We start from the raw sequence: 46,964 nt of genomic DNA, 5'->3' as shown, positions 1-46,964 counted from the left end.
GCGGTACACCGTGGCGTGGCTGTCGCGCACAGGGTGCGCTCCCACAGACAAGCGCCAGGCGTGGCACCAAGTGCGCTATGTGTGACCCAAAGCCGATGCGCAGCGAGGCCCCGCTTTAAGTCCTCAGCGATTCGGGCGCGTTGCGCAGCGCTTTGCAGTACCCGCTGTGTACCCTCGGAGGTTGTCCCACAACGACGCACCTCAAGCGATCGGGCTTATCCCAACACGATGCTGCGGGCGTTATCAGGCCATTTTCTTTGGGTTACTTTCGACGCGAAGCTAGTCCCGTGGGATCTTTTGGGCCAGCAAAGAAAAGTGACTCGAGCGGCGGCAGCCGTTCGAAACGCCCGCCGCGTCCCACAGGGACTAGCTTTGCGTCGTAGGCGGCACGCTGGCGGTGACGCGGCAACCAGAAACCGAGGCTCTGGCTCCCTGCCTGCGCCGGGACGACGGCAAAGAAGAAACGTTCCCGCGAGCACCCGCCCCTCACCCCGGCCCTCTCCCCGGAGGGGAGAGGGAGAAGTGTGGCGCACCGCTTGCTCGCTTGCACACTTGATCAATCAGCAAGCCACAACAACCAAACCCCACTCAAAACGTCGCCGCCAACCTCACAAACCCATACGCCAACAACGCCGTAATCGGCAACGTAAGAATCCACGCCCACACCATCCGCTCCACCACCGACCAACGGATCGCATTCCAGCGCTTGGCCGCACCCACACCCATGATCGACGCCGACACGTTATGCGTGGTCGACACCGGAATGCCGAAGGCCGACGCGGTGAGAATCACCGCCGCCGAGCTGCCCTCGGCCGCGAAGCCGTTGATGGGATGCAGCTTCACCATCTTGTGACCCAGCGTCTTGATGATGCGCCAGCCACCACCTGCGGTACCGCCAGCCATCGTCAGTGCGCAAACCACGGCGACCCACGCGGGCACATTGAAGCCACCATCAGCCGAACCATGAATGCGCAGGAAGCTAAGCCACTCGGGCAGGCCGTCAAACTGACCGGCGGTGGTTGCGCCCGCCAGGGCGAGCGCAATGATGCCCATGCTCTTCTGCGCATCGTTCATGCCGTGCGCCAGACCCATCGCGCTGGCCGAGACGATCTGCGCCTTGCCGAAAAACGCATTCACGAATGGCGTGCGACCAAATCGCCGCAGGAAGCCGGTGCGACTGGAGAACCAGCTGAGCAAGGCATACAACCCGCCCATCAACAGAAAGCCGATGATGAAACCCAGCAAGGGTGAAATCACCATCGGCAGGATGACCTTGGGCACCACGCCCTTGCCATCCCACCAGTGCGCGCCGCCCTGCGACCAGATCACCGAAGCGAAGTTGTTGCCGGACGCCGCGATCGCCGCGCCGACCAGCGCACCAACGAGTGCGTGACTGGAACTGGAAGGCAGACCCCACCACCAGGTGATGAGGTTCCACACCGTGGCGGCCAGCAAGGCGCAGATGAGCAATTGTGGCCCCGCATCGATGACATGCGTATCGATCAGGCCCGACGCGATGGTCTTGGCCACCGCCGTGCCCCACAGTGCACCGATCAGGTTGGTGATCGCGGCCATCATCACGGCCTGGCCGGGCGTCAGCACCTTGGTCGCCACCACCGTGGCGATGGAGTTGGCGGTGTCGTGGAAGCCGTTGATATAGGTGAAAGCCAGCGCGATCAGCACCACGGCAATAGCCAGACCGATGCTCATGCGCGCACCCCGCGCACAACGCCGTAAGCCCGGAACACAACCGGGCGGCTTACTTGAAAGGGATTCATCAGGTCGCGCCTCAGGAATTCTTCAGCACGATCGAGTACACGGTATTGCCCACGTCGCGGCACTTGTCGATGGCTTTTTCGAGCAGCTCGAACAAGTCCTTCGCCAGCATCGCGCGCATCGCATCGCCGCCTTCCACGTACAGCGTGCGGTACGGCGAGAGCAACATGCGATCGCCTTCCGACTCCAGCGTCTGCAAGCGATCCTGCAGCTTCTTCACCGGATCGATGCGCAGGCCGCGGCGCAGCTCGCCGATCATTTCCGACACCACGCCGGTGGCGCGTTCCAGGATCAGCGCGCGAGCGGCGAAATCCACATCGCTCACTCGATCGGCGACGATCTCGTAGCGCTCGGCAAACTTCTCGATGGTCTTGGGAATCTTGTAGAGCGCCGAGTTGAGCGCTTCGATGTCCTCGCGATCCAGCGCGGTGACGAAGGTGTTCACCAGTTCCTCGCTGATCTGCCCCGCCAGCGCCTTCTCGCGCTGGCGCGCGGCGGCGAAGGCAGCCATCACCGGGGCGTGGTCCCGGCGCGTGACCAGCTCGTGCAGGGCCTTGGCGCTTTCGCGAGCAGCCTCGGCGCTCTGTTCGAGCAGGCCATAGAACTTGTCGCCTTTGCCGAAAATCGTTTGCAATGAAAACATGCGGTTATTGCCTGGGTGCGAGGGGGGCGGAAAATGACGGATATGTTACAGGAGCCCCGAGCCGCACCGCATCAAACCCTGCCGGCCCCTCCGGGCCTCTTAGGACTTACACTGCGTCTCATGTCCAAACGCGACCTCCCCACCGGCCGGCGACCCGCATGCTGACCGAAATCGCCCTCGTCATCGTGCTTTCCCTGTTCAACGGCTTTTTCGCGTTGTCGGAAATGGCCCTGGTGGCCTCGCGCAAGAGCCGCCTCAAGCACATGGCCCGCGACAGCCGCCGTGCCCGCATGGCCCTGCGCAATGCCGAAGCACCCGAGCGCTTCCTTTCCACCGTCCAGGTGGGCATGACCATGGTGATCCTGATTACCGGCGCCCTGGCCGGCGATGCGCTGGGCGACCACATTGCCAACGCCATCCATGGCGGACGCGCAGCCTGGATCGAGCCCTATGCCAGGATCATCGGCCTGGTGCTGGGCTTTGTGCTGATTTCCTTCATCAATATCGTCATTGGCGAGCTGGTGCCCAAGCGCCTCGCGCTGTCCGCGCCCGAGCTGATCTCCGGCTATGTGTCGATGCCGATGATGGTGTTGTCGCGCATCACCGCGCCCTTCGTGTGGCTGCTCAATCTTTCCAGCAGCTTCCTGTTGCGCCTGCTGCGCGTTAAGGGACGCGGCAGCGACGTGGCCACGGAAGAGGAAATCCGCCTGCTGGTGGCGGAAAGCGCCGAGCACGGCGTGCTTGATCGCGACGAACACAACATGGTCAATCGCGTGCTGCGCCTGGGCGATCGCACGGTGGACAGCGTGATGACGCCGCGCACGCGCATCGTGTGGCTGGATGCAGCGGCCAATTACCAGGAGAGCGCTGAGATCCTGCGCACCACGCCTTACTCGCGCTACCCGGTATACCGCGGCGACGAAAGCGACATTCTCGGCGTGGTCGAAGTAAAGCGCCTGCTGCGCAGCTATGCCGAAGGCAAGCCCGACATCTTCGGCCAGCTCTCCAAGCCGCTCTACGTGCCCGCTACCGCACGAGCGCTGGACTTGCTGGAAGAATTCCGCGATGCGGAAACGCAACTGGCGCTCGTCGTCGACGAATACGGCGACATCGAAGGTCTGGTGACACTCAATGACCTGCTAGCCGCCATTGTGGGCGCCACCCAGCTGGGCAGCAGCGACACCAAGGAAAGCCCGCTGATCACGCCTCGCGAGGATGGCAGCTGGCTGATCGACGGCTCGCTGTCCACCGACGACCTGCGTGAACTGCTGGGGGTCGATGCGTTGCCCGGCGAGGAAGAGCATGAATACCGCACGGCGGCAGGCATGGTGATGGCCGTGCTCGGCCACATCCCGCAGACCGGCGAAACCTTCGAGTGGCGCGGCTTCCGGGTGGAAGTGGTGGATCTGGACGGTGCGCGCATCGACAAGCTGCTGGTAGCGCGGTTGCCGAAGATTGATGTGGAAGAAGACGGGTTCTAAGGCCTGAGAGCGTTTCTGTGGGAGCGCACCCTGTGCGCGACGGCCTCGGTTTCGATCCATGCCTCGCCGTCGCGCACAGGGTGCGCTCCCACAATGGAACCAAGCGTCGCGCAGCGATCTACTCAGCCCTTCGACGCCTTGATCTTGTCCGTAGCAATCTGCGCCATCCGCTGTGCATCGGCAAAAATGCCATGCATTACGCGCAACTCGCGCTCATCAGGCTGCGCCCGCTGAAACAGCTTGCGCAGGCGCAACATGATGGTGGTGGGCGCGCGTCCCTTGTGGAAATCGATATCGTCGAGCATCTGCGACAGGTGCTCGAAGAAGCGCTCCATCTGCGCCGCATCGGCCGGTGGTTCGGCGTCCGCGCGAACCGGTACATTCACCTCGCCCAGCGATGCCACGCGCAACTCGTACGCCATCACCTGCACGGCCTGCGAGAGATTCAAGGAGCTGAAATCGTCCACGCTGGGGATGCGCACCATCGCGTGGCAGCGCGCCAGTTCTTCGTTCTCCAGGCCGGTGCGCTCATTGCCGAACACCAGGGCCACCTGCTCGCCGCGGGCAGCCGCGGCCAGGGCACGGCTGGCGGCTTCGCGCGGGGTGAGTTCCTCCAGGTCCACGCCACGGCGGCGGGCCGAGAGGCCCAGGGCCAGGCTGGTGCCGGCCAGGGCATCGACCAGACCTTCGCTCACGGTGGCGTTTTCCAGCACCTCGTCGGCGCCGGCGGCCAGGGCCGAAGCCTCCCGGTCCGGGAAGCGGTGCGGGGCCACCAGGGCCATCCGGTCGAAGCCCATGGTGCGGATGGCGCGGGCTGCGCTGCCGATATTGCCGGGGTGCGAGGTGCGCACCAGCACGTAGCGGATGCGGGCGGCGAGGTCGGATTCAGCGCTCATCGGGGCAGGAAAACTCGGGTAAACGGGCGCAAAGCTTGGAAACCTCCGGGCTTCCTGTCAAACGCGACGCGCCCGGTCGGCCTCCCGGGACTGCCTCGCGGCCATGTCTCTGATAGACTTCGCGGCCAAAACCCCGTTCTTTTGAAAGCCGAAGCCATGCCAAGACCCGCCATTAATGTCGCGGTGCGCGCCGCGCGCGCCGCAGGAAACATCATCCTGCGCTATATGAACCGCATCGACGGACTCAATATCGTCGAGAAGCAGCGCATGGACTTCGCCTCGGAAGTCGATCGCCTGGCCGAAGCCGAGATCGTGAAGGAACTCAAGCGCGCCTACCCCACCCACGCCTTCCTCGCCGAGGAAAGCGGCGCGATCGGCAAGGGCCCGCTGGTGTGGGTGATCGATCCGCTGGACGGCACGCACAACTACCTGCGCGGCATTCCGCACTTCTCCGTTTCCATCGCCCTGCTCGACAAGGGTGAGCCGGTGTATGCGGTGGTGTTCGATCCGCTGCGCGACGAACTGTTCACTGCCAGCAAGGGCGATGGCGCCTACGTCAACGACCGCCGCATGCGCGTGGCCAAGCGCGAGAATCTGGCCGGCGCGATGATCGGCACCGGCTTCCCCTATCGCCAGCGTTCGCACCTGGACTCCCAGCTGGACATGACCCGCGCCCTGCTCGGCCAGGCCGAGGACATCCGTCGCTCCGGCTCGGCCGCGCTGGACCTGGCCTACGTGGCTGCCGGTCGCTTCGACGGCTTCTTCGAGATCGGCCTCAAGCCGTGGGACATGGCCGCCGGCGCCCTGCTGGTGCGAGAGGCCGGTGGTCGCTACTGCGATTTCGCCGGTCGCGACGGCATCCCGGAAAGCGGCAACATCATTGCAGGCAACCTCAATGTGGCGCAGGCGATGGTGGATGCGATCAGCGCGAATGCGACGCCGCGTTTGTTGATGGCGTGAGGCTGCGTTATTGGTCATAAGAAAAAGGCGCCTTCGGGCGCCTTTTTTGTAGCCAGAGCCACCTAACCCCTGTGGGAGCGCACCCTGTGCGCGACCGTCCCGCTGCGTTCTACCTCAGTCGCGCACAGGGTGCGCTCCCACAAGGTGACGGGAAAAATCAGGCGCCCGGCTCAGACTCACGCAGAAAAACCCGCAAAAACGGCACCGTGATGCGCCGCTTCGCCGCCAGCGAAGCCCGGTCGATCTGGTCAAGCAGATCAAGCAGCGCGCCCAGATCCCGCGCGTAGCGATTGAACAGCCAATCCAGCACCGTGTCGTCCAGCTCGATCCCCCGCGTCGCCGCCTGCTCACGCAACACGTTGCGCCGTTCCGCATCGTCCAGCGGCTTCAGCAAAGCCTGTTGGCAGGCACCAAGACGCGAGCGCAGATCCGGCAGCACCAGTCCCAGCTGCACGGGCAACACCTCGGCCGCGAACAAGAACGCGGCGCCTTCGGCCTTGGCCTGGTTGTACAAGTCGAACAAGGCGTGCTCCGCCTCGCGGTCGCCCGCGATGGCGCCCAGATCGTCCAGCGCCAGGAATTCGCTCCCGGCCACGCCACGGATCGCCGCAGCGCGGTTGCCGATACTGGCCAAGGGCAGGTATTGCACCGTGCGACCACCCTGGATGGCAGCCTGGCATGCGGCCATCAGCAGATGGCTCTTGCCGCTGCCAGTGGGCCCCGCCAGGTAGAGCCATGGCGTGTGCGCCGCGTGGGCCAGCTGCTCAACGGCAGCGAGCGTCCCGGCGTTGCTGCCGGGATGAAAATGTTCGAAACGCTGGCGGCGAGGCCAACGCAGGGCAAGCGGCAACTGCGGAATCATGGGGGCGGTACTGCGTCCTTCGGGTTGCCTCGGTCGTCGACCACGGTGCGGGTTTCCACTTCGCCCTGCGGCGTCTCGACGACCACATCCACTTCGGTGAGCACGGGATCGCCCGCGCCCTCCTCCGTGTATAAATCGCTTTGTCGGTAGCGCTCGGTCAGGTAGCGCAGCAGCACCAGGATCACCGACGCCGCCGGCAAGGCCAACAGCACGCCGAGGAAGCCGAACAGGTAACCGCCGGCCAGCACGGCAAAAATCACCGCCACCGGATGCAGGCCGATCTTGTCGCCCACCAGCTGGGGCACCAGCACATAGCCTTCCAGCAACTGGCCGACGGTGAAGATGCCTACCACGATCAGCACATGCGTCCAGTCGCCGTATTGCACCATCGCGGCGATCAGCGCGGAGCCGAAGCCCACGATGAAGCCAAGATAGGGCACGAAACTGAGCAAGCCGGCGATCATACCGATCAGCGGGCCCACCGACAGCCCCATCAGCGTGAGCGCCACGCCGTAGAAGATGCCCAGCGCGAGCATCACCAGCAGCTGGCCGCGCACGAAGGCGCCGAGCACGCTGTCCGCTTCACGCGCGAGGTGGGCAACAGTCGGCTCGATCGAGCGCGGCAGGATGCGGTCGATCCACGCCACCATGCGGTCCCAGTCGCGCAGCAGGTAGAACGCCACCACCGGGATCAGCACCAGGTTGGTGAGCCACAAAATCACGCCCACGCTGGAGCGGGAAATCTTGCCCAGCACCACCGAAGCCGCATTGCCGATCGAGCCCAGGTGATCCTTGATCTGCTGGATCAGGCGATCGGTGTCGAACGCCCTGGGATCGAGGTGCAGCTTGGCCTGCACCCAGGGCAGCGCCGTATCGCGGGCCCACTCCACATAGCGGGGCATGTTGTCCACCAGATTGTCGATCTGGCGGGAAATCAGCGGGACCAGCAGGATCAGCGCGCCAACGGTGACCAGCAGCAGCACGATGAAGACGATGCTTACCGCCAGCGTGCGTCCCATGCCCAGCCGCTGCAGACGATCGGCCAGCGGATCGCCAAGGTAAGCCAGCATCGCCGCCACCACGAACGGCATCATCACCGGCGCCAGCAGCCAGAACAGGTAAAGGATGACCGCGGTGATCGCGAGCATTTGCCAGCGGCGGGAGCTGTCAGGCGTCATCGACATGGCTCATCCCATGAGAAAGGCGGTAAGAAACGCGCGCCGGATCCAGGCTGGCGCACGCATGACGCGGCTTTCGCCGCGGCGCAATCAGTGGACCCAGCGCAGGCTGGCATCCGCATCGCCATGCGAATCGCCGCGCAGGACGCGGCCGCCGGCGGCGAGGCTATTGGTCAGGGCATCCATCGGCAGGCTGGATTTCACCAGGAACAACATGCCATCGCCCTGCGCGCTGAGCGTGGTCACCTGGCGCACATTGGGATCGGCGCGCAGAACGGCCACGAGGTTGGCGTAATCCATGGCCGAATTGATCTGCGATACCCACAGCTTGCCGTCGACCGTCACCGAGCCGATCACATTGAGCTGCTTGCCGAGACGGTCGGCCAGCCCGTTGCCTGCATCGGTGAGTACGGCGGCGACGTTGGCGCCCTGCGTGCTCCACTTCTGCTGGGCACCGCCCGACAGCAGCACCCAGTCCGCGGCGTTGCCATGGACCTGGCCCAGCAGCATCAGGCCGGTCTTGTACTGCCGCGCCATGGCAGCGACCTGGTCGGGCTCGGCACTGGTCAGATTCGGTGTGTCGCCGGTCTTGGCCGGATCGGCCAGCACGGTGCTATAGCCCTTGGCGGCAACGGTCTGGGTCAGCGTGGACAGCGCATCGCGGGTGAGCACGCTGCCGTCCTCATCACGCACCACCAGTAGCACCGGAGGACGGGAACCGCCGCCGGACACGCCCATCTGGGACACGGCGCGCTGTACGGCGGCCTGGTCAAAGGTGACCTGCAGGGCCATACCGGTGGTGGCCCGCTGGTACTGATACTGCTGGACGATGCCCGAGGCGCCCTTGAGCACATCGGCGTAGCCCGGCTTGGCGCTCAGGTCCTGGCCGCCGGAGGTCCGCGCCAGCACCTGGGCCAGGGCGTCGCCGAAGGCATTGTTGCGGGCAGCCTCGCTGGTATCGGCCACGGACACGGTCACGGTGTACGGCGACACCTGCCCCTGCGCATGCACGGACAGCAGCGGGGCGAGGCCCAGCATGAAACAGACGAGCAGCAGGCGGGACAGGCGCATGGGGACCGAAATCCGGTGGGGGACGCCGGAAGTCTGCCCAATCCGCCCCCTAGCGTCCATCGAAGATGTCCCGGTTCAGCGTCATCACTCAGGAAACGATCCCCCTACGCTGCTACAATTTGTCGTTTCTCCCCGCCGGGTTGCCCCCATGTCCGACGCACTCACCTACCGCGCCGCTGGCGTCGATATCGACGCAGGCAATGCCGTGGTCGAACGCATCAAGCCGCTGGTCAAGCGCACCTCCCGTCCCGAAGTGATGGGCGGCCTGGGCGGTTTCGGCGGTCTTTTTGACCTGTCGGGCAAGTACAAGGAGCCGGTGCTGGTCTCCGGCACGGACGGCGTGGGCACCAAGTTGAAGCTGGCCCAGCAGCTGGGTCGCCACGACACGATCGGCATCGACCTGGTCGGCATGTGCGTGAACGACGTGCTGGTGCAGGGCGCCGAGCCGCTGTTCTTCCTCGACTACTTCGCCACCGGCAAGCTGGACGTGGACACCACCGTGGCCGTGGTCGGCGGCATCGCCAAGGGCTGCGAGCTGGCTGGTTGCGCGCTGATCGGCGGCGAAACGGCGGAAATGCCCGATATGTACCCGCCGGGTGAATACGACCTGGGCGGTTTCACCGTCGGCGCCGTGGAAAAGTCGCAGCTGCTCAGCGGCAACGCCATCGTGGCCGGCGACGTGATCCTGGGCGTGGCCTCCTCCGGTCCGCATTCCAATGGCTATTCGCTGATCCGCAAGATCCTCGAGCGCGCCGGCAATCCGCTGGATCTGGATCTGGGCGGCGTCACCCTGGCCGACGCACTGATGGCGCCGACCACCATCTATGTGAAGCCGATGCTGGATCTGCTGAAGAACCAGCCGGTGCACGGCATGGCCCACATCACCGGTGGCGGCCTGAAGGAAAACATCATCCGCGTGGTGCCTGACAACCTCGGCATCCACATCGATGCGGCCGCCATCGTGCTGCCGCCGGTGTTCGAGTGGCTGATGCGCGAAGGCAACGTGGCGCGCGAGGAAATGTGGCGCACCTTCAACTGCGGCGTGGGCTTCACCGTCATCCTGCCGCGCGATGCCGTCGACGCTGCGAGCGCCCTGCTGGCCAAGCATGGCCTGGCCAGCTCGGTGATCGGCCAGATCGTGCCCGCGCAGGGCGACGAGCGCGTGCACATCGGTTGAGTTCGTGACTGCTCCGCGCCTTCGCGTCGCCGTGCTCGCATCCGGGCGCGGCAGCAACCTGCAAGCCCTGATCGTCGCCCGCGATGCGGGCGTGCTGCCGGTCGACTTCGTGGTGGTCGGCAGCGACAAGCCCAACGCGGGCGCGCTGCAGCTGGCCAAGGATGCGTGCATCCCCACCTTCACGCTGAACCCGAAGGATTTCGCCAACCGGCGGGATTTCGACTTCGAACTGTTTCGACGACTCGACGCCAGCGGCGCGCAGGTGCTGGTGCTCGCCGGCTTCATGCGCATCATCGACGGCGAGGCACTCGCGCCGTGGGTTGGTCGCATGATCAACGTCCACCCGTCGCTGCTGCCCAAGTATCGCGGCCTGCACACGCACCGCCGCGCGCTCGAAGCGGGCGACGCGGAGCACGGCGCCAGCGTGCACTACGTGACCGCCGAACTCGATGGCGGCCCGGTGATCGCGCAAGCGCGCATCCAGATCCAGCCCGGCGACGACGAAGGCCAGCTCGCCCATCGCCTGCTCACCTTCGAACACCAGCTGCTGCCAGCGGTGCTCAAACTGATGGCCGAGCAACGCCTGGACCTGATCGCGCCCAACCGCGTGGCGCTGGACGGCAAGCTGCTGGATGCGCCGCTGCAACTGCGCCACGGCGCATTGGTTGACTGAGGGTTTTCCAGTCCTCTACAAGTCGTTCAGGAACGGCCCGTAGACTGAGGTCCCCATGACCTCATCCCATTCCCTCCGCACGTTCGCTGCCGGCCTCGCGCTGGCCTTTTCCACATCGGTTGCATTTGCCGCGGCACCCGCACCTACCCCGTTCACGGCGACCTATCAGGTATCGCAAGGTGGCCAGGTGATCGGCGAGGCCGTGGTCTCGCTCAAGCCCGCAGCCAATGGCCAGTGGGTGTACAGCAACCAGATCAAGGGAACCGGCGGCATCGCGGCGGCACTTGGCGCCAACTCGAATGAAACCACCACGTTCCGCTGGAACAACGGTGCGCCGGAAACCGTCAGCTACGACTACAAGATGGACGCCGGCTTCAAGAACAAGCAGCGCCACACCGACGTGAACTGGACCAGCGGCCAGGTGACGGTAGACGACGGCAAGGGACCGATGACGTATCCGAGCGCACCGGGCATGGTGGATCGCAACACCACCTCATACGCGATCGGCCTCGCCCTGCGTGGCGGCAAGCAGTCCGTGTCGCTGCCGGTTGCGGTGAAGCGCAATGTGGAAACGCAGGAATTCAAGGTCGCCGGCAAGGAAGCTGTGAAGGTGCCTGCCGGCAGTTTCCAGGCCGAACGCGTGGTGCGCAGCAGCGACCAGAACAGCTTCAGCGCGTGGTACGCACCGCAGAAATATCCGGTACCGGTGAAGCTCTCGCAGAGCGACGGCGGCAATCTGGAATTGCAGTTGGTCAGTTACAAGAGCAATTGATCGGTTATCGCCGCACTGAAAGAAAAAGGCCGCATCAGCGGCCTTTTTCATAGCGCATGTCAAACCTGACTCAGGAAGGCAGTCGACGAATCTTCGCACCAAGCACGCCGAGCTTTTCCTCGATGTTCTCGTAGCCGCGATCGATGTGGTACACGCGATCCACCGTGGTGTCTCCTTCGGCCACCAGGCCGGCGAGCACCAGGCAAGCGGACGCACGCAGGTCGGTCGCCATGATGGGCGCACCGCTCATCTTTTCCACGCCCTTGATGATCGCCGTATTGCCTTCCAGGCGGATATCCGCGCCCAGGCGCTGCAGTTCCAGCGCGTGCATGAAGCGGTTTTCGAACACGGTCTCGGTGATCACGCCCACGCCTTCGGCCACGCAGTTGAGCGCGGTGAACTGCGCCTGCATATCGGTGGGGAACGCCGGGTACGGCGCGGTGGTGATGTTCACCGCCTTGGGGCGACGGCCGCGCATGTCGAGCTCGATCCAGTCGGCGCCGGTGGAGATGTGCGCGCCGGCTTCTTCCAGCTTGGACAACACGGCATCGAGCGTATCGGCGCGGGCGTTGCGCGCACGCACCTTGCCGCCGGTCATTGCCGCGCCGACCAGGAAGGTGCCGGTTTCGATGCGGTCGGGCAGCACTTCGTACTCGGCGCCGTGCAGGCGCTCCACGCCGTGGATGACCAGGGTGGAGGTGCCGGCGCCTTCGATCTGCGCGCCCATGGCGATCAGGCAATGCGCCAGGTCGACCACTTCCGGTTCCTGCGCGGCGTTCTCGATCACAGTGGTGCCCTGCGCGAGCGCGGCGGCCATCATGATGTTCTCGGTGCCGGTCACGGTGACCATGTCCATCGAGATGCGCGCGCCCTTCAGGCGCTTGGCCTTGGCCTTGATGTAGCCGTTCTCCACGACCACTTCGGCGCCCAGCGCCTGCAATCCGCGGATGTGCTGGTCCACCGGACGCGAGCCGATCGCGCAACCGCCGGGCAGCGATACTTCCGCCTCGCCGAAGCGGGCCACCAGCGGGCCCAGCACCAGGATCGAGGCGCGCATGGTGCGCACCAGGTCATACGGGGCGAAGTGGCGGTCGGTGGTGCGCGGGTCGATGTGCATCTTCATGCGGTCGTCCAGCACCAGCTGCGTGCCCATCTGGCCAAGCAGCTCGATGAAGGTCGTCACATCGTGCAGATGCGGCACGTTGCTGATCGCCACCGGCTCGTCGGCCAGCAGGCAGGAAGCGAGAATCGGGAGTACGGCGTTCTTGGCGCCCGAAATACCCACCTCACCGTGGAGCGGCTCGCCGCCACTGATCAGGATCTTGGCCATGGAAAGTCCTTGCGAATGAATGGCTCGGAAGTGCAGCGCCGCCTTAATGGCGCGCAGCGACTTCCGCGGGGGTCAGCGTCTTGAGGGCCAGCGCGTGGATCGCACCGCCCATGAGATCGCCAAGCGTGGCGTAAACCAGGCGGTGCCGCGCCAGCGGGAGCTTGCCGGCGAACTGTTCCGCCACCACTTGGGCTTCAAAGTGCACGCCGTCGTCGCCACTGACGGAAGCCTGAGCACCGGGCAGGCCTTGTTCGATCATTGCCTGGATGGTGGCAGCGTCCATGGTTTTTCCACTTGCAGAGTTGGGGTCAGCGCCGCCGATCCGGTCAGGAACCGAACCCAATGGCAGCGACTATGACGTTAAAATGCGAATATGCCATGTTAATGGAAAACCTCTGTCGCAGAAACGACACGTGACGTCAGCGCCCTCTCAATTAGGCCGTTGATCACCCACAACCTATTGATACACCCGAGTTTCCCGTCTACAGACGCCCATTCAGGGTTATGACGGGAAACCGCAAGACTTTTGAGGACGCATGAACGCCTACGTCGCCCCAGCCAACCCGCTTGCGATCAACGCCGACGCCATCGTGCAGAGCGCGCGCACCGTGATCGCCACCGAGGCGGCGACCATCCGCGCCCTGGAGCCGCGCATCGGCCCCGAATTCGTGGAAGCCTGCCGCCTGATCATGAGCTGCGCCGGCCGCGTGGTCGTCACCGGCATGGGCAAGTCGGGCCACGTCGCCCGCAAGATCGCCGCCACGCTGGCGTCCACCGGCACGCCCGCTTTCTTCGTCCACCCGGGTGAAGCCAGCCATGGCGACCTGGGCATGATCCTGCCGCAGGACATCGTGCTGGCCCTGTCCAACTCGGGCGAAACCGACGAAGTGCTGTTCATCCTGCCGGTGATCAAGCGCCAGGGCATCCCCCTGATCGCGATCACGGGCAACGCTAATTCGTCGTTGGCGGACCAGGCCAATGTGCACCTGGACGCCAGCATCGCCGCCGAAGCCTGCCCGCTCGGGCTGGCGCCCACGGCCAGCACTACCGCTGCCCTGGTCATGGGCGATGCCCTGGCCATCGCGCTGCTCGAGGCCCGCGGCTTCACCTCCGAAGACTTCGCCCGCTCCCATCCTGCAGGCAGCCTGGGCCGTCGCCTGCTGCTGCACATCAGCGATGTGATGCACACCGGCGAAGGCATTCCGGCGGTGCCGCCGAACGCTTCGCTGACCCAGGCGCTGATGGAAATGACCCGCAAGCAGCTGGGCATGACCGCCGTGGTCGACGCCGATCACCACCTGCTCGGCGTGTTTACCGACGGCGACCTTCGCCGTGCGCTGGACGATGACGACCTGGACCTGCGCGGCGCCACCGTGGCCGAGCTGATGACCCGCGGCCCCAAGACCATCGGTGCGGACAAGCTGGCCATCGAGGCCGCCCAGCTGATGGAAAAGCACCAGATTCACGCGCTGCTGGTGGTCAACGACAAGCAGCAGGTGGTGGGAGCGCTTAACATTCACGATCTGCTCCGCGCCCGTGTGGTCTGATCGAAAGGCTCGGCTGCTATCTATTCCTGCGTGCACCGTCTGCGCTGACCGGCGTTTGACGGTATCGCCCTTTCCTCTTGCCGACGGCTCCCATGTATCTGGCTGACCTTCCCGCCGATGTTCTCGCCCGCGCCGCCAAGATCCGCCTCGTCGTGTTCGACGTGGACGGGACCCTGACGGATGGCCGCCTGTGGTACGCCGAAGATGGCCGCGAGACCAAGGTTTTCCACGTGCATGACGGCCTGGGCCTGAAACTGCTGATGGGCCAGGGTGTGCACGTGGCCATCATTTCCGCCCGCATCAGCCATCCGGTGGCGTTGCGCGCGGAGGAACTGGACATCGCCCACGTCTACCAGGGCCAGGGCGACAAGCGCGCCTGCCTGGAGCAGTTGCTGGAAGCGCTGAACCTGGCGCCGGAACAGGCCGCCTTCGTTGGCGACGACCTGCCCGACCTGCCCGCCATGCGCATCGCGGGCCTGGCTGTCGCGGTGGCGAACGCCCATCCCTGGGTGGCTGAGCAGTCGCACTGGCGCACCCGCCTGGGCGGTGGCCAGGGCGCGGCCCGCGAGGTCTGCGACCTGATCCTGCATGCCCAGGGCAAGACCGATGCCGAGCGGGAGCGCTGGCAGTGAGCTTGCGATCTTATCTGCGCGACCGGGGTCTCCCGGTGGCGATCGTGCTGATCGGCCTGGCCACCGGTGCGGCGCAGTTGCTCTACTGGGCGCTGGCGCCCGCGCCGAAGGTCAGCGACTTCGTGGGCCCGCCCCGTTCGGGCTATACGCTGACCAATTTCCAGCTGTGGTCGTACGACGTGGATGGCTTGCCGAGCTTCGAGATGGTCGCCCCGCACCTGGAGCGCCGCGAGAACGACGAGTCGCTGTACATCAACACGCCGGACTTCACGCTGCCCTCCAATGAGGCCGGCGTGCCGCCCTGGCTGGGCAAGTCGCTGTACGCCTGGGTCGACAAGAGCGGCACCCTGCTCAAGCTGCAGGGCCCGGTCTACATGCACCGGGCGGCCTTTGCCCAGACCGATGCGGCCGAGATGCACACCTCCGAGGTCACTGCCTGGCCAAAAGAAAACCGAATGGTGACGGATGCCCCAGCGCATATGAAGCAAGGCGCACGTACACTTAACGGGGTGGGCATGCGTGCCAACCTCAACACCAATCATCTGGAGCTGTTCGATGAAGTCACCGGCTCGTTTCCGCCGCGACCCAAGAAGTCTCAAGCTGCACCTCGCCCTGCTGGGCCTGGGACTGCTCATCCTGCAGCCGGCGCTGGCCAAGCAGGATGACCGCAATCAGCCGATGAACTTCTCGTCCAAGTCCATGGACGGGTTCAACGCGCCCAATACGGTCACCACGCTCACCGGCAATGTCGTGGCCACGCAGGGCACGATGAAGCTGACCGGCGCCCTGGCCAAGCTCTACCTCGATGCCGACACCCAGGTGGCGCGTGCGGTCGTGACCGGCAACCTGGCCCATATCGAGCAGCTCGACGACGCCGGCAACCTGATGCAGGGCGATGCCTTGCAGCTGGACTACGACAACATCAACGGCATTGCGGTGCTTACGGGTAACGCCGTGGTGCGCCAGCAGGGTCGCGGTGAGTTTCATGGCGACAAGCTGGTCTACAACACGCAGACCTCGCTGATCACCGGCGAAGCCGCCGGCGACGGCCTGGTGCACGGCGTGATCCTGCCCAAGCAGAAGCCCGCAGGGGCTCCGGTGCCTGCCGCTACGCCGCCGAAGCCGGGCACGCCGCCAGCGCCGCCGCAACCGGCCACGAAACCGGCCGAGGGCCACTGATGCTGTCTGCTGAAGGTCTGCAAAAAAGTTTCAAGGCGCGGCAGGTCGTGCGCGACTTTGCCTTTTCCATCCGCGAAGGCGAGGTGGTGGGTCTGCTCGGCCCCAACGGCGCCGGCAAAACGACGTGTTTCTACATGGTGGTCGGCCTGATCGAAGCCGACGCCGGCACCATCAAGCTGGACAAGCAGGACATCACCGGCCTGCCGATGCACCAGCGCGCCAAGCTCGGCATCGGTTATCTGCCGCAGGAAGCCTCGGTGTTCCGTCGTCTTACCGTGGCCGACAACATCATGGCGGTGCTGGAACTGCGTGAAGGCTGGGACGAGAAGCGTCGCACCAACGAGCTGGAAAGCCTGCTGGACGAGCTCAAGATCGCGCATATCGCCGACCAGAAGGGCATCAGCCTGTCCGGTGGCGAACGTCGCCGCGTCGAAATTGCACGCGCACTGGCCGCGCATCCGCGTTACATGCTGCTGGACGAACCGTTCGCGGGCGTCGACCCCATTTCGGTGGGCGAAATCCAGCGCATCGTGCGCCATCTGAAGGAACGCGGCATCGGCGTGCTCATCACCGACCACAATGTGCGCGAGACGCTGGGCATCTGCGATCGCGCGTACATCCTCAACGACGGTGAAGTGCTTTCGCGTGGAACGCCAGCACATATCCTCGCCGACGAAAAGGTCCGCGAGGTGTACCTGGGTCGCGAATTCCGCCTGTAACGGCTGCGGAACAGCCGACCGTCAGGGCTAAATCTGAGGTAGTACGCGATTTCGCCTTCGACCTATGGCCGACCCAGGAGGCAAGAGTTAGGATGACCTTCACGTTCATCCTGACCGGCTGGCATGAAACCCGGACTGCAGTTTCGCCTCAATCAGCAGCTCACGCTGACACCACAGTTGCAACAGGCCATTCGCCTCCTGCAGCTGTCGCAGCTTGAGCTCGAGGCTGAGCTGCGTCAGATCGCCGAAAGCAATCCCCTGCTCGAGTTCGCCGACGACAACCCCGACAATCTCGAGGGTGACGAACGCGAGTCCGAGCCGCCGATGGATGCGATACCGGTCAGCTCGTCCAGCTCCAGTAGCAGCAGCGATACCGTCGACGACGCCGAAGCACCCGAATGGGGTGATGTGGAGCGCGACGGCGGCAGCGACGATCCGGTCGACTTCTCGCTCAGTGGCGCCTCTTCGCGCAACAACAACGCGGACGAAGACGGTTTCGAGCCGCAGAGCGCCGCGCAGGAAACGCTGCAGGAACATCTGCTGTGGCAGCTCAACCTCACGCATATGAGCGCGCGCGATCGCACCATCGCCACGGTGTTGATCGACGCACTCAATCCGGATGGTTATCTCACCGAAAGCATGGAGTCGCTGATCGCGGCCCTGGCCACCGACGTCAGGGCGACCGAAGCGGAAGTGGAGTACGTGCGGCACATGCTGCAGCGCTTCGATCCCACCGGCGTGGCAAGCATCGACTTGCGCGACTGCCTGCGCGTGCAGCTTGAGCAGTTTGATGCGGACACACCGCAGCGCGAACTGGCCTTGCGCATCGTCGACGCCGAACTGGAATTGCTCGCGCGCAACGACATCGCACGGCTTGCGCGCAAACTGCGCGTGAGCGAAGACGATACCGCCGCTGCAGCCGTGTTGATCCGCAGCCTCGATCCACGGCCGGGCGCGGCACTCGATATCACGCCGGTCGAATATGTCGCCCCCGATGTCTATGCACGCAAAGACGTGGGTCGCTGGCGGGTCAGTCTCAATCCCGATTGCCAGCCGCGACTCGGACTCAACCAGCACTATTGCGGCCTGATCGCCCAGGCCCGCGGCACCGACGCCAGCTGGATGCGCGGACAGCTGCAGGAGGCGCGCTGGCTCATCAAGAGCCTGGAATCGCGCGCTGAGACGCTGCTGAAGGTGGCCGAAGCCATCGTGCGCCGGCAGAGCGCCTTCCTCGATTACGGCCCCGAAGCCATGCACCCCCTGGTGCTGCGCGAAGTGGCCGAGGAAGTGGGCATGCACGAATCGACCATTTCACGTGTAACTACCCGCAAATACATCCATACGCCGCGGGGCACGTTCGAACTCAAGCATTTCTTCTCCAGCGGCGTGTCCACCGAAGACGGTGGCAGTGCGTCGGCCACCGCCATCCAGGCCATGCTGCGCAAGCTGGTCGATGCCGAGGACCCGCGCAAGCCGCTGTCCGACCAGGCCATCGCGGAGGAGTTGCATCGCAAGGGCATTCAGGTTGCCCGACGCACCGTCGCCAAATACCGCGAAGCCATGCGTATTCCCAGCTCCAGCGAGCGCCAGCGCGCTGGCTGAACGAGTTTGCCCGCGTCTGCGGCAAACCGCCCCGGGAACTTGGCGGCAAAAAAGGCGTCCCCATACTCATAGGTAAGTCGATACGACGGGAAATCTGTCATGTCTGAGGCGTGAAGGTCTTTCTAACGCACAGGCAACTTCAGAGGTGCATAGTGACTATCCCGACTTGGTGAGGAGGCCTGAGAAAACCTTCGCAATACCGGAGTTTTCAAAGGTGTGTCGGCCACGACATGGGCGTCCGGCGCATCGATTCCAGCCGCGTCTGCGGCAAGTACCAGAGGAGGCGCAACATGCAAGTTCAACTCAGCGGTCAGCAGATTGAAGTCACCCCGGCCCTCCGGGATCACGTGAACAACCGGCTTGACCGCCTCACCCGCCTCGATGAGCGCATTCTCAGCCTGAGCATCGTTCTCTCCGTGAACAAACTGCAGCAGCGCGCCGAGGGCACGCTCAATGTCACGGGCAGCACCCTGCACGCCGAAGCGCTTGAGAATGACATGTACGTCTCCATCGACGTGCTCTTCGACAAGCTGGTGACCCAGTTGCGCAAGCACCGCGAGAAGATCTGCGACAAACATCAGCGCGCCGCCCGCGAGGAGCGCCTGTACGGCTGATCTGTGCCAGGCCCGCCCGGCTCCGGGCGGGCCCTCTGCCTCATCCAAGGCGTCCGCCGGTGCGAACTGGCACAATGTCCATGTAGCTGCCCTGTTCCGGCGGCGCAAAGGACAAAGCTTGGACCGGCTCTCCGCCCGACAACTCTATGACAGCGTTCACGAGCGCATGGCCTTGCGCTGGGTGTCCGGCATGCGCGGCGAATCGCGCGCGCTCGAACAAGCCGCGACGACCACGCGCCGCCCCTCGCTGATCGGCTACCTCAACGTCATCTATCCGAACAAGATCCAGATCATCGGCACCGAGGAGCTGAACTACCTCGACAGCCTCGATTCGCGCCAGCGCTGGGAGGCGATCAACAAGATTGCCGCCTACCAGCCGGTGGCGATGATCGTGACCAAGGATCAGGCCATCCCCAGCGACCTGCGCGAAGTGGCGGAAGAAACCAATACGCCGCTGTGGATCAGCTCCAAGCGCGGCCACGAGCTGCTGACCTGGATGCAATACCATCTGGCGCGCATCCTGGCGCCCAAGGTCACGCTGCATGGCGTGTTCCTGGAAGTGTTTTCCATCGGCGTGCTGATTACCGGCGAATCGGGTTCGGGCAAAAGCGAGCTTGCGCTGGAACTGATCAGCCGCGGTCATCGACTGGTCGCCGACGACGCCACCGAATTCACCCTGATCGCGCCGGACGTAATCGACGGCACCTGCCCCGAGCTGCTGCAGGACCTGCTGGAAGTGCGCGGACTGGGCGTGCTGAATGTGCGCGAGATGTTTGGTCACACTGCGGTCAAGCCCTCCAAATACCTTCGCCTCGTCGTGCACCTGAAACCGCTGCGCGAGGGGGAAGACACCGATGGACTCACCCGCCTCACCGGCGATATCGGCCACCGCGAAATCTTCGAGGTGCCGGTGCCGATGATCACCATCCCGGTGGCGCCCGGTCGCAACCTTGCCGTGCTGGTCGAGGCCGCCGTGCGCAACCACGTGCTCAAGAGCAAGGGCATCGACCCGGCACAGACTTTCATCGACCGCCAGGCGCACCAGATGCGCCGGCTGCCTCCGTGGTGACCCATGAGCGACACGATATCCACTAGCAACCCAGCCGACGCGATCAACCTGATCGTGCTCACCGGCATGTCCGGCGGCGGCAAGACAGTGGCCTTGCGCGCGCTGGAAGACCTGGATTTCTACTGCGTCGACAACCTTCCCACCGCCCTGCTCCCACAGTTGGTGGCGGCGGTGAGCCGCAATGTGGAAGGCAAGCGTCGCCATGTCGCCGTCGGCGTGGACGTGCGCAATCCTGGCGAAGACCTCAAGCGCATGCCGGCCATCCTGTCGGAGCTGGCCGCCGCGGGCGTGAAGGCGCACCTGATCTTTCTCGACTGCCGCGACGATGTGCTGATCAAGCGCTATTCGGAAACGCGTCGCCGTCACCCGCTTTCATGGCAAGGCCTGTCGCTGGCCGATGCGATCGCCGAAGAGCGTCGCGTGCTGCGCCCGCTCTCGGCCATTGCCGACAAGGTGATCGATTCGAGCGAACTGAACGTGCATCAGCTGCGCCGACTGTTCGCCGCCGGTTATGCGGAGGCCACCGAAGGCCTTACGCTGATGTTCCAGTCGTTCGCGTTCCGCCGCGGCCTGCCGCTGGACGCGGACTTCGTATTCGACGCGCGCTGCCTGCCGAACCCGCACTGGGATCCCACGCTGCGCCCGTTGTCGGGCAAGGATGCCGCCGTGAGCGCCTACCTCGATGCGCAGCCCTTGGTCGCCGAATACTTTGCCGATACGGCGCGCTGGCTCGACACCTGGCTGCCGCGCTTCGAAGCGGACGACCGCAGCTACGTCACCATCGCCATCGGCTGCACCGGCGGTCGACACCGCTCGGTGTATCTGGTGGAAAAGCTTGCCGCCCATTACCGCGCGCTACGCAATGGCGTGCTTACCTTTCATCGCGAACTCGAGTGATAGCCATGCTGAGCATCCTTGCACTACGGATCGGCACGCCGTCATGAGCGTCGGCGTGCTGTTGATGACGCACGAGGCGGTCGGCCAGGCGCTGATCTCCGCCGCCCACCACGTGCTGCCCAAATTGCCCCTGCGCGTGGAGGCAGCCGAAGTGCCACCGCACTCCGATCCGGACGTGATGCGCACGCTTACGGCCAAGCACGCACGCGAGCTGGACGAAGGCGACGGTGTGCTGGTGCTGGCCGACCTTTACGGCGCCACGCCCTGCAATATCGGCTTGTCGCTCAGTGCGCTGGGCGTGCGCTTGCGCTGCGTATCGGGACTGAACCTGCCGATGCTGCTGCGCGTACTCAATTACGCAGAAAAACCGTTGGACGAGCTGGCGGAAATCGCCGCCAGTGGTGGCCGCGGAGGAATCTTCATCGACCATGCTTGAGAAAGAGATTGTTGTTTCCAACAAACTGGGCCTGCACGCCCGCGCCTCGGCCAAGCTGGTGCAGCTGGTGCAGGGCTTCAAGTCCACCGTCTGGCTGATCAGCAAGGGCCGCGAGGTGAATGCACAAAGCATCATGGGCGTGATGATGCTGGCCGCCGGCATCGGCACGCCCCTGGTGGTTCGCGCCGATGGTCCGGACGAAGCGTCTGCCATCGACGCCGTGGTGGCGCTATTCGATCGCAAGTTCGACGAAGGAGCCTGAGTGCGGAAAAAGATTGCCCGCGACTGCCGAGCTGAGGCCGTATTCACGGCCCGGTGGGCTGCGTCGTGCGATCTTTCTCATCCAGCATTCGACACGTTGGCCGGATGCCGACGTCGCGCACGGCCGGACCGGCCGTTACACCATGGAAGGCATGCATGAGACAGGTACTGACAGGCACCACGGCAGCAAAAGGCATGGCGCTTGGCCGTGCCCGCCTGGTGCAGCCCAGTCGCTACCTGGTCGACACCCGTCCGCTCAATGAGGACGAAGTCGAAATCGAACTTGCCCGGCTGCACCGAGCGCTCGATACCGCGCGGCAGGAACTGCGCGAGCTGCGCGGCAAGCTGCACGGTGCGCTCGCCCGCGAAGTGAACGAGTTCATCGATGCGCACAGCCTGCTGCTCGATGATCCCGAACTGCTGCGCGGACTGGACGACCTGGTCCGCATCGGCCACTACCGTCCGGGCGCGGCGCTGAAGAAGCAGCGCGATCGCCTCGCGGCCGTGTTCGAGGCGATGGACGATCCCTACCTGCGTTCGCGCAAGGAAGACGTCGACCAGGTGATCGGTCGCGTGATCTCCGCTCTGCAGCGCCAGACCAGTCGCGAAGAACGCAAGCTGGCCGCACGCGTGGGCGAAATCCTGATCGCCGACACCATCGCCCCGGCCGACATGGCGCACCTCGCCGGCGCCGGCCTGCTCGGCGTGGTCGCCAGTTCGGGCAGCCCGTATTCGCACAGCGCGATCCTTGCGCGCAGCCTCGATCTGCCCATGCTGGTGGGCGCGCGCGATGCATTGTCGACCATCCACGATGACGACCTGATCCTGCTCGACGCCGAACGCGGCGAGGCCGTGGTGCATCCCACCGCACAGGACCTGGCCCACTACCGCGCCTGGCAGCGCGAAGCCGCGGCTGAAGGTCGCCGCCTCGCCACGCTGGCGAACGCACCCACGCGCACACGCGACGGCGTCGACATCCGCCTGTTCGCCAATGCGGAAATGCCCGCCGATATTGCGATGGCGCGCGCACGCGGCGCCGACGGCGTGGGCTTGTATCGCACCGAGTTCCTGTTCCTGCGCCAAAAGGGACTGCCCACCGAAGACGAGCAGTTCATCGCCTATCGCGATCTGGTGCTCGGCATGGGCGGCTTGCCGGTCACCATCCGCACGCTCGACCTGGGTGCGGACAAGGCCGACGCCGCGGGACTCGTCTTGCGCGGCGAAGACAACCCGGCGCTGGGCGTGCGCGGCGTGCGCCTGTCGCTGCGTTATCCGGCCGTGTTTTCCACGCAGATTCGCGCCATCCTGCGCGCGGCCTGCTACGGGCCGGTGCGCGTGCTGGTGCCGATGGTGACCCAGCCCGATGAGCTCATTGCGGTACGCACGCTGTTCAAGCTGGCGCGTCAGGAGCTCAAGCGCGAGAACGTCGACCTGCCGGAAAAACTGCAGCTTGGCGCGATGATCGAAGTGCCGGCGGCCGCCATCAATGTGCGCGCCCTGCTCGAACACGCCGACTTCCTGGCCATCGGCACCAACGATCTGGCGCAATATGTGCTCGCCGCCGATCGTGGCAACGATGCGCTGGAAAACATCTACAACCCGCTACAGCCCGCGCTGCTGCGCCTGCTCGCCTACGTGATCACCGAAGGCCGCCGCGCGAAGAAAGGCGTGAGCCTGTGCGGCGAAATCGGCGGCGATGCGAATTTCACCGGCCTGTTGCTGGCGCTGGGCCTGTGCGAATTCAGCATGCATCCCAGCCAGTTGCTGCATGTGCGCGATCGTCTGGCTTCGCTCGATCATGCCGTATTGCGGTCGCATGCGCCGCGCATTCTTCGTGCGCGCACGCATGAGGAGGCTGAGGCGTTGCTGGCCAGCATTATTGGCTAGCCCGACCGCCGAACTGTTTTTTTGTGGGAGCGCACCCTGTGCGCGACTGGCCTGACGCGACAACCGGTCGCGCACAGGGTGCGCTCCCACAGTTTTTTTGAGGCCCTCAGGCTGCGCTGGCTAAAAACGCCTCAATCAACGCCCCGCGATAACGCTGCCGATGCAACAGCAACGACAGCTTGCGATGCAGATCGAGAAACGGCGTGCGCAGCACTTTCAGCCGCCCCGCGGCCACCGCGTCGATGATGGCCACCTCGGGAATACATGCGATGCCAAGGCCGGCGATCACGGCCTGCTTGATCGCTTCAGCCTGATCCAGCTCCAGCACGGTTTCGCCGGGCGGCAGGCTGGCAAGCGCACGCTCGCTCAAACTCCGTGTGGCTGAGCCCGGTTCGCGCAGCACCCAACGGGTTCCTGCGAAATCCTCCGGCTCCAGTCGCCGTTTGCGCGCCAGCGGATGATCGGGCGACGCGCAGACCACCAGCGCATCGTCGCGCCACGGGCGCACTTCCAGCGACGGGTGGGCGACCGGCCCTTCGACGCAGCCCAGCTCCAGTCCATGGTCGAGCATGGACGCCACGATTTCCGATGTATTGGATACGCGCAACCGGACCGAGACATGCGGATGCGCGCGCACGAACGCGCCGAGCAGTTCGCCCACGCGATAGTTGCCCACCGTATTGCTCGCGCCCACGCGCAGCTCGCCGCCCAACTCATCGACGCCGCCGCTGCCAAGGCGTCCGAACTCTGCATAGCGCTCCAGCAGCTCCTGCGCCAGCGGCAGCAACTCCCGTCCGCGTGTGTTGAGGCGCAAGCGGCCGCGCTCGCGGGCAAACACGGCAGCGTCGAGCTGCCGCTCCATCTCCGCCAGCGCCATGCTCGCCGCCGGCTGGGTGAGATGAAGCATCTCGGCCGCCGCACGCACACTGCCGAGACGTGCGATCTGGACGAACACCTCCAGCTGGCGCGGGCTGATATTGATCATCAGGCTATCTTATAACAGCCATCAATAATTCAAAGTTTTTCTGATGGACGGCGAGGCGGAAAATGCTGCCATCGCAGGAGAACCGCATGAACGCCGCCGTCGCCATTCCCACCACCCCCACGCCTTCCCGCCTTCCCGGCTTATTGCTGTCGGTGGTGATCGCCCTGGTCGCGTTGGGGCTGGGCAAAGTCGCCCCGCTGATCGGCGGCCCGGTGTTTGGCATCGTGCTGGGCATCCTGGTGCGCAATACGGTGGCTCCGGGCGGCAGCTACACGCCCGGCATCCAGTTTGCCGGCAAGCAGGTGCTGCAGTGGTCGATCATTGCGCTGGGTTTCGGCTTGAGCCTCAATCAGGTGGCCAAGACGGGGCTGGAATCGCTCTCGGTTACGCTGGTGACGATGACGGTCGCCTTCCTCACCGCATGGGGCCTGGGACGACTGCTGAAGGTGCAGGACAAGCTGAAGATACTGATCGGCGTGGGCACGGCGATTTGCGGCGGCTCGGCGATTGCCGCCGTCACGCCGATCATCAAGCCGGACGAACACGACACCGCGTTCGCCATCTCCACCATCTTCCTGTTCAACCTGGTCGCGGTGCTGCTGTTCCCGCTGCTGGGGCACCTGCTGCATCTTTCGGATCTGGGCTTCGGCCTGTGGGCGGGCACCGCCATCAATGACACTTCCTCGGTGGTCGCGGCGGGGTACAGTTTCAGCAAGGAGGCTGGCGATTACGCCACCATCGTCAAGCTCACCCGCGCCACGCTGATCATCCCGATCTGCCTGATCCTCGCCTTCGCCACCGCGTGGAAGCAGAAGAAGCAAGGCGCCACGGATTTCAGCCTCGCCCGCATCTTCCCCTGGTTCATCCTGTGGTTCCTGGTGGCCTCCGCCATTCGCACGGCGGGCCTGGTGCCGGTGGCGATCCAGCCGGCGCTGCACCTTGCGGCGGAGTTCCTAATCATCGTGGCACTGACGGCGATCGGCCTCTCGGCGAATTTGCGCAAGATGGCCTCCACGGGTGCGCGGCCTATCCTGCTGGGGCTGGGTGTCTGGGCGGCGGTGGCCGTGAGCAGTCTGGTCGTGCAATTGGTGATCGGGCAGCTGTAAACGCGGCGATCGTTTACGCTTGGCGCTCAACGTCATGTCGATGGGACGCCACCATGCAGCTCCAGGGCCAGTGTCACTGCGGAAATATTGCCTACACGCTCAGCTGGGAACCTGATCCCGTCGAGATCCCCGCGCGCGCCTGCGACTGCACCTTCTGCACCAAGCATGGTGCCGTCTGGACGTCCAAACCCGATGGCGAGCTACGCGTCACCATCGGCGATCAGGAACTGGTGAACCGTTACGCGTTTGGCACCGGCACAGCAGCGTTCCACATCTGCCGCCAATGTGGTGCGGTACCGCTGGTGACCTGCACGGTGGATGGTCAGGTCTACGCCGTGGTCAACGTCAACACGATCGACAATCTCGACACCGGCTTGCTGCAGCATCGGGCGGCGAGTTTCAGCGAAGAAGACCTGGGCACCAAACTTGCGCGTCGGCAGTCGAACTGGATCGCCAACGTCAGCTTTATCGAACGCAGCGCCTGATCACGCAGAAGGCTTCAGCGCCAGTGATTTGAGGATGGCCAACGGCCCCGCCAGATTTCCGGCAAGCGCTTCCGGTAAGCGATAGCGTCCGAGAATGTACTCCGGCGTGTTGCAAGCAATCCAGGTTGCACCGTGGCCGTCATCCCATACCAGCGCCTTCAGCGGAAGATCCAGTCCCACCACCGGCTCCAACTGCATCAGTGGCGTACCGCCCTTGGGATTGCCGAAGATCAGCATTTGCTCCGCACGCATGGTGAGGCCGGCCCGCGCCGCGTCGCCACTGAAGTCGATCAACGCGAACACCGTTGCGCCGTGCGACTCCACCGCCTCGCGAAGCTTGGCGATGGTGGTGGGCACATCGAACGCTGACTGGAATTGAAGGATCCCGTTGTTGCTCTGGCTGGACATCCGGTTGCCTCGTTACGGGTGAAATAACGAGGCATTTTCAGCCCATGCGCGTTAATCCGACGCATGCAAAAAAAAACGCACCCCGGCCCACACCGGGGTGCGTCATACAGCCAAACGCGATGGATCAGCGCATGCCGCCGCCGGCGTAGAGCTGCTCGCCGGTGAGCCAGTAGGAGTCGTTGGAGGCCAGGAAGGTCACGATGGAGGCGATGTCGTCCGGCTGGCCGATGCGGCCCAGCGGGGTCTGCGCAATGGCGCCCTGATGGAAGTCCGAACCGATGAAGCCGGCGGTGTGAGTGCCTTCGGTTTCCACCATGCCCGGATTCACCGCGTTGACGCGGATCTTGCGCGGGCCAAGCTCACGCGACAGCACGCCGGTGATCGCGTCCACGGCGCCCTTGGTGCCCGTATACACCGCGCTTTCGGCCGGCACGATGCGCGAGACCAGCGAGCCGATGTTGATGATGCTGCCGCCGTCCTTCATGTGACGAGCCGCGGCCTGCGTGGTCAGCAACAGGCCAAGCACGTTTACGTTGAACTGCTTGTGGAAGTGCTCCTCGGTGATGGCGTCCAACGCGCCAAATTCATAGACGCCCGAGTTGTTCACCAGGATGTCCAGACGGCCGAAGTTCGACACGGCTGCATCGGCCAGGCCCTTCGCATCAGCTGCCTTGGAAACGTCGCCACCCACGGCCACGGCCTTGCCGCCTGCCTTGGTGATCTCGGCGACCACGGCATCCGCGCCGGCCTTGCTGGAGGCGTAATTCACCACCACCGAAGCGCCTTCGGCGGCCAGCGCCTTGGCGATGGCGGCACCAATACCCTTGGATGCGCCGGTAACAACAGCCACTTTACCTTTGAGCTTGCTCATGACGGATACCTGTTCAGGTTTGTGTGTAGAAGGGATTGGGACAAGTTGTTGTCCCATAGTTCGTAACATACGAACTTAAGAACTAGATTTCAAGTGCTGCTAAAATGAGCACATGAGGCCCCTGACCCACCCATCCATTGACGATGTCACCGTCGAAGGCATCCTGCATGCCCTCTCCGATCCGGTGCGCGCCACCATATATTGGCAACTGTCCTGTGCGGACAGCGCGAACAGCTGCTCCGTATTTCTCAAGCTGGAAAACCGCTGCATTCCAAAGTCCACGCTGTCACAGCATTTTCGTGCGCTGCGCGAAGCCGGCCTGATACGCAGCGAACRCCGCGGCGTGGAAATGCTCAACACCACGCGTTGCGCGGAAATCGAAGAACGTTTTCCGGGATTGCTGCCCGCAATCAAACACGCCCAGAGCATCCAGTGCGCTGCACGCAAGCAAGATGCTGCGCCCAAGCTCGTCGTTGGCGAAGGCGTGCACGGCGGCTGAGTCAGCCGCCGCAAGGAGCAAGCTCAGGCCTTGCCCTGCTCTACCAGCGTCAGCGCGACTTTGTCGCGCAGATACACCGGCAAGGCGTGTTCCGGCGCGCCGGCGCGACCCGCCAGGAATTCGGGTGCAGCGAGCTCGGCTACATGGCGCGCCTGCGGATAGCGCGCGCCTTGCGCGGAGCGCAGTTCGCCGGTGAGATGCGGACGCAGCACGTCCGCATAGGTGCTCCAACCGGTGCCGACCACGTGCCATGCCTGCGCCACTGACAAGCTCAGCGCGGCGGGCATGCACACGCGTTCTTCATCGAGCTCGATGAGCCCGCCGTTGTCGTCGCGTCGGTAGCTTGCGGCGTAGATCTCGCCCATGCGGGCATCGATCACGGCCAGGATGGCCGCATCGTCTTCAGGCGCTTCCAGCGCCAGCGCGGCCAGCGATGACACCGTCACCACCGGCACGTCCAGCGCCAGCGCCATGCCTTGGGCGAGCGAAATGCCCAGGCGCACGCCGGTGAAGGCGCCCGGGCCGCGGCCCACGGCGATCACATCGAGTGCGTGCCGACCCAGACCGGCCTCGGCAAGCAGGGCGTCGGCCATGGGCAGCACCAGTTCGGCGTGACGGCGTGGCGCGATTTCGCTGCGGGCGACTACTTCGTCGCCATGGATCAGGGCGACGGAGCAGGCTTCGGTGGAGGTTTCGATGGCAAGCAGATTCATGGCTGCTCCATGATAGCCGGGCCGGCCGCCGCAGGCATGCTGGCGTACCAGTCGATGCGGCGGGTCAGGTACATCAGCAGGGCCACGGTGACCACCAGGACGATCGCGCCAATCAGCAAGGCGTATTCCTCGGCCGCCAGCACCACGTAGAGCATGGCGTAAACCAGGGCGAGCGAGCCGCCCAGCAACAGGCCTGCACGGCGCGCGCCGAGCACCGCCATGGCATAGCCGCCCACGATCGCCACCACCGCGCCCGCGGCCACCGCATAGGCCAGTCCAAAGCCTATCTGTTCGGACAAGGCCAGCAACAGCACATAGAACGCGGTCAGCGCCGCACCTACCAGCAGGTATTGCACCGGATGCACGCGCAGGCGCCTGAGCACTTCGAACAGGAAGAACGCCACGAAGGTCATCGTGATGAACAGCAGGCCGTACTTTCCCGCGCGCACATTGCGTTGATAGACATCCACCGGCTGGAACAACGCCACGCCGAAAGCCGCGTCGCGCACGGCGCCGTCGATGCGCGCATCGCTCGCATGCCACGACTGGCCGAACTTGCGATTGAGATCCAGCGTGTGCCAGCGCGCCGAAAAGCCCTGCGCATTCACCGTGCGCTCCAGCGGCAAAGCCGCGCCGATGAAACTCGGGTCGGGCCATGGCGCATGCATCGTCACCTCGGTGGTGCGCGCCAGCGGCAATAGCTGCAACGATTGCGTGCCCGCCAACTTCAGCTTCACGGAAAACTCGATCGGCTGGCCGTTCAGCGCCTCGAGATCGAGTGGCACAACAACTGTGGAGGACGCACCTGCAATCGTCGCCGCCGATGATGCGAAGCGTTGCGGCTTGCCGTTGACCAGCAACTCGGTCACTTCCTGCAAGCCACGCAGATCGCCGACTGCGAGCCTCAATTCGGCCTTGCCATCCTGCCAGACGGCACTATCCATCTGGCGCTGCTGTGCGATGTCTTCCGCAGTGAATTTGCCGTGCAGCTCGACCGTGGAAGCAAACACGGGCGCTTCGTAGATGCCGTAGCGGCGCTTGTCCACCGACATGCCAATGCTCATGTCGGCAGTGTCGGGAAGCACCAGGGTGGTATCGGCTACATCGCGCAGTTCGCCGCCGGTCATCGCGACCTTTTCGTGCGATGGCACGGCAAGCACCAGCCCGCCGAGTACCTGTTCGCCGCCCCAGCCCTGGGCAATCTGATCGATCGCCGCCCGTCGCATGCCTTGTCGCTCGTCCACCAGCGACTGCACTTTCCATAACGGCAGCAACATCAGCAGCGCCAGCAGGCCCACGCCCAGCACCTTGGCGGTCCAGCTCTTCATCCAGTGTCCCATGGCCCCATCCTTAGTATCGGAGCCTGCAGGAAAACATGCCTCCGGGCCATCGGGCGGGCGATTGGCTGTCGACTCGCGCGCAAACTGTGGCAGAACCGGGGCGCAACTCATTACCCCTGAGGTAATCGCAACCATGCGGCGCCGGTCGCAAGCTGTTCCCACACCAACCCACGGAGGAACATGCCATGACCAACCACGCCCACACGCTTGCCGAACGCTATATCGCCAGCTGGAACGAAACCGACGCACTGCGCCGCCGCAGCCTGATCGAAGACGTCTACGCAGAACATGCGCGCTACACCGATCCGATGGTGGACGCGAAGGGCTGGCAGGCGATCGACGCCACCGTCGCTGCCGTACAGGAGATGTTTCCGGGTCACCGCTTCGCGCTGGCGGGCGTGGTCGATGCGCATCACGACACCTTGCGCTTCCACTGGCATCTTGCCTCGCCGGGCGCGGACGAACCGCTGGTGATCGGCTTCGATGTTGCAGCGATGGAAGACGGACGCATTCGCCAGGTGTTCGGCTTTCTCGACAAGGTACCGCAGCTGGTCTAAGTCTCATCGCCGGACGGCAACCCCGCCGTCCGGCATGGGCCGGCGATGCGTCCTCGTGGGAACATCGCTGCAACGAGGCACGACGGAGTAATGCATGAGCGCCATGGTTTCCACGCTTGCCCGTCCAGTGGGCGACCTGCTGCGAGAGTGGCGACGCCATCGCCGACTCAGCCAGCTCGACCTGGCCAGCGGCGCGGAGATTTCCACGCGCCATTTGAGCTTCATGGAATCGGGCCGCTCGCAACCGAGCCGCGACATGATCCTGCGGCTGGCGGAATACCTGGAGATTCCCTTGCGCGAACGCAATCAACTATTGGTGGCGGCAGGATTTGCACCCGTCTATCGCGAACGCACGTTCGACGATCCTGCGTTTGCCACCGTGCGCGGTTCAATCCGCCTGCTGTTGAAAGGCCTGGAGCCGTATCCTGCGCTTGCCATCGACCGCCACTGGAATCTGATCGAAAGCAACCAGGCCACGCAGCGCATGTTGGCGGGACTGGTACCGCAATGGCTCAAGCCGCCGATCAATGTGTTGCGCCTCAGCCTGCATCCCGATGGGCTGGCACCGCATATCCGCAATCTGCCGGTGTGGCGGGCGCACCTGCTCGATCGCTTGCGTCGCCAGATCGATGCCACGCACGACCCGGCGCTGGTCGCCTTACTTCAGGAATTGCGCAGCTATCCCGGCGACGATGCCGACGAACACCACGTACTCAGCGGCGACATCGCAGTGCCCATGGAACTGGCACTGGGCGATGTCACGCTGTCGATGCTGAGCACCACCACGGTATTCGGCACGCCGATGGATATCACGCTGGCCGAACTCGCCCTGGAGGCTTTTGTTCCCGCGGACGAAGCGACCGCGCACCATCTGCGCGAGATGGCCGCCCGCACTTAAGCTCAGGCCGGCGGCTGCCACAGTTCGATGCGCGTGCCTTCCGGATCCATGATCCAGCCGAAGCGGCCGAATTCGCTCTCTTCCACCTTGTCCTCGACGGTCACGCCGTCGGCGCGCAGCTGGGCGAGCAGTGCGTCAAGATCATCCACGCGGAAATTGATCATGTACGGCAGCGTGCTGGGCGCGAAATGGGTGGTGTCGGCCGCAAACGGTGACCAGAGTGTGTAGCCCGGGCGCGCCGAGTCTTCATTGAAGCGGGCTCCGCCCCATTTCTGCACGGGCAGTCCCAGATGCTTGGCGTACCACTCGTTCAACGCCTTGGCGTCGCGCGACTTGAAGAAGATGCCGCCGAGTCCGATGACCTTTGCCATGTTGGTGCCCTCTGCGCTGGGGGTAAGACGCCTATCATCTTTCGGGGAAAGGCTGGAGGCTAGTGCCTTTCCACGGCGAGACCTCATGGGCGCGGTCATGCCGGATACCGGGGCAAATCGATGGGCCGCGGTCGCGCACAGGGTGCGCTCCTACAAGGTTCTCGTTAACCGGGGGAGGTGTCGTCGAAGAAGGCGGCCACCTGGACCAGCTCCTTGGTGCGCGGCATGGGCGGAAGGCTGTTGAGGAACAGACGTCCGTAACCCTTGCTGGTCAATCGTGGATCGCATAGCACCAGCACGCCGCGATCATGCACATCACGAATCAGGCGCCCTGCGCCCTGCTTGAGCGCAATGACTGCACTGGGTACCTGCCATCCCATGAACGGGTTGATGCCTGCCTGTTCGAGTGCCTCGAGCCGCGCCTGCAGCACCGGATCATCGGGCGATGCGAACGGCAGTTTGTCGATCACCACGACGCTGAGCGCTTCGCCGGCGACATCCACGCCTTCCCAGAAACTGGCCGCACCAAGCAAGACGCCGTGGCCGCTCTGGCGAAATTCTTCCAGCAGCCGATGGCGCGGCGCGGTGCCTTGCACGAACAGCGGCCAAGGCACGCGTTCCTGCAGCAACTCGGCAGCGCGGCGCAGCGCACGATGCGAGGTAAACAACAGAAACGCGCGCCCATTCGATGCGTGCAGCACGGGAAGCACTGTCTCGATCACGCGGTCGGTGTAGTCGCGCGCGGACGGGTCGGGTAAGCCGGGCGGCAGATAACACAGCGCCTGCTTGGGATAGTCGAACGGGCTTTCCACCTGCAAGGTCTGCGGATCTTCTAGCCCCAGTTGCCGCGCGAAGTGATCGAAGCTGGAGGATACAGACAGCGTCGCCGACGTGTAGATCCAGGCGGCCCGGGTCTGCTCGCGCATGGCCCGCAAGGGCGCGGCCAGATCGAGCGGCGTCGCGTGCAAGGCGAAACCGCGCGGAAACAGCTCATACCACCGCACGTCCCGCTCGCTTTCGCGCTCGGCGATACGATCGAGCCGTTCGCTCATCAAGGCAGCGCGTTCGTGCGCGTTGGCGAAACCGCGCGAACGTTCCGCCTGCGAGGCCAGCACGTCGGTCAGTGCCGCCAGCACGTCGCGCAGCTCGTGCAGTTTGTCGCTGATCTCGCGATGGCTTTCCAGCTGATGGAACGGGCCGCGTTCCGCCAGGCCATCCATGCTCAGCCGCAGCTTGCGCACGGCGTCCTGCATGGCCTCGACCGGCTCAAGCACCAAGCCGATGGCGCCGGTGACGCCATTGCATTCGCTCAGGCTGTCCTGCGCCAGATCGGTGAGCTGACGTGCGCTGAGGCTCTGCGAAAAGAACTGGCCCGCCAGCTCGGGGATTTGATGCGCCTCGTCCAGGATGAACGCGCTGGCACCGGGAAGAATCTCGCCGAACCCTTCCTGCTTGAGCGCCAGGTCGGCGAACAGCAGGTGATGGTTGACCACCACCAGCTCAGCTTCTTGCGCCTCGCGCCGCGCCTTGATCACGTGGCAATCGTCGTAGAACGGACACTCCACGCCCAGGCAATTTTCCGGCGTGGAGGTGACGCGCGGCCACATCGGCGATTCTTCCGGGACCTCGGCCAACTCCATGCGATCGCCGCGCCGCGTGCGCGCCGACCAGGCGCGGATCGCCGCCAGCTGGGAAGCCTGGGCGCGGTCGAAAGTCGCGCCTTCGCGCACGGTCTGATCGAGCCGGTAGAGACACAGGTAATTGGAGCGCCCCTTGAGCAAGGCCGTCTTCAGGCGCACATCAAGCACCGAGCGCATGCGCGGCAAGTCGCGGAAATACAGCTGGTCCTGCAGCGCCTTGGTCCCGGTGGACACGATCACGCGCTCGCCAGACAGCAGCGCCGGCACGAGATAGGCGAACGTCTTGCCCGTGCCCGTGCCCGCCTCGGCAATCAGCGTCTCGCGCTCGGCGATGGCGTGCTGCACCGCGCGCGCCATGGCCTGCTGGGCGGCGCGCGGGGCGAAATTGGGCAGCTCGCGGGCGAAGGGGCCTTCCGTGCCCAGCAGCGCCGCAACATCCTCGTGATCGATCATCCGCCCAGTATCGCCGACCTCGGTCGCATCCGCGAATACTCTAGACTGTGCCCTTCCCACCCGTGGAGCCTCGCCATGTCCTCACGGATCACCGGCATCGGCCAGATCGCTGTCACCGTCAGCGACGTCGATGCAGCGCTGTCGTTCTATCGCGACATCCTCGAGCTGCCCTTCCTGTTCCGCCCCGCCACCAACCTGGCGTTTCTCGATGCGGGCGGCATACGGTTGATGCTGTCGACACCCCAGGGCCACGGCAACGTTGGCAGCAATTCCATCCTCTACTTCAAGGTCCCGGACATCGAGCACAGTTTTCGCGCCCTGCTCGATCACGGCGCGGTGGGCGAACGCGAGCCGCAGGCGACCGCGGAGCTATCCGACCACACGCTATGGCTGGCCTTTCTGCGCGATCCCGACGGGAATCTGGTGGGCCTGATGGAAGAGCGCGCCAGGGCCTAGCTGCCCTCGCAAGATCGACCCGGCAAGCCCACGCCTGGATGCACGCCAAATGGTCCTGGCGTGCACCGCCCTTGCGGATCCGGCTTGCTTCCTTGACAACGCGCGATCGGGGTGACGCTTCATCAAGGGTGCCCCCAGAACTGGAGGTCACTCCATTCGCCGAGGCCCGACACCACGGACCGGTCATCGGCGACTTTGGGACTTACAGCGTGAAGTCGTACTGCAACTGCAGTCGCGCATAACACGGCCTGTTGAAGTACTTGGGCAGCTTGTAATGGGTGTACTGCGTTTCGCGCCCGCTGTTGGAAATGGTTTCGTACTGTTCGTAGACAAAGGTCGGTGAATCGTTGTCGAACAGGTTGATCACCGAGAGCTGCATGCTCAGGCCTTTTGCCCATGAGGGCTGATAGATCACGTTCGGGCTGACCGTCCACAGCCACGGCGTGCGTCCCGAGAGCCACGCTGCTCAATGCCAGTCGCCGTCGGCGGTTGCAATGCATCGCCTCGTCGTGCTGTGAGCATTCGCAGTGACCGATGGATCTTTCGCGGTGCGTGACGTCGGCGTGCGCAGGGTCACAAATTCGTGCGCGTCGCTGAGAACACTCGAGCGGCGCCATCCCGCGCTCACGAAAAGGACTTTCCAATGACACGGTCTCGTATTATCGGCTCGTTGCTCGCCATCGCCGCGCTGTCCATCGGCGTGAGCAGCGCACCAGTGACTATCGAGCCCAATGACGGCAACCACTTGGCCTCGCCGTTCACCATGGGCGGCAATTGCAACGTCTACTCCAACAACAACCAGGTCTCGGGCACCGTGATCGCGCAGGGCGCCAAGGTGCTTGCGTCCTGGAGCGTGCGGTGTACGGGCGTGGGGACGGCTACCATGGTCAGGATCCACGACCGCTACCAGGTTCAGGTGCTCCCGAACGGCACGTGGGGCTATATCTTCGACAGCAACACACAAGGCAGCAGCGCCTATCTGCCGAACCTTTCACCGGGCTCCTATCGCATCGTGGGCTATAGCGCGCCGTCGACGGGTGGTGGCAACTTCACCCTGACATACAGCGGCCCCCTTTTCCTGAAGGCAGGGCGCTCAGGCCCTCACATCGACGCCTGCCGACGATGTGAGGGCACGGATGAAATCGGCCAGCTTACTGGTGGTGGCTTCCACCTCGGCATAGCCGGCGCTGCATTCCTTGAACAACGGCAGGCCCTTCATGCACTGTATCGCGCCCTCCTGCCGCTTGAGCACCTGCAATAGGTTGATGGGCGCGTCGCCATCCACCTGCTGCACAATCATGGTTCCGGCCGAAATGCCGGAGATCTGTCCCTCAGCAAACAGCGTCGACGCGAGCTTGGCCAGTTGGGTGGGCCGGATATTGGTAAGGTCCACGCCTTTGAGCGCATGCTTGACCTTGTCGGAGGCAGACGCCAGCGCAGCTTGAGTGGAGCTGTTCTCGATGGGGTTATCGACGTAGCCGCTGTCGTTGGAAAACCGGCGTTGCAGCTTGGCTCCGTTGGAACGGGGCGATGGCGTCCTGATCGGCGGGATATGCATGGGTCTATCCTGGTGTCCTTGACGAGTCCGCCGCTAGGCGGGGCATCCTTGAGTGAAAGGCTTCCTCGTCTCAGGTATCGACGCTGGAGCGCCGCTCCTTTATGCCGCTTGGCATCGGTTGCAGGTAGGGATTTGCCACGCCTGTCGTTGGGAATATGCGGACGCAGCGTCAGTGCAGCCTCATCCTACGGAACGTGAGTAGTTAACTTGATTTAACTACCTCCAGTCCGTGCCTGCCTGGCCCGTGCCTGCCTGTCTTTCTGCGCGATCCCGAAGGGAATCTGGTGGGCCTGATGGAAGAGCGCCCCAGGGCCTAGCTGCCTTCGCAAGATTGACCCGGCAAGCTCACGCCCGGATGCACGCCAAATGTTCCTGGCGTGCACCGCCCTTGCGGATCCGGCTTGCTTCCTTGACGACGCGCGATCGGGGTGACGCTTCATCAAGGGTGCCCCCAGGACTGGAGGTCACTCCATTCGCCTAGGCCCGACACCACTGGCCGGTCATCGGCGACTTAGGACTTACAGCGTGAAGTCGTACTGCAACTGCAGTCGCGCATAACGCGGCGTGTTGAAGTACTTGGGCAGCTTGTAGTGTGTGTACTGCGTTTTGCGCCCGCTGTTGGAAATGGTTTCGTACTGTTCGTAGACAAAGGTCGGTGAGTCGTTGTCGAACAGGTTGATCACCGAGAGCTGCATGCTCAGGCCTTTTGCCCACGAGGGCTGATAGATCACGTTCGGGCTGACCGTCCACAGCCACGGCGTGCGTCCCGAGGTTCCCTCCGCGCTGACTTCGCCGTTGCAGACATGGAACTGCGCGCCATAGCCGAAGCGGGTACCCAGCGTACCGCCGCCACCGCCATAGCAGCTGATCGGCGCACCCGATTGCGCCAGCAAATTGAGGCCTGCCGACCACTCGGGCGTGAACTTGTAAGCGCCGTAGAGCTTGATGGCGTGCCGGCGATCGTTGGGCAGGTAGCCATTGGCGCCGACCATGATTTCCGGGAAATCGAAATCCGACGTGGTGCCGGTATCGTCCTGGCCGTTGCTGGATTTCACCAGGCCCTCGGTGTTGCCGTAGCTCTTGGACCAAGTGTAGGAGGCGTTGACGTAGTACTTCTCGGATTGCTTCTCGGCGCTGAACACCACGCCTTGATAAGAACGCTTGGCGCGCGGCCCCAAGGTGCTGCCGGGGATCGTCACGTTGAACGTGCGAGGCGAGCCGTCCAGTGTGGTCGTCAACGTAAGCGCACTTCCCGGATTGTAGATCCAGCAGCCGCCCATGCCGGTTGGAACGGACCACTGGTCGTCCCAAGCATCGCCCATGCCCTGCTTCACTGCCTCCGCGTAGAACGGGCGCGAATCGCAGGTGTCGTCGATCGTCGTGGCGTTCCGTTGTACGCGGTATACGCGCAGCCGGAGGCCGGTGCATTGATATCGCCGTTGTAGCGGGTCGTGATGCCGGTCGGGCTGACCGTATAGGTGGAATTGGCGCTGTCCATCTTGCCCCACTGAGCAGTCAGCGTCAGATCGTCGGTGAGGTAGTCGGTGTACTTGACGATTTGCGTCAGGCCACCGAACTTGCTGTGAAGATCGCCCTTGTAGGTTGTCTTGGATGGCACGCCGTCGACATAGGGGGCGTTGTAGTAGCTGTAGGTATTGCTGTCCGTATTGTTGAAACCGGTGTATTCGACGTGGTTGGCATCGTTGATATTCCAGTCGAGCTTCACCACCCAGTACGGGCTCTTGGTGGTGAGGTCGTTTGCGGTAGACGTCGAGTTCGCATTGCTCAGGCTTGTGGTGGAAGAAGCGCTATAGGTGGTGCTGCTCGACCTGGTGAACTCGCCCAACGCAAAGAGGAATAGCTTGTCCTTGATCAGCGGGCCACCCAACCATGCGTCGTATGTGTTGCTGCTACTGCTGTTTTTATCGTAGTCGCGGAAGGTCGTGCCGTTATCACGCTTGACGTTGGGTGCATTCTCTCGCGCCCAGTTCGGAGCAGTGGTCCAACTCACACCGCCCTTCCACTCGTTCGTGCCACGCTTGATATTGACCGAGGTCACACCGCCGGTAGACAGCCCGTACTGCGCCCCGTAGCCGCCGGTTTGCACATCCAGCTGTTCGATGGCCTGAAACGGCACTTTGCCGAACGACAAATTGTTATAGAGATTGGTGACATTGAATCCATTGACGAAATAGCTGTTCTCGGCGACCGACGAGCCGCCGAAGGACGGCAGGTTGCCGAATACGCCATTTCCCTTGGTCACGCCCGGAGCGAGCGTCGCCACGCTGACGATGTCGCGCGGCACCGGCAGCGCGTTGAGCTGCGAGGCCGAGAAGGTGGTACGCGTTTCCGACGAGCTGACGTCGATGGACGAGATCGCATGCGCATTGACCGTCACGGTGCTCAGGCGCGTCGCCTGGGCAGCGTCGGTGCCGAGATCGAGTTGCGTGGTCTGGCCGGCCAACACGGTCACCTGGCTGGTGTTCTGCCGATGGCCGTCGCGCAACAGCTGTACTTCATATCGGCCGCTGGGCAACGACGACACGCGAAACTTTCCGTCGGCGGCCAACTCAACCGAGCGGGAAAAACCCGAATCCAGACCCTTGATGACCACGACTGCGCCGCTGGCGTAAGTCGCAGTGCCTGAGATGTCGCCCGCCGTACTCTGCGCCAGCACACTGGCACTGCCCAGGCTCAGGGCGATGGCCAGCACCAGCAGGCGTAAATCGAACGAAGGCGATCCGCTACGAGAAATCATTTCGAGTTGCTCCCCAGTGAAAGGCGATAGCGGTCCGTGTCGGTGTCGTCGACACCAACGCAAGCGCGCTCCGGATGCAGCGCCCTCCGCGCTGCGGGAAGCAGACAATCAAAACGTGCTTAACAAGTCAAACGTGGTCTTTTTCTTACAAAAATCACAAGAATGGCTTGGTGATTGGACTCACCAAAGCCAGGTTTAACTTGCCTACAAGAAAATCAATCGATACCTACTCAGGCTTCGCAGATCGACTGAAAGAAGCCTGCGATTTGGCTGACATCCCTGGTGGCCGTGCGCGCAACAAGGCGCTGTCGTTGCGCTTTGACGTGTCCAAAGAAGCCGTGCGCCAGTGGTTCAAGGGACAGGCTTTTCCCGAAACGGCCCGGCTGGCCAAGGTGGCGGAGGAGTTCGAGTGCAGCCTGGATTGGCTGATCCTGGGCCGCCTGCCATCTTCCGGGCAGGTACGCGAACCGGGAGGCGCCTATAAGGTCTTGACCGAGCAGGAGCGCACCGTCATTACCGCCATGCGCAAGTTGAATGCCCGTCGCCGCAACGCCCTGGTGCAACTGCTGGCCGATAGCGAGGGCTAGCTCCGTTCCCCGTTCGCAACCCGCCGGAAGGCACGGCTAAGGGCGGGCCGAAATCAAGGTTCAGCCAGAGCCTGCAGTGCATCGAGGCGGAAGTCCCATTCCTCCGCGGGCCGGCAAGAGGCTAGCCTCTGCGGTTCTTGGCGGTGTGTAACACATTGATTTGGCGATCTGAGCGATGACTCGGGTTATTGTAGTAACGTAACTACAAATAACCTGCAGGAGCGCCATCATGACGATCACGACCCTATCGAGCCGGGAGCTCAATCAGGACGTCACCAAGGCCAAGAAAGCCACCAAGGAGGGCCCAGTGTTCATCACGGATCGAGGCAAGCCGGCGCATGTGCTGTTGAGCATCGAGGAATACCAGCGCCTTACAGGGGGGCGTCAGAAGATTGCCGATCTGTTGGCCATGCCCGGCGTCGAGGACATCGAGCTGGACATCCCGCGGCCGGGCGACATCGCTCGACCAGCAGACTTGTCCTGATGCTTGTTCTCGACACCAACGTCGTTTCTGAACTACGCAAGGTGCGTAGTGGCAAGGCCGATTCGTGTGTAGCGCAGTGGGCCGAAAGCGTGGATGTTGCCGACCTGTTCGTTTCCGCGATCACGATCCAGGAACTGGAATCGGGCGTTTTGCTGGCCGAGCGCAGAGACCCCTCACAGGGCGCAGTGCTACGCGCATGGCTGAATAGTCATGTGTTGCCTGCCTTCGCTGGCCGCGTCCTGCCAGTCGACACTGCCGTGGCGCAGCGAAGCGCGAAGCTGCACATCCCCGACCCGCAATCGCTGCGGGACAGTTTAATTGCCGCTACGGCGCTCGTGCACGGGATGACGGTGGTGACGCGAAACGTGGCCGACTTTGCCGCGTCCCGCGTCAACATCATCAATCCTTGGACATGGGAGGCTTAGCCGTGGATATCGGCTGACGCCTCGCTCAGTACCGCTGCATCCCTTCCACATGGCACTGCCCCACGCTCTTGCTCGCAGCGGCGGCGCCGGCATCGTCGCCGGCGTGTTGGCGCAGCTCGGCAATGGTCTGCCAGTTGCGTGCACACAACGGGCCCAGCTTCGGACCCAGATCCCATGAGCGGTGGGCCAGCTGCTCGGCGTTGGCGTAATCCTTCAGGCGGATGGCCAGCTCGGCGCGGTCCTGCAGCAGGTCCGGCGAGCTGGGGCTGATCTTCAGCGCCTGGTCGAGTTTGGTGGCGGCTTCATTGTATTTGCCGACGCGCAGGTCGCCTTCGGCGGCGTCCTGCAGCGAGGCCACGCCCGGATCGCGCAGCGGGTTCACGTCGATGGCCGATTTCTCTTTGTCGCCGGCCGCGTGGATGGCCGCCAGCATCTGATCGTCGGACATGGTCGGACGCGTGGCCTGCGACGGCGCCGTGGGCTGGCTGCATGCCGCGAGCAAGAGGACGGCCAACGAGGCGGGCGCGGCGGAAAGACGAAGGGCACGAGCAAACATGATCAATCCCGGATAGGAGCGGAGGATGCCGGCGCAGGGGATCCGTCGCCGCCGCTGAAGAAATTGCCGACGTGCTGCCAGAAGCAGCCTTCGGCGTCCTGTGACAGTGTACCGGCGACCACCGGCACCTGCCGCGCTCCTTCGCAACCCTCTTCCGAACGCTTGCCGTTGGCGGGGTTGATCCACGCCATTTCCAGGCCCTGGCCCGGCGCCGCCGGCAGTGGGCGCGTGGGCAATTTCTTGAACAGCTCCTGCCACGCGCGCAGGCTGCCGGTGGCACCGTACATGCCGCTGGGCTTGTTGTCGTCGCGGCCCATCCAGAACACCGCGAGGTGATCACCGGTGAAACCGGCGAACCAGCTGTCGCGCATGTCGTTGCTGGTACCGGTCTTGCCCGCCGCATTGAGATAGGCCAGGCCCGAACTGCCGATGGACGCGGCCGTGCCCGAGCGCGTGACCTGCTGCATGGCCCAGGTCACCAGCCGCACCGCCGGCTGGTATTCGCCGGCACCGGTCTTCACTTCGTAGCGCTTGATGGTCTGGCCGCGCGCATCCACCACGCCGCGCACCGCCAGCGGCGGCAGCGCATGGCCATCGGCGGCGATGTACTGATAGAGCTGGGTGGCCTGCAGCGGCGACATGTCGACGGCGCCGATCAACAACGAGGGACTCGGGTTGACGTTGGCGAGACCAAACGATTCGAGAAACGCCTTGATGCGCGACACGCCAATGTTCATGCCCAGATTGATCGTGGCGAGATTCCACGAATGCACCAGCGCGTCGACCATCGGCACCGCGCCGTGCACATCGCCTTCGTCGTTCTTGGGCGTCCAGAAACTGCCGTCGGGCTGGCGCATGCTGATGGGCGAATCCTCGACGGGACTGGCGAGGTTCCATCGTTCCGGATTGGTCAGCGCCACCAGGTAGACCAGCGGCTTCACCAGCGAACCGATCTGGCGTTTTGCATCGAGCGCGCGATTGAAGCCCTGATCGCCCGGCACCTTGCTGCCGACAATGGCGAGTACCGCGCCGGTCTGTGCTTCGGTCACCACCGCTGCAGCCTGCGCCGCCTCGCCACGCTTGCCCAGTCCGCCCAAGGTGGTAGTGATCGCCTGTTCGGCGTACACCTGCGCTGCCGGGTCGAGCGTGGTAAAGATGCTCAGGTTGCCGTTGGACAGCGTCTCGTCGTCGAAGTCCGCGGTGGTTTGCAGACGCACCAGGTCCATGAAGGCCGGGAATCGATTGTGCGGCAGCTGTCCGTTGCTGACGATGCCCAGCGGCGCCGCCTTGTAACCGTTGGCTTGCTCGGCCGTGATCAAGCCGGTTTCGGTGAACTGGTCGATCACAAGATTGCGGCGCGACAACGCGCGATCCGGATAGCGGCGCGGATCGTAGTAGCTCGGCCCCTTCACCATGCCGATCAGCAGCGCCATTTCCTGTGGCTTGAGATCTTCCATGCGCCGGCCGAAGTAGAACTCCGACGCCGCGGCAAAACCGTGCACGGCCTGGCCGCCCTGCTGGCCGAGGAATACCTCGTTGACATAGGCCTCGAGGATGCGGCTCTTGTCGTAATGCGCTTCGATGAGGATGGACATCAGCGCTTCGTTCAATTTGCGCGAGACATGCTGCTCGCGATCGAGGAACAGGTTGCGCACGAGCTGCTGCGTCAGCGTCGAACCGCCCTGCACCGTGTGGCCGGCGCGCAGGTTGGCGAACGTCGCGCGCAGGATGGCCGTGAGATCGATGCCGAAGTGATGCTTGAAGTCGCGGTCTTCCACTGCCTGCAGGCCGCCCAGCAAAAGCGGGGGCACGTCGCTGAGGCGCACGATGCGGCGCTCTTCCTGCTGCGAGCCGTACACCGTGGCAATGCGCGCGGGATCGAGATGGGTCGTCTCGATGGATTTGCCGTTGGCCAGATCCTTGACGCTGGCCACCTGCCCCTTGCCCAGCGCGACGCGGATGCGCTTGGGTACTTCGCCGCCGTCCGGGCCGGCATAGCCGCGCGAAGCGATGGTGTAGCTGCTGCCCTCCTTCATCCAGGTCCCGGCAACGTCGGCGTGGCCGTCGTTGCTATAGCCGGCGAAGGTCAGTTCGAGTTCCAGCGTCCCCGGCGTCATCGGCGTACCGGCCGACAGTGGCAGCGGCCTGGCGTAGATGCGCGTGGGTACCGCGAACACCAGATCGTTGAAGCGATCCTGCACACGCTTGTTGAGCACCATCGTGTACGGCAGCACGAAGCCGAACAGCAGTCCCATGCAGACCCAGAACGGAATGCGGATCCAGAGCCAGACGGCACTGAAGATCGAGCGGAGACGGGTCATGAAGTCCAAGTAGGGGCAATCCTGAACAGGGAGGCTCCGGGATCATAGGGCCTGCTTCCCGGCGGGCATCTGAACGCGGGCGGGGATTTCTGGCGAGTAGCGGGCACCGGTGAGGCGTCGCCAGGGTTGTAGGAGCGCACTTGTGCGCGACCGGTCCGCCTCGGAGCCGCCTACCGGCGGCGGTCGCGCACAAGTGCGCTCCTACAATGGGGGCTGCGGTTGCCAGCAGGTTGCGTCGGGCCGGAACGGACGGGGCGAGACGCCCAGCAGCCGTTGCAAATCGCTGTTGTCGGCGATCAGGTCGGCTTCCAACCGTGTCAACGGGCCGCGCAGACGCGGCACGGCGTAGCGTCCCAGGCGCAGCAGCGTGGCCGGAATCGGCACCGGCACGGTGGACGTGGTCAGGCTGCGGCGCACGCGCGCGAACATCTCACCCGCGGTGAGCCGTTCGCCGCCACCCAGCGGCACGATCAAGCCAGCCGCTTCGGGATGATCGAGGGCAGCCACCACGGCGGCGGCAATATCGTCCGCATGCACCGGCTGGCGCAGGCCGCTGCCGGCCGGCAGCGGAAAGATGTGCAGCCGACTGGCGCGACGCGCGATCGGCGTCAGGCTCTTGTCGATGCCGGCGCCATAGATGAGCGTCGGCCGGAAAATAGTCCAAGGCATGCCTTGGCGGTCGCATGCGGCGGCGACGGCAAGCTCGCCATCGCGCAGCGACTGCGAGAGCTCGCGCTCGGCGGGCACATCCGAGGCCTGCTTGGACTCGGCGCTCATCGAACTGGTGGCGATGACGCGCGTGGCCGCCGGCAGCCCGGCCGACGCCAGCCATTGGGCAAACAGATTCAGCGGGCCGAAGTTGATCACGGCCGTGGGGCGGCCCACGTCGAAGAGCGGGCCGGGCAGCGCACCTTGCAGCCAATGGACGCCGGCTTGCGCCGGCCGCGACTGGCGACTCAGGGCAAGCACCGATTCGCCACGCGCACGCAGCCGCGGCAGCAGGAAATGGCCAATCTGACTGCTGGCCCCGAACACAAGCACCGTCATATCAGCCGCCCGATTGCAGACGCGCCGTCAACGTCGCCAGGCGCGGATTGCCGGGTGCAAGCTTGCGTGCGCTATCGAGCGCCTGCGCCGCGCTGGCGCGATCGCCGTTCTGCAATTCCCGTTCGGCCTGGTCCATCCATGCACCGGCGAGACGGTTACGCAGCTCGCCCTGGCTGGCGCTGCCCGGCGAGAGATCGGCCAGGTCGGCGAGTCGATTGCCTGCGGCTGGAAGATTGCCGCTGGCCAGCGCCTGGTTGAACTGCTGGACGGCCACGCCGGACAGCGACTCCAGCCCGTGACGCGCCGCTTCATTGTTGCCGTCCATGGCCAGGGCCTGGCGGTAGAGGTCATAGGCGCTCTCGCCCGGCGGCAGCATAAGGTTGCCCTGCCGCGCGGCCGCATCGGCGCGCTGGATGGTGCGGGCGAGTTCAGCGCTTTGCTGCGGCGTGAGCGGCGGATGCTGCAGGTTGTCGTTGCTGTCGGCTGCGACATCGCTGGCGATGTCGTTGGCGACCTGCGCTGAGTTTGCTTTGCGCCCTTCGCCACCGATGCGGGCACGCGCCGCCGCCAGATCGGCCGAATGCGGCGCGATGGCTGCCGCCTGATCCAGCAACTGGCGCGCATGCGCAGGGTCGGCGTTTTCGGCGGCGGCATTTGCCTGCACAATCAGCGCCTGCGCGACCTGGCCCATGCCGGCCTTGGCATCGGCGTTGTCCGGATCGATCGCCAGCGCCGCCTTGAAGTGCGCCAGCGCGGTGTCCTCGCCGGGACCCACGATGCGGCCATCGCGCAACGCGTCCTGGCCTTGCTTGATGGCATCGCTGAGAGCGCCGTTGTTCTGCTGGTTCTCTTGCACCAGCGCCGCACGCAGCGCGGGCAGTTCCGCGTAATTGGGCAGCAGCACGGCAAGACGATCGACCAGGGTCGCCGCCTGCGCGCGATCGCCTGCATCGAGCGCCTTGTGTACCTGGCCGGCGATCGCGTCGCCGACCTGTTCCAGGCCATGCTTGGCCACGGCGTTGTTGGGATCGGCCGCCAGCACGCGGCGATACAGCTCGCCTGCGCCATCGTCTCCTTCGAGCTTGCCCGCGGCGAACGCCTGCTGGGCCTGATCCACCAGGCGATCAGTAGGCACCGCACCGTTGCGCGCCGCCGCCAAGGCCTGGGTCAGCCGATCGACATCGCTCCCACCACCGAGCAGTTCGCGCGCCGCGGTGAGCGCCTGATCCGCTTCGTCCAGCTTGTGGGCCTGCAGTGCGGCATCCGCTCGCGCGATCTCGGCCTGACCCACGTTGCGCAGCCCGTCGCGGGCGCGGTCGTTGTCCGGCTGGAGGGCACGCGCCGCTTCGAACAACTCACGCGCGCTGCTGCCGTCGTTGCCATCGAGATGGCCTTCCTGCAGCGCCGTTTCCGCGCGCCCCAGAATGCCGTCCAGTTCGGTGTTCGGCACCAAGCCGCGCAGCCTGTCCTGGCCGATCCACAGTGAGGTACCGATGCCGATGGCAATCAGCACTACCACCGGCACCAGCCAGCCCCGGCGCTTGGGACGATGCACCGGCGGGCGCGACGACCCGCCGCGACGCAGGTCGGGATCCAGCGTGAACTTGGGCAGCCCGTCGTCCTCCCGGGACTGGGGCGCCGGCCCGTCCAGGCTGTCGAGGTTGCCAAGGGTGGGCTCGGTGCGGCCCGACACCCCGTGGTCGTGCTGGTCTTTGCGTCCGTTCATGGGTTCACGAAGGTGGGTTAACGAAGGCAGCTTAACATTGCGCCGCTGCGACTCCCGGGTGGGAACGCGCAGTGTTCAGGCTCCGCTGACGCGGCGTGCGTCGACCACGTTGGGCAGCGCCACCAGCCGGCTCAGCAGGCCCGACAGCTGTTCGAAGTCGCGTACACGCAGGGTGAAGCGCATCTCCACTTCGCCGGTGTGGCCCAGCAGCCGGCTGGACGAGGCGATGATGTGCGTGCCCATGTTGCTGATCAGGCTGGTGACGTCCTTCTGCAAGCCTTTGCGGTCATAGCCGCTCAACTCGATGTCCACTTCATAGGCCCGGGCGGCAGCCTTGCCCCACTCCACCTCGATCACCCGATCCGGATCGCGCCGCGCCAGCCGTGCCAGGCTGGCGCAATCGGCACGATGCACGGACACGCCGCGGCCGCGCGTCACAAAGCCGCGCACCGGATCACCGGGCAATGGCTGGCAGCAGCGTGCAAGCGTGGTGAGCAGGTTGCCGACACCCTCGATGCTGAGTGCGCTGTGATCGCGCAGCGCCTGCCTTGCCTGCGCGGCAGCCGAGGGCGGCGGCGCGGCAGGCGGTGGCGCTGCCGCTTCTTGCAACACGCGTGCGATCTGGCCAGGCGCCACTTCGCCGAGCGCCAGCGCCACCAGCAATTCGTCGTGCGTCTTCAGATGAAAATGCGCGGGCAACTTGCCGATGTCCGCCGCGGGCAGCGCAAGCCGCTTGATCTCCTTTTCGAAGATCGCACGACCGGCGGCGAGATTGGCATCGTGCGCAATGCGACGGAACCACGTGCGCACTTTTTCCTTGGCGCGCGAGGTATGCAGATAACCGTGATGCGAGGACAGCCAGTCACGACTGGGCTCGGCCACTTTCGCCGTCAGCACCTCGATGCGATCGCCACTGGAAGGCTGGAACGTCAGCGGCACGATCCGTCCGTTGACCTTGGCCCCGCGGCAGCGATGACCCACCTCGGTGTGCACGTGATAAGCGAAATCCAGCACCGTGGCGCCGTGAGGCAGGTCTACCACTTCGCCCTTGGGCGTGA

At 64.5% G+C, this 46,964-nt stretch carries 50 protein-coding genes (1 of these 50 only partly in view); 26 read left to right on the top strand and 24 right to left on the bottom strand.

Annotation, left to right across the window (positions count from 1 at the left end):
- Positions 1–588: 588 nt before the first annotated feature.
- A complete protein-coding gene (locus AC1DKY_RS15425; protein WP_441603025.1) occupies positions 589–1,710 on the bottom strand; it encodes an inorganic phosphate transporter in 1,122 nt (373 codons plus the stop codon).
- Positions 1,711–1,789: 79 nt separating this feature from the next.
- A complete protein-coding gene (locus AC1DKY_RS15420) occupies positions 1,790–2,419 on the bottom strand; it encodes a DUF47 domain-containing protein (protein ID WP_441603026.1) in 630 nt (209 codons plus the stop codon).
- 158 nt (positions 2,420–2,577) lie between these two features.
- On the opposite strand from AC1DKY_RS15420, the gene AC1DKY_RS15415 reads away from it, so the two are divergent.
- Positions 2,578–3,900, top strand: a complete 1,323-nt coding sequence (locus AC1DKY_RS15415; RefSeq protein ID WP_441603027.1) for a hemolysin family protein — start codon at positions 2,578–2,580, stop codon at positions 3,898–3,900.
- 122 nt (positions 3,901–4,022) lie between these two features.
- Here the strand turns inward: AC1DKY_RS15415 and AC1DKY_RS15410 are convergent, their stop codons facing one another.
- Positions 4,023–4,796, bottom strand: a complete 774-nt coding sequence (locus AC1DKY_RS15410; RefSeq protein ID WP_441603028.1) for an RNA methyltransferase — start codon at positions 4,794–4,796, stop codon at positions 4,023–4,025.
- A gap of 156 nt (positions 4,797–4,952) precedes the next feature.
- Here AC1DKY_RS15410 and AC1DKY_RS15405 point away from each other — a divergent pair, with 156 nt between their 5' ends.
- Positions 4,953–5,756 carry an inositol monophosphatase family protein gene (locus AC1DKY_RS15405; protein WP_441603029.1) on the top strand — a complete coding sequence of 268 codons (804 nt, stop codon included), beginning with the start codon at positions 4,953–4,955 and terminating at the stop codon, positions 5,754–5,756.
- 157 nt (positions 5,757–5,913) lie between these two features.
- Here AC1DKY_RS15405 and hda read toward each other — a convergent pair whose 3' ends face one another.
- From hda to AC1DKY_RS15390, 3 genes are all read right to left on the bottom strand, one after another.
- Positions 5,914–6,618: a DnaA regulatory inactivator Hda gene (gene hda / locus AC1DKY_RS15400; protein ID WP_441603030.1), complete on the bottom strand. Its 705-nt coding sequence runs from the start codon at positions 6,616–6,618 to the stop codon at positions 5,914–5,916.
- Complete coding sequence (locus AC1DKY_RS15395) at positions 6,615–7,802, bottom strand: AI-2E family transporter (RefSeq protein WP_441603031.1); 1,188 nt, start codon at positions 7,800–7,802, stop codon at positions 6,615–6,617. Before AC1DKY_RS15395 ends, hda begins: the two co-directional genes overlap by 4 nt.
- A gap of 84 nt (positions 7,803–7,886) precedes the next feature.
- Positions 7,887–8,867, bottom strand: coding sequence for a DUF2066 domain-containing protein (locus AC1DKY_RS15390; RefSeq protein WP_441603032.1), 981 nt, complete (start codon positions 8,865–8,867; stop codon positions 7,887–7,889).
- A 148-nt stretch (positions 8,868–9,015) separates the two neighbouring features.
- On the opposite strand from AC1DKY_RS15390, the gene purM reads away from it, so the two are divergent.
- From purM to AC1DKY_RS15375, 3 genes are read left to right on the top strand one after another with little or no spacing between them, the layout of a single operon-like run.
- Complete coding sequence (purM, locus tag AC1DKY_RS15385; RefSeq protein WP_441603033.1) at positions 9,016–10,044, top strand: phosphoribosylformylglycinamidine cyclo-ligase; 1,029 nt, start codon at positions 9,016–9,018, stop codon at positions 10,042–10,044.
- Positions 10,045–10,048: 4 nt separating this feature from the next.
- Positions 10,049–10,717 (top strand): phosphoribosylglycinamide formyltransferase, encoded by a 669-nt coding sequence (purN, locus tag AC1DKY_RS15380; protein WP_441603034.1) that lies wholly within the window; start codon positions 10,049–10,051, stop codon positions 10,715–10,717.
- A 55-nt stretch (positions 10,718–10,772) separates the two neighbouring features.
- A complete protein-coding gene (locus tag AC1DKY_RS15375) occupies positions 10,773–11,489 on the top strand; it encodes a DUF3108 domain-containing protein (protein ID WP_441603035.1) in 717 nt (238 codons plus the stop codon).
- A 70-nt stretch (positions 11,490–11,559) separates the two neighbouring features.
- Here the strand turns inward: AC1DKY_RS15375 and murA are convergent, their stop codons facing one another.
- Positions 11,560–12,819, bottom strand: coding sequence for a UDP-N-acetylglucosamine 1-carboxyvinyltransferase (gene murA, locus AC1DKY_RS15370; RefSeq protein ID WP_121882351.1), 1,260 nt, complete (start codon positions 12,817–12,819; stop codon positions 11,560–11,562).
- Positions 12,820–12,862: 43 nt separating this feature from the next.
- Positions 12,863–13,102: a BolA family protein gene (locus tag AC1DKY_RS15365; RefSeq protein ID WP_441603036.1), complete on the bottom strand. Its 240-nt coding sequence runs from the start codon at positions 13,100–13,102 to the stop codon at positions 12,863–12,865.
- A 253-nt stretch (positions 13,103–13,355) separates the two neighbouring features.
- On the opposite strand from AC1DKY_RS15365, the gene AC1DKY_RS15360 reads away from it, so the two are divergent.
- The 12 genes from AC1DKY_RS15360 to ptsP all read left to right on the top strand — a co-directional run bounded on the left by AC1DKY_RS15360 (position 13,356) and on the right by ptsP (position 23,662).
- The gene (locus tag AC1DKY_RS15360) at positions 13,356–14,366 is read left to right on the top strand and encodes a KpsF/GutQ family sugar-phosphate isomerase (protein WP_441603037.1); all 1,011 of its coding nucleotides are present in this window, start codon (positions 13,356–13,358) and stop codon (positions 14,364–14,366) included.
- A 92-nt stretch (positions 14,367–14,458) separates the two neighbouring features.
- A complete protein-coding gene (locus tag AC1DKY_RS15355) occupies positions 14,459–14,998 on the top strand; it encodes a KdsC family phosphatase (RefSeq protein WP_441603038.1) in 540 nt (179 codons plus the stop codon).
- 44 nt (positions 14,999–15,042) lie between these two features.
- Complete coding sequence (gene lptC / locus AC1DKY_RS15350) at positions 15,043–15,663, top strand: LPS export ABC transporter periplasmic protein LptC (RefSeq protein WP_477179619.1); 621 nt, start codon at positions 15,043–15,045, stop codon at positions 15,661–15,663.
- Positions 15,554–16,177 (top strand): lipopolysaccharide transport periplasmic protein LptA, encoded by a 624-nt coding sequence (lptA, locus tag AC1DKY_RS15345; protein WP_441603040.1) that lies wholly within the window; start codon positions 15,554–15,556, stop codon positions 16,175–16,177. The genes lptC and lptA overlap by 110 nt, the downstream gene beginning before the upstream one ends.
- Positions 16,177–16,896: an LPS export ABC transporter ATP-binding protein gene (lptB, locus tag AC1DKY_RS15340; protein WP_046973274.1), complete on the top strand. Its 720-nt coding sequence runs from the start codon at positions 16,177–16,179 to the stop codon at positions 16,894–16,896. Before lptA ends, lptB begins: the two co-directional genes overlap by 1 nt.
- 123 nt (positions 16,897–17,019) lie before the next feature.
- Positions 17,020–18,498 carry an RNA polymerase factor sigma-54 gene (locus AC1DKY_RS15335; protein ID WP_441603041.1) on the top strand — a complete coding sequence of 493 codons (1,479 nt, stop codon included), beginning with the start codon at positions 17,020–17,022 and terminating at the stop codon, positions 18,496–18,498.
- A 290-nt stretch (positions 18,499–18,788) separates the two neighbouring features.
- Positions 18,789–19,112, top strand: coding sequence for a ribosome hibernation-promoting factor, HPF/YfiA family (gene hpf, locus AC1DKY_RS15330; RefSeq protein ID WP_046973272.1), 324 nt, complete (start codon positions 18,789–18,791; stop codon positions 19,110–19,112).
- A gap of 118 nt (positions 19,113–19,230) precedes the next feature.
- Positions 19,231–20,181: an HPr(Ser) kinase/phosphatase gene (gene hprK / locus AC1DKY_RS15325; RefSeq protein WP_477165428.1), complete on the top strand. Its 951-nt coding sequence runs from the start codon at positions 19,231–19,233 to the stop codon at positions 20,179–20,181.
- Positions 20,182–20,184: 3 nt separating this feature from the next.
- Positions 20,185–21,078 carry an RNase adapter RapZ gene (rapZ, locus tag AC1DKY_RS15320; RefSeq protein ID WP_441603042.1) on the top strand — a complete coding sequence of 298 codons (894 nt, stop codon included), beginning with the start codon at positions 20,185–20,187 and terminating at the stop codon, positions 21,076–21,078.
- Between the two features lie 43 nt (positions 21,079–21,121).
- Positions 21,122–21,514, top strand: a complete 393-nt coding sequence (locus AC1DKY_RS15315) for a PTS sugar transporter subunit IIA (protein ID WP_441603043.1) — start codon at positions 21,122–21,124, stop codon at positions 21,512–21,514.
- Positions 21,507–21,776 carry an HPr family phosphocarrier protein gene (locus tag AC1DKY_RS15310; RefSeq protein ID WP_441603044.1) on the top strand — a complete coding sequence of 90 codons (270 nt, stop codon included), beginning with the start codon at positions 21,507–21,509 and terminating at the stop codon, positions 21,774–21,776. Before AC1DKY_RS15315 ends, AC1DKY_RS15310 begins: the two co-directional genes overlap by 8 nt.
- A 155-nt stretch (positions 21,777–21,931) precedes the next feature.
- On the top strand, positions 21,932–23,662 hold the full coding sequence (ptsP, locus tag AC1DKY_RS15305; protein WP_441603045.1) for a phosphoenolpyruvate--protein phosphotransferase: 1,731 nt from the start codon (positions 21,932–21,934) through the stop codon (positions 23,660–23,662).
- A gap of 106 nt (positions 23,663–23,768) precedes the next feature.
- Here the strand turns inward: ptsP and AC1DKY_RS15300 are convergent, their stop codons facing one another.
- Positions 23,769–24,647, bottom strand: coding sequence for a LysR family transcriptional regulator (locus AC1DKY_RS15300; RefSeq protein ID WP_441603046.1), 879 nt, complete (start codon positions 24,645–24,647; stop codon positions 23,769–23,771).
- Positions 24,648–24,733: 86 nt separating this feature from the next.
- On the opposite strand from AC1DKY_RS15300, the gene AC1DKY_RS15295 reads away from it, so the two are divergent.
- Together AC1DKY_RS15295 and AC1DKY_RS15290 are read left to right on the top strand one after the other, a co-directional pair.
- On the top strand, positions 24,734–25,753 hold the full coding sequence (locus AC1DKY_RS15295; protein ID WP_441603047.1) for a YeiH family protein: 1,020 nt from the start codon (positions 24,734–24,736) through the stop codon (positions 25,751–25,753).
- Positions 25,754–25,806: 53 nt separating this feature from the next.
- Positions 25,807–26,238, top strand: coding sequence for a GFA family protein (locus tag AC1DKY_RS15290; RefSeq protein ID WP_441603048.1), 432 nt, complete (start codon positions 25,807–25,809; stop codon positions 26,236–26,238).
- On the opposite strand, the gene AC1DKY_RS15285 is transcribed toward AC1DKY_RS15290, so the two are convergent.
- Positions 26,239–26,646 carry a DUF302 domain-containing protein gene (locus tag AC1DKY_RS15285; RefSeq protein ID WP_441611267.1) on the bottom strand — a complete coding sequence of 136 codons (408 nt, stop codon included), beginning with the start codon at positions 26,644–26,646 and terminating at the stop codon, positions 26,239–26,241. It abuts the gene before it with no gap.
- A gap of 124 nt (positions 26,647–26,770) precedes the next feature.
- Entirely contained in the window at positions 26,771–27,517 is a 747-nt protein-coding gene (locus tag AC1DKY_RS15280; protein WP_441603050.1) for a glucose 1-dehydrogenase, read from the bottom strand.
- A gap of 112 nt (positions 27,518–27,629) precedes the next feature.
- On the opposite strand from AC1DKY_RS15280, the gene AC1DKY_RS15275 reads away from it, so the two are divergent.
- The gene (locus AC1DKY_RS15275; protein WP_477179991.1) at positions 27,630–28,016 is read left to right on the top strand and encodes a helix-turn-helix domain-containing protein; all 387 of its coding nucleotides are present in this window, start codon (positions 27,630–27,632) and stop codon (positions 28,014–28,016) included.
- Positions 28,017–28,039: 23 nt separating this feature from the next.
- On the opposite strand, the gene tsaB is transcribed toward AC1DKY_RS15275, so the two are convergent.
- Positions 28,040–28,729 (bottom strand): tRNA (adenosine(37)-N6)-threonylcarbamoyltransferase complex dimerization subunit type 1 TsaB, encoded by a 690-nt coding sequence (gene tsaB / locus AC1DKY_RS15270; protein ID WP_441603052.1) that lies wholly within the window; start codon positions 28,727–28,729, stop codon positions 28,040–28,042.
- Complete coding sequence (creD, locus tag AC1DKY_RS15265; protein ID WP_441603053.1) at positions 28,726–30,069, bottom strand: cell envelope integrity protein CreD; 1,344 nt, start codon at positions 30,067–30,069, stop codon at positions 28,726–28,728. The genes tsaB and creD overlap by 4 nt, the downstream gene beginning before the upstream one ends.
- Positions 30,070–30,254: 185 nt before the next feature.
- On the opposite strand from creD, the gene AC1DKY_RS15260 reads away from it, so the two are divergent.
- Together AC1DKY_RS15260 and AC1DKY_RS15255 are read left to right on the top strand one after the other, a co-directional pair.
- Positions 30,255–30,626, top strand: coding sequence for a nuclear transport factor 2 family protein (locus AC1DKY_RS15260; RefSeq protein WP_441603054.1), 372 nt, complete (start codon positions 30,255–30,257; stop codon positions 30,624–30,626).
- A 94-nt stretch (positions 30,627–30,720) separates the two neighbouring features.
- Positions 30,721–31,524 carry a helix-turn-helix domain-containing protein gene (locus AC1DKY_RS15255; RefSeq protein WP_441603055.1) on the top strand — a complete coding sequence of 268 codons (804 nt, stop codon included), beginning with the start codon at positions 30,721–30,723 and terminating at the stop codon, positions 31,522–31,524.
- Positions 31,525–31,526: 2 nt separating this feature from the next.
- Here AC1DKY_RS15255 and AC1DKY_RS15250 read toward each other — a convergent pair whose 3' ends face one another.
- Entirely contained in the window at positions 31,527–31,895 is a 369-nt protein-coding gene (locus tag AC1DKY_RS15250; protein ID WP_441603056.1) for a VOC family protein, read from the bottom strand.
- Between the two features lie 164 nt (positions 31,896–32,059).
- Positions 32,060–33,988 carry a DNA repair helicase YoaA gene (locus AC1DKY_RS15245; RefSeq protein ID WP_441603057.1) on the bottom strand — a complete coding sequence of 643 codons (1,929 nt, stop codon included), beginning with the start codon at positions 33,986–33,988 and terminating at the stop codon, positions 32,060–32,062.
- Positions 33,989–34,063: 75 nt separating this feature from the next.
- Between AC1DKY_RS15245 and AC1DKY_RS15240 the strand changes: the two genes are divergently transcribed.
- The gene (locus tag AC1DKY_RS15240; RefSeq protein WP_441603058.1) at positions 34,064–34,444 is read left to right on the top strand and encodes a VOC family protein; all 381 of its coding nucleotides are present in this window, start codon (positions 34,064–34,066) and stop codon (positions 34,442–34,444) included.
- A gap of 202 nt (positions 34,445–34,646) precedes the next feature.
- On the opposite strand, the gene AC1DKY_RS15235 is transcribed toward AC1DKY_RS15240, so the two are convergent.
- The 4 genes from AC1DKY_RS15235 to AC1DKY_RS15220 all read right to left on the bottom strand — a co-directional run bounded on the left by AC1DKY_RS15235 (position 34,647) and on the right by AC1DKY_RS15220 (position 38,760).
- On the bottom strand, positions 34,647–34,859 hold the full coding sequence (locus tag AC1DKY_RS15235; protein ID WP_441603059.1) for a hypothetical protein: 213 nt from the start codon (positions 34,857–34,859) through the stop codon (positions 34,647–34,649).
- A gap of 678 nt (positions 34,860–35,537) precedes the next feature.
- Positions 35,538–36,002 carry a hypothetical protein gene (locus tag AC1DKY_RS15230; protein WP_441603060.1) on the bottom strand — a complete coding sequence of 155 codons (465 nt, stop codon included), beginning with the start codon at positions 36,000–36,002 and terminating at the stop codon, positions 35,538–35,540.
- A 518-nt stretch (positions 36,003–36,520) separates the two neighbouring features.
- On the bottom strand, positions 36,521–37,324 hold the full coding sequence (locus AC1DKY_RS15225; RefSeq protein ID WP_441603061.1) for a hypothetical protein: 804 nt from the start codon (positions 37,322–37,324) through the stop codon (positions 36,521–36,523).
- 8 nt (positions 37,325–37,332) lie between these two features.
- A complete protein-coding gene (locus AC1DKY_RS15220) occupies positions 37,333–38,760 on the bottom strand; it encodes a TonB-dependent receptor (RefSeq protein WP_441603062.1) in 1,428 nt (475 codons plus the stop codon).
- A 266-nt stretch (positions 38,761–39,026) separates the two neighbouring features.
- Here AC1DKY_RS15220 and AC1DKY_RS15215 point away from each other — a divergent pair, with 266 nt between their 5' ends.
- The 3 genes from AC1DKY_RS15215 (at position 39,027) to AC1DKY_RS15205 (ending at position 40,256) form a co-directional block, all read left to right on the top strand.
- A complete protein-coding gene (locus AC1DKY_RS15215) occupies positions 39,027–39,347 on the top strand; it encodes a helix-turn-helix domain-containing protein (RefSeq protein WP_441603063.1) in 321 nt (106 codons plus the stop codon).
- A gap of 229 nt (positions 39,348–39,576) precedes the next feature.
- Positions 39,577–39,831 (top strand): type II toxin-antitoxin system Phd/YefM family antitoxin, encoded by a 255-nt coding sequence (locus tag AC1DKY_RS15210; protein ID WP_441603064.1) that lies wholly within the window; start codon positions 39,577–39,579, stop codon positions 39,829–39,831.
- Positions 39,831–40,256 (top strand): type II toxin-antitoxin system VapC family toxin, encoded by a 426-nt coding sequence (locus tag AC1DKY_RS15205; RefSeq protein ID WP_441603065.1) that lies wholly within the window; start codon positions 39,831–39,833, stop codon positions 40,254–40,256. The genes AC1DKY_RS15210 and AC1DKY_RS15205 overlap by 1 nt, the downstream gene beginning before the upstream one ends.
- A 25-nt stretch (positions 40,257–40,281) precedes the next feature.
- Here AC1DKY_RS15205 and AC1DKY_RS15200 read toward each other — a convergent pair whose 3' ends face one another.
- The 5 genes from AC1DKY_RS15200 to AC1DKY_RS15180 all read right to left on the bottom strand — a co-directional run.
- The gene (locus tag AC1DKY_RS15200; RefSeq protein ID WP_441603066.1) at positions 40,282–40,812 is read right to left on the bottom strand and encodes a tetratricopeptide repeat protein; all 531 of its coding nucleotides are present in this window, start codon (positions 40,810–40,812) and stop codon (positions 40,282–40,284) included.
- A gap of 2 nt (positions 40,813–40,814) precedes the next feature.
- Positions 40,815–43,142, bottom strand: a complete 2,328-nt coding sequence (gene mrcB / locus AC1DKY_RS15195) for a penicillin-binding protein 1B (RefSeq protein WP_441603067.1) — start codon at positions 43,140–43,142, stop codon at positions 40,815–40,817.
- A gap of 192 nt (positions 43,143–43,334) precedes the next feature.
- The gene (locus tag AC1DKY_RS15190; RefSeq protein WP_441603068.1) at positions 43,335–44,180 is read right to left on the bottom strand and encodes an SDR family oxidoreductase; all 846 of its coding nucleotides are present in this window, start codon (positions 44,178–44,180) and stop codon (positions 43,335–43,337) included.
- Between the two features lies 1 nt (position 44,181).
- The gene (locus tag AC1DKY_RS15185; RefSeq protein ID WP_441603069.1) at positions 44,182–45,906 is read right to left on the bottom strand and encodes a tetratricopeptide repeat protein; all 1,725 of its coding nucleotides are present in this window, start codon (positions 45,904–45,906) and stop codon (positions 44,182–44,184) included.
- A 75-nt stretch (positions 45,907–45,981) separates the two neighbouring features.
- Positions 45,982–46,964 carry the 3' end of a RelA/SpoT family protein gene (locus AC1DKY_RS15180; protein WP_441603070.1) on the bottom strand. The gene runs 1,153 nt beyond the window's last position, so the window shows 983 of its 2,136 coding nt (coding positions 1,154–2,136); its start codon lies beyond the right edge, outside the window; the stop codon is at positions 45,982–45,984.

The organism is Dyella sp. 01N448 (assembly GCF_056399225.1).
This window is presented reverse-complemented; position numbering and strand designations above follow the sequence as displayed.

What these genes read in the sequence shown, in the direction of transcription:
- AC1DKY_RS15425 (WP_441603025.1), bottom strand. Translation starts at nt 1,710, where the DNA reads ATGAGCATCGGTCTGGCTATTGCCGTGGTGCTGATCGCGCTGGCTTTC.
- AC1DKY_RS15420 (WP_441603026.1), bottom strand. Translation starts at nt 2,419, where the DNA reads ATGTTTTCATTGCAAACGATTTTCGGCAAAGGCGACAAGTTCTATGGC.
- AC1DKY_RS15415 (WP_441603027.1), top strand. Translation starts at nt 2,578, where the DNA reads ATGCTGACCGAAATCGCCCTCGTCATCGTGCTTTCCCTGTTCAACGGC.
- AC1DKY_RS15410 (WP_441603028.1), bottom strand. Translation starts at nt 4,796, where the DNA reads ATGAGCGCTGAATCCGACCTCGCCGCCCGCATCCGCTACGTGCTGGTG.
- AC1DKY_RS15405 (WP_441603029.1), top strand. Translation starts at nt 4,953, where the DNA reads ATGCCAAGACCCGCCATTAATGTCGCGGTGCGCGCCGCGCGCGCCGCA.
- hda (WP_441603030.1), bottom strand. Translation starts at nt 6,618, where the DNA reads ATGATTCCGCAGTTGCCGCTTGCCCTGCGTTGGCCTCGCCGCCAGCGT.
- AC1DKY_RS15395 (WP_441603031.1), bottom strand. Translation starts at nt 7,802, where the DNA reads ATGTCGATGACGCCTGACAGCTCCCGCCGCTGGCAAATGCTCGCGATC.
- AC1DKY_RS15390 (WP_441603032.1), bottom strand. Translation starts at nt 8,867, where the DNA reads ATGCGCCTGTCCCGCCTGCTGCTCGTCTGTTTCATGCTGGGCCTCGCC.
- purM (WP_441603033.1), top strand. Translation starts at nt 9,016, where the DNA reads ATGTCCGACGCACTCACCTACCGCGCCGCTGGCGTCGATATCGACGCA.
- AC1DKY_RS15375 (WP_441603035.1), top strand. Translation starts at nt 10,773, where the DNA reads ATGACCTCATCCCATTCCCTCCGCACGTTCGCTGCCGGCCTCGCGCTG.
- murA (WP_121882351.1), bottom strand. Translation starts at nt 12,819, where the DNA reads ATGGCCAAGATCCTGATCAGTGGCGGCGAGCCGCTCCACGGTGAGGTG.
- AC1DKY_RS15365 (WP_441603036.1), bottom strand. Translation starts at nt 13,102, where the DNA reads ATGGACGCTGCCACCATCCAGGCAATGATCGAACAAGGCCTGCCCGGT.
- AC1DKY_RS15360 (WP_441603037.1), top strand. Translation starts at nt 13,356, where the DNA reads ATGAACGCCTACGTCGCCCCAGCCAACCCGCTTGCGATCAACGCCGAC.
- AC1DKY_RS15355 (WP_441603038.1), top strand. Translation starts at nt 14,459, where the DNA reads ATGTATCTGGCTGACCTTCCCGCCGATGTTCTCGCCCGCGCCGCCAAG.
- lptA (WP_441603040.1), top strand. Translation starts at nt 15,554, where the DNA reads ATGAAGTCACCGGCTCGTTTCCGCCGCGACCCAAGAAGTCTCAAGCTG.
- lptB (WP_046973274.1), top strand. Translation starts at nt 16,177, where the DNA reads ATGCTGTCTGCTGAAGGTCTGCAAAAAAGTTTCAAGGCGCGGCAGGTC.
- AC1DKY_RS15335 (WP_441603041.1), top strand. Translation starts at nt 17,020, where the DNA reads ATGAAACCCGGACTGCAGTTTCGCCTCAATCAGCAGCTCACGCTGACA.
- hpf (WP_046973272.1), top strand. Translation starts at nt 18,789, where the DNA reads ATGCAAGTTCAACTCAGCGGTCAGCAGATTGAAGTCACCCCGGCCCTC.
- rapZ (WP_441603042.1), top strand. Translation starts at nt 20,185, where the DNA reads ATGAGCGACACGATATCCACTAGCAACCCAGCCGACGCGATCAACCTG.
- AC1DKY_RS15315 (WP_441603043.1), top strand. Translation starts at nt 21,122, where the DNA reads ATGAGCGTCGGCGTGCTGTTGATGACGCACGAGGCGGTCGGCCAGGCG.
- AC1DKY_RS15310 (WP_441603044.1), top strand. Translation starts at nt 21,507, where the DNA reads ATGCTTGAGAAAGAGATTGTTGTTTCCAACAAACTGGGCCTGCACGCC.
- ptsP (WP_441603045.1), top strand. Translation starts at nt 21,932, where the DNA reads ATGAGACAGGTACTGACAGGCACCACGGCAGCAAAAGGCATGGCGCTT.
- AC1DKY_RS15300 (WP_441603046.1), bottom strand. Translation starts at nt 24,647, where the DNA reads ATGATCAATATCAGCCCGCGCCAGCTGGAGGTGTTCGTCCAGATCGCA.
- AC1DKY_RS15295 (WP_441603047.1), top strand. Translation starts at nt 24,734, where the DNA reads ATGAACGCCGCCGTCGCCATTCCCACCACCCCCACGCCTTCCCGCCTT.
- AC1DKY_RS15290 (WP_441603048.1), top strand. Translation starts at nt 25,807, where the DNA reads ATGCAGCTCCAGGGCCAGTGTCACTGCGGAAATATTGCCTACACGCTC.
- AC1DKY_RS15285 (WP_441611267.1), bottom strand. Translation starts at nt 26,646, where the DNA reads ATGTCCAGCCAGAGCAACAACGGGATCCTTCAATTCCAGTCAGCGTTC.
- AC1DKY_RS15280 (WP_441603050.1), bottom strand. Translation starts at nt 27,517, where the DNA reads ATGAGCAAGCTCAAAGGTAAAGTGGCTGTTGTTACCGGCGCATCCAAG.
- tsaB (WP_441603052.1), bottom strand. Translation starts at nt 28,729, where the DNA reads ATGAATCTGCTTGCCATCGAAACCTCCACCGAAGCCTGCTCCGTCGCC.
- creD (WP_441603053.1), bottom strand. Translation starts at nt 30,069, where the DNA reads ATGGGACACTGGATGAAGAGCTGGACCGCCAAGGTGCTGGGCGTGGGC.
- AC1DKY_RS15260 (WP_441603054.1), top strand. Translation starts at nt 30,255, where the DNA reads ATGACCAACCACGCCCACACGCTTGCCGAACGCTATATCGCCAGCTGG.
- AC1DKY_RS15255 (WP_441603055.1), top strand. Translation starts at nt 30,721, where the DNA reads ATGAGCGCCATGGTTTCCACGCTTGCCCGTCCAGTGGGCGACCTGCTG.
- AC1DKY_RS15250 (WP_441603056.1), bottom strand. Translation starts at nt 31,895, where the DNA reads ATGGCAAAGGTCATCGGACTCGGCGGCATCTTCTTCAAGTCGCGCGAC.
- AC1DKY_RS15245 (WP_441603057.1), bottom strand. Translation starts at nt 33,988, where the DNA reads ATGATCGATCACGAGGATGTTGCGGCGCTGCTGGGCACGGAAGGCCCC.
- AC1DKY_RS15240 (WP_441603058.1), top strand. Translation starts at nt 34,064, where the DNA reads ATGTCCTCACGGATCACCGGCATCGGCCAGATCGCTGTCACCGTCAGC.
- AC1DKY_RS15230 (WP_441603060.1), bottom strand. Translation starts at nt 36,002, where the DNA reads ATGCATATCCCGCCGATCAGGACGCCATCGCCCCGTTCCAACGGAGCC.
- AC1DKY_RS15225 (WP_441603061.1), bottom strand. Translation starts at nt 37,324, where the DNA reads ATGGGCGATGCTTGGGACGACCAGTGGTCCGTTCCAACCGGCATGGGC.
- AC1DKY_RS15220 (WP_441603062.1), bottom strand. Translation starts at nt 38,760, where the DNA reads ATGATTTCTCGTAGCGGATCGCCTTCGTTCGATTTACGCCTGCTGGTG.
- AC1DKY_RS15210 (WP_441603064.1), top strand. Translation starts at nt 39,577, where the DNA reads ATGACGATCACGACCCTATCGAGCCGGGAGCTCAATCAGGACGTCACC.
- AC1DKY_RS15205 (WP_441603065.1), top strand. Translation starts at nt 39,831, where the DNA reads ATGCTTGTTCTCGACACCAACGTCGTTTCTGAACTACGCAAGGTGCGT.
- AC1DKY_RS15200 (WP_441603066.1), bottom strand. Translation starts at nt 40,812, where the DNA reads ATGTTTGCTCGTGCCCTTCGTCTTTCCGCCGCGCCCGCCTCGTTGGCC.
- AC1DKY_RS15190 (WP_441603068.1), bottom strand. Translation starts at nt 44,180, where the DNA reads ATGACGGTGCTTGTGTTCGGGGCCAGCAGTCAGATTGGCCATTTCCTG.
- AC1DKY_RS15185 (WP_441603069.1), bottom strand. Translation starts at nt 45,906, where the DNA reads ATGAACGGACGCAAAGACCAGCACGACCACGGGGTGTCGGGCCGCACC.